Origin of the sequence: Ralstonia sp. TCR112, from assembly GCF_007997035.1 — a bacterium.
GTDB classification, from domain to species: Bacteria; Pseudomonadota; Gammaproteobacteria; order Burkholderiales; family Burkholderiaceae; genus Ralstonia; species Ralstonia edaphi.
The window spans coordinates 1-57,671 of the sequence record NZ_VOSS01000008.1 but is presented as its reverse complement, the minus strand read 5'-3'; the positions used below and the strand labels follow the sequence as shown (position 1 = coordinate 57,671).

Genomic DNA, 57,671 nt, shown 5'->3' with positions numbered 1-57,671 from the left:
ACATCATGATCGACCAATACGCACCGGGCGAGCCGGCTGGGTATCCGACGTTGTGCAAGGGGCGCTTCCTGGTCGACGGCGAGGTCGACCACGTGCTCGAAGAACCCACGAGCCTCAACGCACTGAGCCTGTTGCCGCGGCTGCTCGCCATGGGCGTATCGGCGATCAAGATCGAGGGGCGCCAGCGCAGTCCGGCGTATGTCGCGCAGGTGGTGGCCACGTTGCGCGCTGCATTGGATGCCGCTCAGGCGGACCCGGCGCGCTTCTCCGTCAAGCCTGACTGGCAGGCTGCACTCGTGCGCCACGCCGAAGGCGCACACGTCACGCAGGGCGCGTTTGATCGGCCCTGGAAATAGAAGGCACATCATGTCTTACGAAATTTCGCTTGGTCCGCTGCTGTACTACTGGCCGCGGCTACAGACGTTTGATTTCTATGCAGAAGTCGCGGCCAGCCCGGTCGACATCGTCTACGTGGGCGAAACGGTTTGCAGCCGTCGCCATGAATTGCGGGCGGACGACTGGCTCGATATCGCGGCCATGCTGCGCGAGGCCGGCAAGTCGGTGGTGCTGTCGACGCGCACGCTCATCGAAACGAGTGCCGAGGCGCAGGCGTTGCGCAAGCAATGTCAGCAAGACGCCTGGATGGTGGAAGCCGGCGAGCTTGGCGCCGTACGGTTGCTGAAAGGCCGGCCGTTCGTTGCAGGGCCGCATTGCAACGCGTATCACGGCGCGACGCTGGCATGGCTGGCTGGGCTGGGCGCGGTGCGCGCGGTCATGCCGCTGGAGATGAGCCAGGCCACACTGGCCGACCTGATGCGCGAGAAGCCCGCCGAATTGGCGATCGAGGCGATGGTGTGGGGGCGCTTGCCGCTGGCATTCTCCGCACGTTGCTTTACGGCGCGGCACTTTCGCCTGAATAAGGACGACTGCGGCTTCCGCTGCATTGAGCATCCCGACGGCCTTGCGGTGCGCACGCGCGAAGGGCAGGAGTTCCTCGCCATCAACGGTATCCAGACGCAATCGGGGCAATGCCTCGACATTCTCGATCAGGCGCCGGCGCTGTCTGCGCTGGGCGTGAAGGTGCTGCGCGTCAGCCCGCAATCGCGGGGCACGCTCGACGCCGTGGCGGCACTGGATGCCCTGCGCCTGGGTCTGCCCGTGCGGGACGTGCAGCCTCCCGAAGGCATTGGACGCTGCAACGGCTACTGGCACGGGCAGTCCGGCATTGAGTGGCTGGAGATGCCGCAATGACGCGCCTGCGCCCACCCGAAGTGTTTGTTCGCATGGCGCGTCGCCTGCCGGCACCGGTGACGTCGTTTCCCTTTGTGATGGGGCTCGATCTGGCCCGGCGTCTTTCCTGGCTGACGCCGCCGCCGGAGTTGGACGGACGCCGGTTCGCCATCACCGTGGAGGACCTGGGCCTGCGCGCCTGTTTTTGCTGCCGCGGCGGAGCGTTTCACATGCTTTCTGCGTCCAGCCCTGAGCCCGAGCTGGAGTTGCGTGCAGGCGTGGGCGATTTTGTGGCGCTCATTCGCGGGACTGCCGATGCGGACACGCTGTTTTTCCAGCGCCGCCTCAAGATTGCAGGCGACACGGAGCTTGGCCTGATCGTCAAGAACTGGCTTGATGCGGCCGCACGCCCGGCGTGGCTTGCCCGCTGGCAATCGCGGTAGGACGAGGGGCGCCATGTCATCACGTGCGTTGCCGCTCGTCTATGCGTGCTCGGGTTGTTCGAGCGTCGCGCAGGCGGCAAACCGCTTGGCCGTCGATCTCGATCGCGCGGGCAGGGCGGAGATGTCCTGCATCAGCGGCGTCGGCGGCGGGGTGCGCGCGTTGGTCAAGACAGCACGCAGCGGGCGGCCCATCCTCGCGCTCGACGGTTGCGCGCTGGCGTGCGTCAGGGCCTGCCTGGCAACGGCGGGCGTGGCGCCGGACATTCATCTCGTGCTCAATCAATCTGGCGCCAAAAAGCGCTATCACGCCGATTGCAGTGACGAAGAACTGCGTGTCGCCGCCGCGCTGGTGGACGACGCCGTCAACACGCTGCAGCATCGCCTCGACGCCGCTGGCGATTGATCTGCGTCGATTCTCTATCTTTATCCAGCGATGAGCTGACGCTGCAACGCCGTGGTGTTTGGGATGACCACCTCGCGGCCCTCCACCCGGATCAACCCGTCGCGAACCAACTGACGCAGCGTACGGGAAAGCGTGGCCGGCGCGAGCCCAAGCTTGGACGCGACCAGGCTCTTGCTGCATGGAAACCGCGTGCGGTCAAACTTGCGCGGCAGCGAGAGCAGATACCCGATCAGCCGTTCATTCGCGCTTTGCAGGTTCACGGTTTCGATGTCGCACATCAATGTGTGCAGGCGAGCTGACAGCCCTGCGAGCATCTGCCGCGCCAGGCGCGGATGCACGTGCAGCGCATCGTCGATGGCGCGCTTGCCGATCCAGACCAGCAGGCTGTCTTCCATGGCCTGCGCGTCCGCCGCATAGGGGCGGTTCAGGAACATGAAGGGCTCGCCAAAGCACTCGCCAGGTCCGAAGAACTCGATGACCTTGCATTGGCCGTGTGTGCCCGGCAATACGAGCTTGATGGCTCCGACCACCACGACATAGAAGCCATCGGCGCGATCGCCACGGTGAAACGCGAAGTCGTGCCGTGACACGCGCACAGCGTGGCTCTCACGCGTGAGCACGGCCATGTCACCGTCGTCGAAGTCCTGGAACAGCGGGCTGTGCTTGAGCAGAGCGCCCACATCAAGGGGGTCTTGCATGGTGTCACCGGCAACAGAAAGAAGAAAAGCAGGCGGCCAATGCGCGCTGGGTGCCCTCGCTGGGCAGCGTGATGGCCGGGGTTCCGGGGGCACTTCGGTAGGCTTGTAATGCGTAGTGTTTCACGCCGCGCAGGCTCAGGTTTTGCGCCAGCGCAAGAAGCTCGGGTTCTGGCAGCCAATCGGGGTGCCACGTGGTGCGGCACTCAAATGCGCTGCCGTTCTGCAGCAGAAGATCCAGGCACGCATCGACCGGCGCAGCGCTGCCGCGGCGGCATGTGAGCGCGTCGTAGCGCGGTGCGCTCGTCTTGATGTCGAGTCCCACCCAGTCCACAAGCGGCAGTACGTCGGCCAGGCGCGCCGGATAAATGCCGCCGGTGTGCAGGCCAATCCTGTAGCCGAGCGCGCGCACGTCGCGCATCAGTTGCGGCAGATGAGGCTCGCTCAGCGGTTCACCGCCGGAGAAGACCACCGCATCGAGCAGCCCCACGCGACGCTGCAAAAACGCGAAGACATCGTCCCAATCCAGCGTGCGCGCCCGCGTCTGCAAGTGCGGGTTATGGCAGTAATGGCAGCGCCACGGGCAGCCCGCGACAAACACGACTGCCGCAAGCTGTCCGGGCCAGTCGACGCTGGAGAACGGCGCCAGGCCGCCGATGGCCGGCGGCAGGCAGTGCGTTGGCTTAGCGGGCGCGGTCTTCAACAAAGAAGCGGCGTTCACAGAATTCCCCTTGCTTGCCGATGTTGAACGAGCTGACGGGCCGGTGATAACCCATCACGCGGGTCCAGACTTCGCAGCGCGTGCGCTGGCTGTCGTCGAGTGCAGCGGTGTGGTTGGCGGTTTGTGCAACGGTAGTCATACGGAGGCTCCTTCGTGATGGAGGTGGGTGGAAGAACCTGGGGTGTCCGCCGTTGCGCACCCGCACTTGCCGTGAGGCTGCTGAGCCAGCAGTTCTGCATCGCATTTCGGACAGAACGCGTGATGGCCGGACAGATAGCCGTGCTTCGGGCAGATCGAAAACGTCGGAGTGATGGTGATGTACGGCAGGCGGAAGTTGGCCAACGCGCGGCGCACGAGCTCCTTGCACGCCTGCGGCGAGGAGATGGCTTCGTTCATGTACAGATGCAGCACCGTGCCGCCCGTGTATTTGCTCTGCAGCGCTTCCTGGCGCGCCAGTGCTTCAAACGGGTCGTCGGTGTAGCCGACGGGCAGCTGGCTGGAGTTGGTGTAATACGGCTGGGCTGTCGTGCCGGCCTGCAGGATGCCCGGCCAGCGCTTGCGGTCTTCGCGGGCGAAGCGATAAGTCGTGCCCTCCGCGGGCGTGGCTTCGAGGTTGTAAAGGTGCCCCGTCGCCTCCTGGAATTCCGTCATGCGCTGGCGCACGTGGTCGAGCAGGCGCACGGCCATGGCGTGGCCGAATGGCGTGGTGATGTCGTCGGCATCTTGCGTGAAGTTGCGCACCATCTCGTTGATGCCGTTCACGCCGAGCGTGCTGAAGTGGTTGCGCAGCGTGCCCAGGTAGCGGCGCGTGTACGGGTACAGCCCCTGGTCGATCAGCCGCTGCACAAACTTGCGCTTCACCTCCAGCACGTCGCGGCCGAGCGCAAGCAGCGTATCCAGCCGCGCCAGCAGCGCCGCCTCATCGCCCGCGTAGAGATAACCCAATCGCGCGCAGTTCACCGTCACCACCCCGATCGAACCGGTCTGCTCGGCCGACCCAAACAACCCGTTGCCGCGCTTGAGGAGCTCGCGCAGGTCCAGCTGCAGGCGGCAGCACATCGAGCGCACCATGTGCGGCTCCAGATCGGAATTCAGGAAGTTCTGGAAGTAGGGCAGCCCGTAGCGTGCCGTCATCTCGAACAGCAGCGTGGTGTTCGGGTGTTCCCAATCGAAATCGGGCGTGATGTTGTAGGTGGGAATCGGAAACGTGAATGCGCGGTCCTTCGCGTCGCCCGCCATCATGACCTCGATGTACGCGCGGTTGATCATGTCCATCTCGGGCTGGAGGTTGCCGTAGGTGAACGGCATCTCTTCGCCGCCGATGTACGGAACCTGTTCGCGCAGGTCCGCTGGGCACGTCCAGTCGAACGTGAGGTTGGTGAACGGCGTTTGCGTCCCCCAGCGGCTGGGCACGTTCAGGTTGTAGATCAGCTCCTGCATGGACTGCTTGACCGCCGCATACGACATCGCGTCGCGGCGGATGAACGGCGCCATGTACGTATCGAAGGAGCTGAACGCCTGTGCGCCGGCCCACTCGTTTTGCAGGGTGCCGAGGAAGTTGACGATCTGCCCGATCGCTGCGGACATATGCCGCGGCGGCGTCGCCTCCACCTTGCCCGGCACGCCGTTGAATCCCTCCGTCAGCAACTGACGCAACGACCAGCCTGCGCAGTAGCCCGAAAGCATGTCGAGATCGTGGATGTGGAGGTCGCCCTCGCGGTGCGCCGCGCCCGCTTCGGGACTGTAGACGTGAGAGAGCCAGTAGTTGGCCGTGACCTTGCCTGCCACGTTGAGGATCAGGCCGCCCAAGCTGTAGCCCTGATTGGCGTTGGCATTGACGCGCCAGTCGCGCTGCTCGAGGTACTCGTCCATCGTGCTCTCGACATCGACCAGCGTGTGCTTGAGCGAGCGCAGCCGGGCATGCTGCTCGCGGTAGACGATGTAGGCGCGCGCGGTGCGCCAATAGCCGGCGTCGACCAACACCTCTTCCACACAGTTCTGGATGATTTCGATGCCGGGGCAGGGCAGCGGGGCGAGATGTGCAACCACGCCGGTGGTCAGGCGCTGCGCCTCGACGGCGTCGAATTCGCCGGTGGCCTGGCCGGCTGCCGCGATGGCCTGGTGGATCTTTTGCGCATCGAACGACGCCAACGAACCGTCGCGCTTGGTGACTTGCCTGGTGACCTGTGTGCCCGTCATGAGGTACTCCATCTAGTGGTATGGAGTCAGACTAGCACTACATATTGTGGTCGGTGAGTCGTAAAGACCTTGATTTTTAAATCGCTTGACCCCGGTCAACCGGGGCCATTTGCGACGCAGAAAGGTCGTGTCGCTGTCAGTCGACGATGAACAGCCGGGCGCCGTTCCTGGTGTACGACTGATGGGCTTCGGCATCGTCGCCGACCTGATAGCTCATGCCGGGCGTGAGCGTGAACTTTCGGCCGTCTTCCAGCGTGGTTTCCAGTTCGCCATCCAGGCAGAACAGGATGTGGCCCTTCTTGCACCAATGGTCGGCAAGGTAGCCCGGGGTGTACTCCACCATGCGCACGCGGATACGGTTCGACTCGTCGCCAAAGTAGCGGGTGCGCCAGATCGCCATGCCGGTCTCGCCGGTGTGTTCGGTCGGTTCAACAGTGGACCAGTCGGTCGTGCCGAAAGCGAAGGGCGCCATTTTCATCGTGAGACTCCGGTAGCTGACGTAAGCCCATGATGGTATCAGCGGCATACGTGGTGCCTGCGCCGCATCTCGTGTGCTGAAAACTGCGCTTATTGGTGCGCCCCGACCGCATTGCGTGTCGCTCAATAATCCGCGCCGGACCGGCCGAAATCCACAGCCCATGCGGCATTGCAGCACGGGGTCAATCGCGTCACATCGATGTATGCAGAAATTGCATGGTGCTATGCAACATCGACATAACGATGATCATGCGCTTCTCTAATATCGTCGCTTTTTACAAAGCGTGACGAACTTGGGCCGGCCCTTGGCCCCATGAGATCCGCGTCTGTCGCGCGCCGTCCCTCCGGCCACGATATCCCTTGGAGAAAGTCTTGAACACCAAACGTCTGACCTCCCACATCGGGCTGGCAATGCTGCTGGGCATTGCCGTCGGCTGGGGCTGCCACGAATACGCCAAGGACGCTGCGGCGGCCAAGGACATCGCTTCGTACTTCAGCATCATCACCGACATCTTCCTGCGCATGATCAAGATGATCATTGCGCCGCTGGTGTTTTCGACCCTGGTGACGGGCCTGGCAAGCATGAGCGGCGGCCGCTCCGTTGGCCGCGTCGGCCTGCGCGCGATGATCTGGTTTGTGTGCGCCTCGGCCACGTCGCTGGCGCTGGGCATGCTGCTGGTCAACTTCTTCCAGCCGGGCGTGCACATGAACCTGGCGCTGCCCGATGTGTCGGCCACGTCGGGCCTGAAGACCGGTGACTTCACCCTCAAGGCGTTCATCACGCACGTGTTCCCGCGCAGTATCGTGGAGGCCATGGCCACCAACGAAATCCTGCAGATCCTGGTGTTCTCGCTGTTCTTTGGCGCCGCGCTGTCGACGATGAAGAACCCGATGGACACCGTGATCGGCCGCGGCCTGGAAGAGCTCACCAAGCTGATGTTCCGCATTACCGACTACGTGATGCGCTTTGCACCGCTGGGCGTGTTTGCCGCCATGGCCGCCGCCATCACGGTGGAAGGCGTGGGCGTGCTGTGGACGTACGGCAAGCTGATCGGCGAGTTCTACCTGGGCCTGGCGCTGCTGTGGGCGATCCTGTTCTTCGTCGGCTATGTGCTGCTGGGCCGGTCGCTGGGCCGTCTGCTGGGCTTGATTCGTGAGCCGACCATGCTTGCGTTTGCCACGGCGAGCAGCGAATCGGCGTATCCGAAGACGATGGAAGCACTGGAAAAGTTTGGCGTGCCCAAGCGCGTTGCCAGCTTCGTGCTGCCGCTGGGCTACTCGTTCAACCTTGATGGCTCGATGATGTATCAGGCGTTTGCGGTGCTGTTCATCGCGCAGGCGTACAACATCCAGATGAGCTTTACGCAGCAAGTCACGCTGCTGCTCGTGCTGATGCTCACGAGCAAGGGCATGGCTGGCGTGGCGCGCGCCTCGCTGGTGGTGGTGGCAGCCACGCTGCCGATGTTCCACCTGCCCGAAGCTGGGCTGCTGCTGATCATCGGCATCGACCAGTTCTTCGACATGGGCCGCACGGCCACCAACGTGATCGGCAACAGCCTGGCCACGGCCGTGGTGGCGAAGTACGAGCCGGCAGAAGAGGAAGCGGCGGAGGAAGTCGTCGAACCCGCGGTGCAGCCGACGGTCGGCTGACGTTAAGCCAGCAGATGACAACGCGCCGCCTTGCAGGGCGGCGTTGTCATATTTGCGCAGCGTTATTCGGGCTGGGAAGCGATCGAGGCCACGGCCGGGTTCAGGGGCGCATCACCAATGTCGACACGCTGCGCCATTGGCGCCTCTCCGAGCAACGCAGCCACCATGGCTTGCAGTGGAAGCACGTCGCCGGTGCTCATGAAGCGCGGCGATGCAGCTTGGCCCGACGCGTGCAATCCCGCCGCCGTCAAGGTGCGGCCCAGATGGCGCGCGACGGCGTGACCGGTGTCGATCAACGTCAGGCGATCGCCCGCGATCTCGCGGATCGCGTCTTCCAGGAACGGGTAGTGCGTGCAGCCGAGCACGAGTGTGTCCGCGCCCGCGTCGAGCATTGGTTGCAGATACGCTTGCAGCAATTCCAGCACCGCGGGCGAGTGGGTATCGCCGCGTTCGATCAGGGGGACGAGGCCGTAGCCCGGCTGGCTCAGCACCTTGCAATCGCCGGAGGCAGCCGCCAGCAGGCGTGCGAATTTCTCGCTGCGCAGCGTGCTTTCGGTTGCGAGCACGCCGACCACACGGCTCTTCGACGTCGCAACCGCCGGCTTCAAGCCCGGCTCGACGCCAATCACCGGCACCGCGAGTCTTTCGCGCAGCACGTGCACGGCCTGCGCCGTGGCGGTATTGCATGCGATCACCAATGCCTTGCAGCCTTGGTCGACAAGCCATTCGCACACACGCAGCGTGCGGTCGGCGATGTATTGGGGGGATTTTTCCCCGTACGGGGCATGGCGGGAATCCGCCAGGTAGAGAAGCGATTCGGCCGGCAGTTCGGCGCGAATCGCGCGCAGGACGGAGAGCCCTCCGAGGCCGGAATCAAAGACCCCGACCGGTGCCTGCGCGCGTGTCGTCATATTGAATGTGAGCGGACGGATCAGCCTGCTGCGACCGGAATCTTGCCGATCTTCGCCTGCCATTCCGCTGGGCCGGTCTTGTGGACCGACGTGCCCGAGCTGTCAACCGCGACGGTGACCGGCATGTCCTTCACGTCGAATTCGTAGATGGCTTCCATGCCCAGGTCTTCGAACGCCAGCACCTTCGAACCGCGGATGGCCTTCGACACCAGGTATGCCGCGCCGCCAACGGCCATCAGGTAAGCCGACTTGTGCTTCTTGATGGATTCGATGGCGACCGGACCGCGCTCGGCCTTGCCCACCATGGCGATCAGGCCCGTCTGCGCGAGCATCGTCTCGGTGAACTTGTCCATGCGCGTGGCCGTGGTCGGGCCGGCCGGGCCAACGACTTCATCGCGCACCGGGTCGACCGGGCCGACGTAGTAGATCACGCGGTTGGTGAAGTCGATCGGCAGCTTCTCGCCCTTGGCCAGCATGTCGGCGATGCGCTTGTGGGCGGCGTCGCGGCCGGTCAGCATCTTGCCGTTGAGCAGCAGCGTCTGGCCCGGCTTCCACGAGGCGACTTCTTCCGGCGTCAGCGCGTTCAGGTCGACGCGCTTGGACGTTTCCGTGTTCGGTGCCCACTCGACCTTCGGCCATTGCGACAGGTCCGGCGCTTCCAGCTTGGCCACGCCGCTGCCGTCCAGCGTGAAGTGCGCGTGACGCGTGGCGGCGCAGTTCGGGATCATCGCAACCGGCAGGTTGGCTGCGTGGGTCGGGTAGTCCAGGATCTTCACGTCCAGCACGGTGGCCAGGCCGCCCAGGCCTTGCGCGCCAATGCCCAGCGCGTTGACCTTTTCGTACAGCTCGATGCGCAGTTCTTCTGCGCGGTTGCTCGGGCCGCGGGCGATCAGGTCTTGAATGTCGATCGGCTCCATCAGGGCTTCCTTGGCCAGCAGCATGGCCTTTTCAGCCGTGCCGCCAATGCCGATGCCCAGCATGCCCGGCGGGCACCAGCCAGCGCCCATGGTCGGCACGGTCTTGAGCACCCAGTCGACGATCGAATCGGACGGATTCAGCATCACGAACTTCGACTTGGCCTCGGAGCCGCCGCCCTTGGCCGCGACGATCACGTCCACCGTGTCGCCCGGCACGATCGACATGTTGATCACGGCCGGCGTGTTGTCCTTCGTGTTGGTCCGCTTGCCGGCCGGATCCGCCAGCACGCTGGCGCGCAGCTTGTTGTCGACGTCGTTGTACGCGCGGCGCACGCCTTCGTTGACCATGTCTTCGAGGCTCATCGTGGCGCCGTCCCAGCGCACGTTCATGCCGACCTTCAGGAACACGGTCACGATGCCGGTGTCCTGGCAGATCGGGCGCTTGCCTTCGGCGCACATGCGGCTGTTGGTCAGGATTTGCGCGATGGCATCCTTGGCCGCCGGGCTCTGCTCCTGCTCATAGGCGCGGCCCAGAGCAGTGATGTAGTCCATCGGGTGGTAATAGCTGATGTACTGCAGCGCGTCGGCGACGCTCTGGATGAGGTCTTCTTGACGAATGACGGTCATGGTGGGGGACCAACGTATAGGAATGAAAAGCCGGTGCGGCAGGGCAGTGGTCGGTGACTTTCACTCCCTGCCTGTGACCTGACGGCGGGCGCCGCAGGCTCAGAACAGCCTGAGATCATACACCCAATGTCGGGCGCGGATTGTCCGAGCGCATTCGTCGGAATCGCCGCGCCAACAAGGGCGCAGCGTCAATGTGCGTCGGCAGCCTCGTTCGCCGACTAAGCATGCATTGGCGGAGGGGTTCCCGGCAGTTTGCTTCCCGCTACGCGGAGGTGATGACCGCCTCCACACGGCGGCGTGGTGAGAAGGCCAACTCAGGGCCGTAGCCGAACCGCATCACAAGATCGGGGCGCTTGCCGGAGGCCCCAACAACCCCCGCCAAGTCTGGTCGCACCTGGGCAATTTCGATTGGCTGGTTGATGAAGGCACAGCGCAGTCCGAGGCGGGTCGCGGCCAGGGCGAAGCGTTGGCAGGCGCGGCCGGCTGCGATCCAATGCGCCTTGTCTTCGTGACTGCCGATAAAGACGGCGATACCGCTTGAGCTGTCGATTTGGCGTCGATATTTCCGGTTTTCGGAGTTGGCTGTGAAGGCGAGGTTCATAGCGCGGCGGCCCACCGCATCCGGCAGAACGGGGTTGTTGCTCGTCGCCGCGAAGAGGCCGTCTCCTGATGCCATTGCGGCTTTCGGATTGAAGCGCAGCCAATGTTTCAACTCCCTGATGAAGGCCGGGTCAGCCATCTGCGCGTCGTTGCCAGCGATGACGAGATCGCGAATCTTGCTGATGCGGGGCCGATCCGTTACGAGGACGACATCCACCCCTGGGATGGCGGCAACCCGTGCCAGCGTTTGCAGATCGGCGGCCGGAACAGGGCGCCCGTCAAATTCGGCACGCGTGGATTGCCGCCGGGGAATGGCCCCAAACAAAGGGTCCGGGCGGGGCGCGCCGTTCGAGAAGGCATAGGTGACGATGCCGCGGTCGTCGATCCGGAGCTCTCCCGGGCGTCCTGTTGCCTGCGCGGCGATCCGCAACGTCTCGGCAGCGCAGCCAAGGCTGACGAAGAGGTGATGGTTATCTGGATCGACGGCCGGTGTTGCCCGTGCCAGATCAGGATGGATGGCGATCGCACTGTCGCCGATGGCGAAGTGCCAGGGCTGGGTGTTGTGACTGTTCGGAGCAAGCGTCGCAAACCGGACGAGCTCGCGCAGCGGCGGGGCTGGCGGAAGATCGGCCCGCAAGGCTGCGGCATAGCGGGCGTATTCATCCATCGAGCCGGTCGAGGCGCGCCAGCCCCAACTGCTTGCGCCGCCAAGTGCCAGCAAGCCGATCGTTCCCGCCATGAAGCCGCGTCTGTCCATGCCGCCTCCTTTGCCTGCACGCTATCCCTCGCAGCGCCGGGGGCGGTTGACGCCGATCAAGCCGAAATGCGCTTGCGCAGGTGCGTCAATGTGCGTCGGCAGCCTCGCCGTGCGGATGCGCGTGCGAAACAATGCGGTCCACCCAGGCCATCACCAGCGCAGACACCAGGAACGCCACGTGGATGACCACCTGCCACAGGATCGTGTGCGTGTCTTTCTGGGCCGCGTCGATGAACGTCTTGAGCAGGTGGATGGACGAGATGCTGATCAGCGCCATCGACAGCTTCACCTTCAGCACGCCCGCGTTGACGTGGTCCAGCCATTCGGGCTCATCTTCATGGCCCTCGATGCCGAGCTTGGACACGAAGATATCGTACCCGCCGATGATCACCATGATCAGCAGGTTGGAGATCATCACCACGTCGATCAGGCCCAGTACGGCCAGCATGATCTTGGTTTCGTCCAGGTCGCCCAGGTGTGAAACCAGGTGCCACACCTCGACGACGAAGAGGTACACATACGCTGCCTGGGCGATGATCAGGCCCAGGTAAAGCGGCAATTGGAGCCAGCGGGAAAAGAAGATCAGGCGCGGAATCGGGCGCAGCGGAGCGATGGGCGACTTCATGGGCAGGACGGGCGAGTGGTCTAAAAACCGCGAGATTGTAACGTTCGGTGACTGCAAAATCGCTTACAGGAAAACGCTTGCGAGTGCTTCATTCCCGGTCCAGCGACGGGTCCAGCGGGTCGAGCGGATCGGCCACGCGGCCGCGCTGTCGCCCTTGCTGTACCCGCTGGCGTGGCCGCGCCGGCCAGCTCGCCACGAGAATCCCCGCCACCACGCATGCCAGCGCGATGCCGTGCGGCCAGCCCGGCGTTTCGCCCAGCGCGACGATGCCGTAGGTGGCCGCCGCAATCGGCAGCACCGACGTGAACACGCCGGCAAGGTGAGCGGGCACATGCCGAATGCCCTTCATCCACAGCCAGAACGAGAAGATGCTGGCCGATAGTGCATACCAAAGCACCAGCCCCCAGATGGGCAACGGCACGCCGGACAGATCGAAGGTGAGCAGCGGCATCAGCCCCAGCGGCAGCATCAGCAGGCCGCCGATCAGGTGCGTGTAGGCGCAGATCTCGATGGCGGGCAACGTTTGCGTCAACCGCCGCGACAGGATCACGTAGATCGATTCGCAGAGCACCGCGCCCATTACCAGCGCATTGCCCAGCAGAGCCTGCGCCGCATCGGCAGGGGAAGCGCCCGAAGATTCGCCGCCGCGGTAGGCGTTGAGAATCGCGACGCCGGCCACCGCCAGCACCACCGACGCCAGCGTCCGCCCCGAAGGCTTTTCGCGCAGCACCAGCCACGACAGCAGCGCCACCGCGGCCGGAATCGTGCTGGTGATGATGCCTGCGGCCAGCGCCGAGGTCAGCCGCACACCGTTCAGCATCAGCAGCGTGAAACCGAACGTACCGAAGAAGGCCTGGAGGAACAGGTTCGTCCACTCGCCGCGGGTGACGCGGCGCATCCGCGATGGCTTGTACCACGGTGCCATGAAGACGATGGCAATCAGAAAGCGCAGCAACGCGAACAGCATCACCGGCATGACGGCAACAATCGATTTACCGAAGCCGACGTTGCTGCCGACCAATGCCATGGCAGCAATCAGGAAAAGGGCGTGGATGGGCACGATGAGGAATCAGTGGAACCGGCACGGGATGCGGCTCTCTGGCCGGCTATGTTGCGCTGCGATGCGTGCCGTAACGTGAAGTGACGCATTATAGTAATGCCCTTCACGTCGGCTTGCGCCGCAGAAATGCGTAAGGCTGGAGTCAGGTCAGCCCCTTAGATTCGCCGCAAAACGACTACAGACATCGCTATCAGGAGACACCATGGCTGGCATTGAATCTGTCCTGCAGGAAACGCGCGTTTTCAACCCGCCCGAATCCTTTGTCAAACAGGCAAACATCGCCGGCATGGATGCATACCGTGCCCTGTGCGCCGAAGCCGAACACGATTACGAAGGCTTCTGGGCGCGCCTCGCCCACGAGCACCTGCTGTGGCACAAGCCGTTCAGCAAGGTGCTCGACGAATCCAACGCACCGTTCTACAAGTGGTTTGAAGACGGCGAACTCAACGCCTCGTACAACTGCCTCGAGCGCAACCTTGAGAACGGCAACGCCGACAAGGTCGCCATCATTTTCGAAACCGATGACGGCAAGGTATCGCGCGTCACTTACCGTGAATTGCATGCACGCGTCTGCCGCTTCGCCAACGGCCTGAAGGCGCTGGGCATCAAGAAGGGCGATCGCGTGGTGATTTACATGCCGATGTCCATCGAAGGCATCGTGGCCATGCAGGCGTGCGCGCGCATCGGTGCAACGCACTCGGTCGTGTTCGGCGGGTTCTCGGCCAAGTCGCTGCAGGAGCGCATCGTCGACGTGGGCGCCGTGGCGCTCATCACGGCAGACGAGCAAATGCGCGGCGGCAAGGCGCTGCCGCTCAAGGCCATCGCCGATGAGGCGCTCGCCATGGAAGGCACGGAAGCCATCAAGCACGTGATCGTCTATCGCCGCACCAACGGCAACGTGAACTGGGTGGAAGGCCGTGACCGCGCGATGGACGAGGTTGAAGCCGGTCAGCCGGACACGTGCGAAGTCACGCCGGTGGGCGCGGAGCACCCGCTGTTCATCCTCTACACCTCGGGTTCGACGGGCAAGCCGAAGGGTGTGCAGCACAGCACGGGCGGCTACCTCCTCTGGGCGCTGCTCACCATGCAGTGGACGTTCGACCTGAAACCGGACGACATCTTCTGGTGCACCGCCGACATCGGCTGGGTGACCGGTCACAGCTACATCGCGTACGGCCCGCTCGCGGCCGGCGCCACGCAGGTCGTGTTCGAAGGTGTGCCGACGTATCCGAATGCCGGCCGCTTCTGGGACATGATCCAGCGTCACAAGGTCAACACGTTCTACACCGCGCCGACGGCGATCCGCTCGCTGATCAAGGCCGCCGAAGCGGACGAGAAGGTCCACCCGAAGCAGTACGACCTCTCCAGCCTGCGCCTGCTTGGCACCGTGGGCGAGCCGATCAACCCGGAAGCCTGGATGTGGTACCACACGAACATCGGTGGCGGCCGTTGCCCGATCGTCGATACGTTCTGGCAGACCGAAACCGGCGGCCACATGATGACGCCGCTGCCGGGCGCCACGCCGCTGGTGCCGGGCTCGTGCACACTGCCGCTGCCGGGCATCATGGCCGCCGTTGTCGATGAAACCGGGCACGACGTGCCGAACGGGCAGGGCGGCATTCTCGTCGTCAAGCGTCCGTGGCCGTCGATGATCCGCACGATCTGGGGCGACCCGGAGCGCTTCAAGAAGAGCTACTTCCCGGAAGAGCTGGGCGGCAAGCTGTACCTGGCGGGCGATGGTTCGATCCGCGACAAGGACACCGGCTACTTCACCATCATGGGCCGCATTGACGACGTGCTGAACGTCTCGGGCCACCGCATGGGCACGATGGAAATCGAATCGGCGCTGGTGGCCAATCCGATCGTGGCCGAGGCCGCCGTGGTGGGCCGCCCCGACGACATGACCGGCGAAGCCATCTGCGCGTTCGTGGTGCTCAAGCGTTCGCGCCCCGATGGCGACGAAGCCAAGCAGATCGCCAACGAGCTGCGCAACTGGGTCGGCAAGGAAATCGGGCCGATCGCCAAGCCGAAGGACATCCGCTTTGGCGACAACCTGCCCAAGACGCGCTCGGGCAAGATCATGCGCCGCCTGTTGCGCTCGCTGGCCAAGGGCGAGGACATCACGCAAGACACCTCCACGCTGGAAAACCCGGCCATCCTCGATCAACTGAAGGAAACCCGCTAACCGCCAGCGCTGGTCGCCAATCTTGGCCACCGACTCGAACCAAGACAGCCGCTTCCGCAAGCGGCTGTTTCTCTATTACGGGCTCTATACCGCAGGGCTGGTGCTCTTCATCGTGATGATGGGCGCGATCGAACGCGTGCGCGGGCCGGGCGTGTGGCTCGGCTACGTGTTCCTGTTCGTCACGATTGCGATCTATGCGTGCATTGGGCTGATCTGCCGCACGGCTGACCTGACCGAGTATTACGTGGCGGGCCGTCGCGTGCCGGCGTTCTTCAACGGCATGGCCACCGCAGCCGACTGGATGAGCGCCGCCTCGTTCATCGGCCTGGCGGGCATCGTGTTTGCCTCAGGCTATGAGGGCCTGGCGTATGTGATGGGCTGGACGGGCGGCTACTGCCTTGTCGCTTTCCTGCTGGCGCCTTACCTGCGCAAGTTCGGTGGTTACACGGTGCCGGATTTCCTGGCCAATCGCTACGGCAACGGAGAGCGCGGCGGCAGCTCGGTCGTGCGCGGCATCGCGGTGCTGGGCGCGACGCTGTGTTCGTTTGTCTACCTCGTCGCGCAGATCCAGGGTGTGGGGCTGGTCGTCACGCGCTTTATCGGTGTCGAGTTTTCGGTGGGCGTGTTTTTCGGGCTGGCGGGCATTCTGGTGTGCTCGTTCCTGGGCGGCATGCGCGCTGTGACGTGGACCCAGGTGGCGCAGTACATCATCATGATTGTGTCGTTCCTGTGCGTCGTGGGGATCATCGGCTGGCATCGGTATCACGATCCGGTGCCGCAGTTGTCGACGGGCCGCCTGCTGGTGCAGATCGAGAAAGAGGAGCGGCGCATCGCGCACGACCCTGCCGAGCAGCACGTGCGTGACCATTTTCTGAACGAAGCGCAGGCGCTGCAGGAACGTATCTCGCAGTTGCCGCAGTCGTTCGACCATGCGCGCGAAGCGCTGAATGCGCAGCTCAAACTTGCACGCGAACGCAATGCGCCGCTGCGTGAGATCAAGGCGCTGGAGCGTGAGCGCGAAGAGTTTCCGCCCGATGCAGCCACCGCGTCGATCCTGTGGAACCAGCAACGAGAAGACGCACTGGCGCGCAGCCGCATGGCGCCGCCATCCACCGAGCCGTTTCCCTCTGCATCAGAAAACGAGCGCGGCACCGAGCGGCTGAACTTCGTGCTGCTGGTGTTCTGCCTGATGGTCGGTACGGCCAGCCTGCCGCACATCCTCACGCGCTTTCACACCACGCCGTCGGTGCGAGAGACACGCAACTCGGTGAGTTGGACGCTCGTCTTCGTGGCGCTGCTGTATGTGTCGGCGCCAGCGCTGGCGGCGCTCGTCAAGCTCGATCTGCTGCAGCACCTGGTGGGCGCCCCGTTTGCCGACCTGCCGCAGTGGATCGTGCCTTGGCGCAAGGTCGATCCGCCCGTGTTTGCGCTGCATGACATCAACGGTGACGGCATCGTGCAGTGGGCCGAGGTGATGATGCAGCCCGACATGATCGTGCTGGCTGCTCCCGAGATTGCGGGGCTGCCCTACGTGCTGTCCGGGCTGATTGCGGCGGGTGCGCTGGCGGCGGCGCTGTCGACGGCCGATGGCCTGCTGCTGACCATTGCCAACGCGCTGTCGCACGACGTGTACTTTCACATGATCGACAACACGGCCAGCCACCAGCGGCGTGTCACGAGCGCCAAGGTCGTGCTGCTCGGCGTGGCGTTGCTGGCCGCCTATGTGACGTCATTGAAGCCGGGCAACATCCTCTTCCTGGTCGGCGCGGCCTTCTCATTGGCGGCGTCGTGCTTCTTCCCGGTACTGGTGCTGGGCGTGTTCTGGAAACGCACCAACCGTGCCGGCGCCATTGCCGGCATGCTGACGGGCCTTGCCGTGAGCGTGTACTACATCATCGCCAACTACCCGTTCTTCACGCGCATGACCGGCGTGCTGGGCCAGCCGTGGTTTGGCGTGGATCCGATCGCCTCCGGTGCGTTCGGCGTACCGGCCGGGTTTGTGGCGGCGATTGTCGTGAGCCTGCTGACCAAGCCGAACCGGCCAGTGGTCGACAAACTCGTCGGCTACATTCGCGATCCGCTGTAAAAAAGCCGGCTCCCGACGAGCCGGCAAAGGGCAGGGCCGAAGTGTGGGCCTCCGGCCCCGGGCTGGCCTCTCCCGCCAGCCCACATCGCGATTGGGGGTAGCGCGGCGAAGTGGCGCGCGCTCAGTCCGGTAACGGATTGATCTGCGGCTTATCGTTCGAGAGCGTCTGGATGGCCCGCTCGAGCGGCGCGGCACTGACGCTGACTTCGCCCGCAAAGGGCCGGTCCACGGCCAGCACGAAAAAGAACGCCAGGCCCAGCGTGGTGGCCCACACCGCCACCAGCGCCATGTGAAACCGCGTGGCCGGCAGCGCATAGAGCAGCAATAGCGACAGGCCGCTGGCGATCAACATCACGCCCCACAGCGTGGCGGGCATCGCGGCTTCCAGGTTCTGCAGGCGTTTTTCCCGGTACTTCACCATCTCGTTGACGCGAGCGAGCACCTCGATCAGCAGCACGCGTTCGCGGTCGTCGCGCGGTGTGATGCGGTTGGCCGTGGCGAACATGCTGTTGAATGCGACCTCCGTGTCGGCATCCGGGCGCGCTTGCTGCTGCATGCTTGGCCATTCGTCGTGGACGACGTGGCTCAGATACGCGATCAGCTCTCGGCGCGCACTTGTGGCGCTCGGGTGGGAAAACGCCGAGAGATCGCGCGCGAGTTCCGTGGCGCACGCCGCTTCCGCGGCCACGATGTCGGCGGCCGCCTGATACGCGCCCCATACCGAGATGGCCGAAAACGCGACCAGCAACGAGTTGATGGTGGTGACGGCCGTCATCATGGCGATGGTCATGTTGCGCTGTTCGGCGTCGAGCGTGACCGGGAAACAGCGGCGGAACAGCCCGTAGCCGCCCAATGCCACGAATAGCGTGGCGAAGACGATGATCGCGCCCATCGCCCATGCGGGGATGTTGTAGAGGAACAGCATGCGGTCACTCCTTGGACTTGGATGACTGGGTCGAGAGAGGCGAGGGGGCGCCCGCCGCCGGGTCGCTGGCGCAGAGCATGGCGCGCGTGAAATCGGTCAAACGTTGGCGCATCGCCTCCGGCGAGGCGGTGCTGTTGAGCGACTGCTGCAGATCGATCAGGTTGGCGGCGAGTTCGCTTTGCCACTGCGTGCGCTCCCTGGCGGCGCGGGCGCGGTAGGCCTGCATGGCCGCGTCCACATCGGCGGAGCGGTCGCCGCGTACGAGTGTTTCGAGCGCATCCACCAGCCGTTGCAGCAACCGGTGCACCGCCGTGGCAGAGAAGCCGCCGAGCATCGCGAGCGCCGGCTTGCCGAAGTTGTGCATGCTGCCGTGGTCGAACAACTGTGCCGGCAGCATCTCGACGAGGATCAACCCGGCGATCACGCCGAGGATCAACCGCGCGCCGTAAGAGGCGTCGTACTTCGGGTCGTACGTGGACGCGGCCACATAGCGATGTGCCTGAAACAGCGCGGCAAACGAGGCCCCAAGGCCCGCGCAGAACAGCAGGAACAACGTGTTCCAAAGAAGGGGCGCGCCGTCCGAATCGAGGAAGCCGCGGTCGATGTTCGCGCTCGACACGTCAGGCGACATGCCGGTGCCAATCACGGCGACCAGAAAGACGATCGCGGCGCCGGTCAGCAGCCGGATCAATGGCACCGGACCGAGCCACGCGAATGAGTGATCGGAGCGATGCTGTGCGTCGAGCAGCGTCACCGCTTGCGGCGTGGCCGGTGCGATCGTCGTTGCAAGCTTGCGGTGAATGGTCGCCAGTGCGTGGTGGGGCGTGGCATGCGGGGGCATCTGACCGTCGAGCAGTGCGCCAAGCTGCGCGATGAGTTCGGGCGCGACCGGCAGTCCGTGGTGCAGGGCATAGCGGGCCATGGCCGCGCACTCGTCACGCAGCTGATCAACGAGGGGCGCGGTTGCATGCCGAGGAGGCACCGCGCCCGGCCGCAACCAATGCATGAGGGCGAGCGGAATCACGCCCGCCTCCGGTCGTTGCGTTGCATGGGGGGCAGGACGGCGCGGAACATGCTGCACCGCAAGTCTGAGATCTTCGCTTGCATGGTGGCCTTCGTCGGCTGGGTGGGCCGTGCGCGGCCCCGGCTTGCTCCGTTGTCGATGCTGAACGGCGCAAGCTCACTTTGCGTCGCGCGTGCAGGTCCGCCAATGCAGCGGAAGTCACGAACGACGGCCTAACGAAAGACACAGGACACCAAGAGAAAACGCCCGCGGCCTTTCGGCGGCGGGCGCAATGACAGCTCGGAGATGACGGCTACTGCGGTGACAGTGCGATCAGGCGTGTTGGGCGTGCGGATCCACGCGGAAGAACGACATCGCAGCGTTCAGTTCCTGCCCCTGGTCCTGCAGCGATTGCGATGCCGCTGCGGCTTCTTCCACCAGCGCCGCATTGCGCTGCGTGACTTCATCCATTTGCGAGATCGCCTGGTTGACCTGTTCGATGCCGCGCTTCTGCTCGACCGATGCAGCGGCAATCTCCTCCATGATGTGCGTGACGCGGGCCACGGCTTGCGTGACCTCTGTCATGGTCTCGCCGGCCTCGCCCGCCAGCGTGGAGCCGTCGTGAATGCGTTCCACCGACGAGGCGATCAGTTCCTTGATTTCCTTGGCTGCCGTTGACGAACGCTGCGCCAGGCTGCGCACTTCGCTGGCGACGACCGCAAAGCCGCGGCCTTGCTCGCCTGCGCGTGCGGCTTCCACGGCGGCGTTCAATGCGAGGATGTTGGTCTGGAACGCAATGCCTTCGATGATGCCCGTGATGTCGGCAATCTTGCTCGAACGGTCGCTGATGTCCTGCATGGTCGACACGACCTGGCTGACGACGGTGCTGCCCTTGAGCGCCACGTCCGACGCAGTGGAGGCGAGCGCAGTGGCGTGCTGCGCATTCTCGGCGTTCTGCTTCACGGTGGACGTCAGCTCTTCCATGCTGGCGGCCGTTTCCTGCAGCGACGATGCCTGGGCTTCCGTGCGCTGGCTCAGGTCGGCATTGCCGGCGGCAATCTGTTTGGCCGCGCCCGCAACGCTGGTGCTGCTGTCGCGGACCTTGTCGACGATCTCGGTCAGGCGGCCGTTCATGTCCCGCAGTGCGGAGAGCAGGTGGCTCGCCTCATCTCTGCCTTGCACCTCGATGCGGCTGCTCAGGTCTCCGCGTGCAACCGTGCGGGCAACGTCCACCGCGGTGCGGATCGGCTGTGTGATCGAACGCGTGATGATGATGCCGGCGATCACCGCCAGCAGCGCCGCGCCGATCGACAGGCCGGCGAGCAGATTGCGCTGCGTGACGTACTGCGTGTCGTACGCCTGCACGAGCTGCTCCTGGCGCTCATGCGTATACGCGGCATACGCGTCGGTGGACTTGATGAGCGCGGCGAGCAGCGGGCGGCACTCGTTGTCCATCTTCTGGATGGCCTCGTCGCGTTTGCCGGCCAGTGCGAGGCCAACGATGTCGGTCGCCACGGGGCCGTACTGCGCTTCCACGCGGTTGATGTCTCCCACCAGCGCACGCGCGCGGTCGCTGGCGTCCTTGGCGCCCGCAATCATGTCGTTGAGCTGCTTGAGCTTGTTCTTCACATCGTCGTGCGCACGAAAGACATCGGCCTTCTCGAGATCCAGGTCTTTTTGCGTGACCACGAGCACGAGGTTGCGTGCGGCAATGGCGCGCCGATCCACCGCCGTGCGCACGTCGTTGGCGACGTCTGCGCGGGCGCTGATGCCGCGCACGTAGTTCGAGAATCCTTCGGTCGATTCGGACAACGCCCGCAACGACATGCTTGAAACCACGACAACAATGGCTGCCAGCACGCCGAAGCCCGTCGTGAGCTTGGCTTTGATCGTCATCTGGGAGAGGTTCACTGCGTCCTCCGGCTTGCTGAATGAACTGAGTTGTGGTCGTGCACCGGAGCGGCTTTGAGAAGACGGTCGACGACCATGTTGGTGATGTGCAAGGTGCTGCGCACCCGAGAAAGGAGCAGGGTTATGTCACGGCGTGATCGATCTGTCTTCGTTGGATTTTCGGGCCTTCACGGGGTTATCGGCATTGAAAAGAAAATCCTGAATAACATTTCCCCTGAGCGTTTTCACTTAATGCAAATTGGGGGGCGCTGTCTTACCCGTGGAACCTTATCTGGCAACGCTTGGGCGACCATCATTTCGAATTGTGTGATGGGTTATGCAGACGAGGCGCCGCCAACGTTTTCGTGCCGTATTTAGGATCCCTGAAGTCAGGTATCGATATTTTCACTACAGTATTTGCAGTGCGTAGTTTTACGTATGCATTCGCCGGCTACACATTTAGGTGGTGCCCGGTGTCTAAAGAAAACGGCCCGCTGAAGCGGGCGTGTGATTGCGAGCAGCGGGGTGTTGCTACAGCGCCGCCGCAGGCACCACCGGCAGGACCACCTTGGACGGATGGGCCGCATCGCTATAGATCGTCAGCACACCGACGAGCGAGTTGAGCAGCGTGGGCAGCGGCGGTACGCCTTGCGGCAGGTTGCTTGCGCCCACGGCCACCCGCAGCTTATGGCCCTTGGCGATAAGCGCACTCGTCGGGAACACCTCGACAGGCACCATCACGGCTTGGCCGGGCATGAGCTGCTGGGCGGAGGCGGGGGTGAACGGATGCCATGGCTGGATCATCAGGCCGTTCATCGTGCGCGAGCGGCTGGCGTCCACCGCGCGCAACGAAGCCGTCTGCAGGCCATCCGTGAGTGGCGTGACGTTGCCTGCGGCGTCCACATCGTCGATACGTACCGAGACGCCGGCGTCCAGCGCGGTGGTCGAGATCCACACATCGGCTTCGATCGGCCCGTTCAGGTAGACATCGGCCGGCATGGGCGGCGTTTCGAACTTCACGTCGGCGGCTTCGGCAAGGGTGTCGTCCGTCTGGCACGGCAGCTGGATGAAGCCTGTCAGACCGGCCGTCCATTGCGACAGGCTGATCGAGCACGCCCCGTTCAGCGGCTGCTGCGCGACCTTGTTCGACGCTTCGTTGGCGGCCGGTGCGGTGGCCGACAGGCTCTTGTCGCCGCGCAGGAAGAGCTGCTGCGCCTGCACCTGCGGATGCGGCCAGTCCGTGGCGGTGGCGTAGTGGCCGAGGCCGGTCACGTACTGCGTGACGTTGGGCAGTGCATCGGCACCCACCTTCATGCCTTTGACGTACTGGTCGAACCATTGCAACTGAATGTGGTTCAGCGGCGGCACGCCATCGACGGGCAAGCCGCTGCCCAACGCCGCCTGCAGATGCGTCCACGGGCCGATCAGCAACTTGGCCGGCGCCTGCGTCTTGATGCTCTCGTATGTGAGCGGCTCGCTGCGCTGGAAAAGATCATGCAGGCCGCCCACCACGAAGGTCGGCACCTTGATCTTGCCGTCGTTCTCCAGCGGCGAACGCGTCGCCCAAAATGCGCCGTCGTACGCGGTGGCTGTGGTGCCGAGCAGCGCTTGCAACATGGTCGGCAACTGGAACGTCGTAACCGCAGACACGAGATGCTGCAGCACGGCCGGCAGACCGATCGTCGGGTCTGTCACCAGCGTGGGATCGGTCAGGCTCAGCACCGACACCAGCCCGAACCACGCCGGGATGAAGGTCAGATTGGTCTGCCCGCCCGTAAAGACGATGTCGCGGTAGCCGTCGCCGATCGGCACGATGGGGAAGGCCGCCTTGACCGCCGGATGGTTCTGCGCCGCGGTGATGACCGTCGTGATGCCGAGGTACGACACGCCGTACAGGCCGATGGCGCCGTTGCTCCACGATTGCTGCGTCACCCAGTCGACCACGTGGCCGTAGTCGCTTTGCTCATCGGCGCCAAAGGCGTCCCATGTGCCTTGCGACTGGCCGGTGCCGCGCACATCCACCACCACCGTCGCGTAGCCGTGCTGGACGATGTACGGATCCGCCGCGCCCAGCGCTGCGCCAATCGATGCTTCGTATTGCGCGTTGCCGCCGTTGTACGAGGTCTGCACGAGCACCGTCGGGAAAGTGCCGGTCGCGGCTTTGCCGGATGCGTCGGCGGGCAGCGTCACGTATGCCGCCAGCTTTGTGCCGTCGGGCATCGTGATGTACTGCATGGCTTGCTTCGCAACGCCTGCGTAGAGCGCGGGCGGGTTGTAGTCGGCCCACTTCGCGCCGGCGTTGCTGGTGATGGACGTTCCAGGTTGCGCCGGCGTGGCGCGCGTGCCAAGCGTGGTCCAGTTGGCAGCGGCAGGCTGTACCGGCTGCGTGGGCTGTATTGGTTGCGTGGTGGTGTTTGAATCGGCGGGTGTGCTGTTGGCGACGGTGGAACCGTCACCGCCGCCGCAGCCCGACAGCGAAAGCGCCGCGCACAGCAGCGCAGAGATCAGCATGCGGCCGCGCCGCACACGTGGGTTGCCCATCTGCATGGGGGTCTCCTCTTGAATGCTCTTGTTGTGTTTGTGTGGGGGGATGGCCGGCGCGCCGAGGGTGGCGGCACGCGGCCGATCGCTCCGGGTGGGGAAGCGAAGCAAGCGAAGAGGCCGGCGCAGAAGAGGGGTGGGTGACACGACCGACCGCGCGCCAGCGGGCTTGGGCGCACGGGTAAAGCACCAAGCATGCCTGTCGACATGTCGCACGCGGGTGGCGTTGTACGGCGGCGTGGCGCCTGTGCTGGGGCCTGGAACCCCACCCGCGTTACGTAACGTTCCGCGTAACGAGTGGCACGATGCAGCCGTTCTCGGATGAGGATTTTGCACCCCACCAACGTAGGGATGCTGTCCGCCAACCCGCGTCAACAGGGCGTTTCAAACAGATCAAAACGACAACGCATGCATGCAAAAAGCGCCCGTTGAGCCGCTCATGGACGTTGGCATGGACGTTGCATATTCAGGCTGCACGCCCGGCACAGGGCGCCACACGAAGAGCGCAACAACAGCACAGACAGCAAGGGGGCCATCATGAATCGCACCATTCAAGACGTCGAAATTGCCGCTGCCATCGACTCGGACCTGCTCCGCCGCCGCGAGCAGTTTGCCGGTCAGCCCGCCGCTTGGCGGGTGTGGTCCGAGGCCGCGCACGTTGCCACACTGAATGAACGCGCACGTAACGCCTTCATCGAGCACGTGGCCAATAGCCGCGGCGCCGATATCGCCCTGCGGCTGCTGCTGAAAGCGCAGTCGATTCGCGATCAGATTACGCAGACGCTGCTGACCAGCGAGACGCGCGCCACGCTGCATTGAGTTACGCGAGGGGATGCCGACCGCGCAGACGTGTCGGCGGCGGTGGGATGCAAAAGGCCTTGTCGGGAGACTGGGCCTTTTGCTTTTGGGCGATGGAAGGTGCCGCAGAAATGAAAATGCCCGCTTGCGCGGGCATTTGTGTTCTGGCGGAGAGAGGGGGATTCGAACCCCCGATAGGCTATTAACCTATACACGCTTTCCAGGCGTGCGACTTAAACCACTCATCCATCTCTCCGGAAGCCGGCGATTGTAGCACACCGGGCGAGCTAGCCAACCCCTGCAGCCTTGGTCTGGACGAGGTTGTCGGTTCGCAGGCGCAGCAAGCAACCGAGGCCGACCACTATTGCTGACCTCAGCCGTTTGACCGTACGCTTTGCCAGCAAAAAAATCACAAGGACAAGGAGACCACCGCCCCATGGATCTGGACGTCAACCACAAGCCGGTCAGCGTTGATTGCGACCCGGCCACGCCCCTGCTGTGGGTGCTGCGTGATCACCTGAACCTGACCGGCACGAAGTTCGGCTGTGGCGTTGCGGCGTGCGGCGCATGCACCGTACACGTGGACGGCGCGGCCGTGCGGTCGTGCGTGCTGCCGGTGGCGGCTGTGGCCGGCAAGCACATCACCACCATCGAGGGCCTGGCCGGCGGCGAGGGCAAACGCCACGCGCTGCAGCAGGCCTGGGTGGACGAGCAGGTGCCCCAGTGCGGCTACTGCCAATCCGGCATGCTGATGGCCGCAGCCGACTTGCTCGCCCAACACCCCGATCCGACTGATGCCGACATCGACGCGGCCATGACCAACATCTGCCGCTGCGGCACGTATCCGCGCATGCGCGCCGCCATCAAGCGCGCTGCCAAGGCGTTGCGGGAGGCGCGCGCATGAACGCGAAGGCAACGAAACCGCGCAGCGGACGCCGCCGTTTCCTGCTGGGTGCGCTTGGCATTGGCGGCGCACTGGTCGTCGGTTGGGGCGTGATGCCACCGCGCAGCCGCGTGGGCGACGCGAACATCTTCCCCGAGCACAACGGCGAGATTGCGCTGAACGGCTGGATCAAGATCACGCCCGAAGGCAACGTCGTGCTGGCCATGCCGCGTGTGGAGATGGGCCAAGGCATCCACACCGCGCTGTCGATGCTGGCGGCCGAAGAGCTGGACATTCCGCTCTCGCGCGTGAGCATCGAAAGCGCGCCGGTGGAGCGCATCTACGGCAACGTCGTGGCCATGGGCGACAGCTCGCTGCCGCTGCATCCCGACAGCGCTGAAAAGTCCTGGGCCCGCGCACTGCACTGGATCATGGCCAAGAGCGCGCGCGAGATCGGTCTCATCATTACCGGTGGCAGCAGCAGCACCGCCGACGGCTGGCAGCCCGTGCGCGAGGCCGCCGCCACGGCGCGTGCAGCGCTGGTGGAAGCGGCAGCGCGCGCATGGAACGTGTCGGCTGCCGAAGTCAGCATCCGCGAGGGGCAACTCATCGGCCCCGGCGGCAAGCAGTCCACGTTTGGCGAGATGGCCAAGTCGGCGCGTGGTATTTCTGCGCCGTCCAGCGTGACGCTCAAGCCGGCCTCGCAATTCCAGTTGATCGGCAAGCCGGCGCCGCGCAACGACCTGGCTGCGAAGACGGATGGCAGCGCGCGCTTCTCCATCGACACGCGCCTGCGGGGCATGCTGTACGCCGCCGTGGTGATGTGCCCGGTGTTTGGCGGCAAGCTCAAGACGTTCGAATCGAAGGCCGCGCTTGGCATGCCGGGCGTGCGTTACGTGCTGCCGTTCGAGGGCACAGCCGGTGGCGCGCCGGGCGTTGCGGTGGTGGCAGATCATTACTGGCAGGCGCGTCAAGCGCTGGCAACGCTGGAACCCGTGTGGGACAACGGCCCGCATGCCAAGCTCGATTCCGCAGGCATCCGGCAGCAGCTTGTCAGCGCACTCGACAGCGACAAGGGCGGCTTCACGTACCGATCGATGGGCGATGGCCTGAAAGCCTTCGACAAGGCCGATGGCGCCACCATCGTCGAGGCCGAATACAGCGCGCCCTATCTCGCGCACGCGACGATGGAGCCGATCAACTGCACCGCGCAGGTCACGGCAGACGGCGTGCATCTCTGGGCCCCCACGCAGGTCGCTACGCTGGCGCAGCTGGTGGCGGCGCGCGCGGCGGGTGTGAGTGGCGACAAGGTGCAGATTGACATCCCCCTCATCGGCGGCGGGTTCGGAAGGCGGCTGGAATCGGACTTCATCGGCCAAGCCGTGACCATCGCCACCAAGACCGAAGGCAAGCCCGTGCAGGTGATCTGGTCGCGGGAGGAAGACGTCCGCCACGACTTCTATCGCCCGCACGCCATCGCCCGGCTCAAGGCGCGTGTCGACAACGGCAAGGTCACGGCGATTGCGTCGCGCAGCGCCGGCCAATCGATTCTCGCGGGCGAGCTGGATCGACTGTTTGGTGCGCCATCAGCGGGCATCGATCGCTACACCGCCGAAGGCCTGTTCGACCTGCCGTACGAAATCGAGCACGAGCACATCGCGCATCTGGCGGTCGATCTGCCGGTTCCCGTGGGCTTCTGGCGCAGTGTGGGGCATTCGTACAACGGGTTCTTCATGGAGGGCTTTCTCAACGAGGTGGCGGCCGCGGCCAAGCTTGACCCGCTGGCGATGCGGCGTGACTTGCTGAAAGACCATCCGCGTGAATTGAAGGTGTTGGACACGGCAGCGCAGGCAGCCGGTTGGGGGCAGGCGCTGGCGCCAGCCGCTGACGGCGCACCGCGTGCACGCGGCATTGCGCTGCACCCGAGCTTCGGCTCCGTGGTTGCGCAGGTGGTGGAGGTCTCGATGAAGGACGGCAGGCCGCGCGTGCATCGCGTTGTCTGCGCGGTCGATTGCGGCACGGTGGTCAACCCGGGCATCGTTGCGCAGCAGATGGAAAGCGCGGTCATCTTTGGCCTGACGGCGGCACTGTACGGCCGGATCGACATCAAGGACGGCCAGGTCGTGCAGTCGAACTTTCCCGACTACCCGGCGCTCAAGATGGCAGAGACACCCGTCATCGAAACGCATATCGTGCCGAGCACCGCGGAGCCCAGCGGTATGGGCGAGGTGGGCGTGCCGCCTATCGCGCCGGCGGTGGCCCATGCCGTGGCGCAGTTGACGGGAAAGCCGGTGCGGCAGTTGCCCATCGTCTGAAGGTCCGCGGCAGCGGCGTCGAACTCACAGGAGCGCATGGCGGATGGCAAACGCAGCCGCCTCCGCCCGATTGGCGCTGTGCGTCTTGCTCAGGATGCTGCTGACATGGTTTGCCACTGTGTTGGGGCTGACGAACAATTCACGGGCAATCTGGCGGTTACCCTTGCCTTGCGCGATCAGGCGGAGCACCTGGGCCTCGCGTCGGCTCAACCCGGCGGGGTAGTGCTCCACCGTAGCCGCCTTGACCAACGCCCTGGCGGTCTCGATGCGCGCCAGCAAGCTGACCATCCCCAGCATTGCCGCCTCGTCTTTTGCGGCGCTCAACAAGGCATCTGCACGATCGAGATCGCCCGCCTCGCCACGACGCAGGAGCATCTGCGCAAAGTCTAGCCGCGTGCGAGCGAGGGCAGGCCTTGCGCCTTGGCGTTCGTTCATCGCCAGGGCGGCCTGAAAGTGTTGCTGCGCTTGTGACCAGTTGCCCATCGTTGTGGCCAATGCGCCCAGGATCGCGTCGGCTGCGCCGAACGAGGCGATTGCGGTGCCGAACACCAGGTTGCGCCCGCTGAACGGGACAAGCAGTCGATACAGCGCCGCCGCCCTGGCGGCATCGCCAAGCGCATGACACACGATGGCCAGATACGTGAGATTGGCTACCCAGACACCATCGCGCGCGATCGTGAGGAAGTCGGCGTTGGCGAGCGTGTCAAACGTCTTGCGCGCCGCCTCCAGTTGCCCGAGCTCTGCGCGCATCAAGGCGATGCCCGGCTGCCAGATGGCCATCGCGCTGGTGTGCTCAACGAACTGCTCGACCAGAGGTGCCACCTCGAGCAACCGGCCCTGTTCGCGGCGCAGCATGAACATCTGGACGCCGTAGACCCCGGCGGCATCCATGCCGGGCATGCGCCGCGCGATCTCGTAAGCGTTGGGTATGAGGCGCTCTGCATCGGCAAAGCGCCCTTCGAACAGTGCATGCATGGCGCGCGACATGCTGGCCGTGTAATGGATGAAAGGTTGGCGCAGCGTCTCCCCACTGCGCTCGTATTCCTCTAGGTTGGCTCGCCAGGCTGCCATGTCGCCGAGTTCAAAGTCATCGAAGAAGCGCCACGCACGTGTTGCACACATGAGCGTGCGGTCGCCGGCTTGCCGGGCCAGCTTGTAGGCTTCATCCGAGGCCGCGATGCGCTGGGCAATGTGCTCCTGCTGCCAGCGCAGCGACACGGTCGCAACAAGGGTGTCGGCCAGAGTTGCGGGGTCTCCCGCGCGGCGTGCCACTGCGATGGCCTGCTCGTGTACCCGGCTTGCTTGTGCCTCCTCGCCGCTGAAAATGAGGGCGCGCGCCAGGGCGCTCAGCAGGCGGGCGCTCATCACCGGCTCGTCGCTGCCCTGGGCTGCGAGAGCCTCGCGCAGGAGTTCGGCCGCGGGGCCCCCGGGCAGTCCTGGCGCCCAACTCGCTGTTTCGAAACCAAGTGCGGCGTAAGCGAGTTCCCTTGCATTGCCGTACTCCGCGCTCAGGCGAGCCGCTTCCTTGAACGTCTGCATGGCCTGGAGCCAATCACCGGCATGGCTGTGTGCGGTGCCTAGCGCATTGAGCAGGCTGCAGCGTGTCTCGCGCGCCAGGCCGCTGCCCGCGTCCATGGCCTGCAGTGCCATGTGGCAGTAGCGCGCCGATTCTTCGTGCGCGAGCAGGCGGTCGGCCCGCCGCGCCGCACGTTGCGCGTAATCCACCGCGAGTGCGGCGTCGCCTCCGGGCAGGGCGGCCCAGTGGTGATAGGCCAGCGCAGGCAGATGCGGCTCGAGGTCGTCGCCGTGAATCATCTCGATCGCACGCGCGAGCTTCAGATGGAGGCGGCTGCGCCGAGGGATGGGGATCTCGTCGTAGAGCGTCTCGCGGAACAAGGCATGGGCAAAGTGATAGTGGCCCGGGTCGCGCAAGGCCTCGACCACACGAGCCTGCAGCGCTTCGTCGAGGGCTGCGCCGCAGATCTCTTCGTCGACTTCGTCGGCCAGCGCAGTCAGCAGACGGAATTCAAATGCGCGGCCGATAACCGCCGCGGCGGTCAGCACCTTGTTCGCATTGGCGGACAAGCGATTCAAGCGCCGTCCGATCACTTCCTTGATGCCCTCCGGAATGCGTAGTACGTCCCCCGGGCTGGCGGACGATTTTTCCTGTACCAGCAGGCGGGTCATTTCGCCCACGAACAAGGGGTTCCCTTCCGTTTGCGCATGGACCGCATCGACCAGCGCGGGGGCGACGGTCGTATCGGCAGCCAGTTCCATCATGTGCGCGGTTTCCGCGTGCGTCAGCCCGCTCAGGCGCAACCGCTCGAAGCATGGTTGGCGCGCCAGTTCGCCCAGTGTGGCCGACAGCGGGTGCTGTCTCGATAGCTCGACATCACGGTACGTCACCAGGAGCAGAATGCGATTGCTGCACAGGTCAGGCGCAAGAAATTCCAGCAGGCGCAGGGACGACGCGTCGGCCCAGTGCAGGTTGTCGAGGATGAGCAGCAACGGATGTTGTTGCGCCGCGCGCTGCCAGAAGGTGTTGACGGCGTCGAACAGCCGGAAGCGCGCCTGCGCGACTTCGGTACTTGGCGTGGCAACTGCGCGATCACGCACCGGATCGGGCAACCGGTCTGCAAGGTCGGGAACGATTTCGGCGAGCGGCGCGACCCCGCAGGCCAATGCGTGGTGGATGCTGTCTTCGTCGTGTGAGGCAATCCAGCTACGCACCAGTTGTTGCCAGGGCCAGTAGGGCGGTGCGCCGGGCTCCTCATTGCAGCGGCCCCACAGCGTTTGCATGCCGTGTTGCTCTGCCTGTTGGGCAACGATTTCGGCGGTACGCGTCTTGCCGATGCCAGGTTCCCCAGCCAACGCCGCAATGCCGCCCCTGCCGTCTTGCGCTCGCGTCAGCAGGCGGCGCAGTACCTCGAGTTCACGCTCGCGGCCAACGAAGCGTGCCGTCGCGAGCGCGCTGTCACTGTTGCAGGTGCTGCCACCTGACGCGGCGGATTCCGCCTGCAGCGGCATGCCGCAACCGTCGCAAAACCGTGCGTCGGGCCGGCACAATCGGTGGCAGCAAGCGCAATGCATGGTTGCCGGGCGTCACACGAAGCTCTCCGGACGCACTTGACTCACCTCGATCACGACGTCAGCCGGCAGGCTTGCGAGGTGAGCTGCCTCTCGGATGGCATCCGCGCTTGGGGCTTCGTATAGGCAATAGGTTTTCTTGCGGTCCGCCGAGAGAAAAGAGAAGACCCAGTTCACACCGACATCTGCATTGATGTGCTGGATGTTCGCAACGCTAGCGGCGCCGATCTCCAATGCTTCCGCAAACTGGCGTTCGATGAGAAACAGCGGCATTTGTCTTCCCTCCTGATGCGTCGACGGGCCACGCCGCCCTTGCGTTTTATTGAAGGCCGAAGAGGGAGCAAAACAAATAGTCAGTATTGACTATCCCGGGGCGGGCCGAGCGGCATACAAAAATGATCAAGGCAGCGGATGGAACGGACGATGTCCCGCTTCTAGACTTCCATCACGCTTTCCGGCGCCCGATTTTTTCCGCTCTGCAGATACAGCCAGATCGGTTCGGCCATGCTTGCCCAGGAGATCACCATGCTCGAAGACACCACGGTCCAGACGTTCCGTGCGCAGTTGCGGGGTGCGCTCGTCGAACCGGGCGCTCCGCACTACGACGCGGCACGCCGCGTCTACAACGCGATGATCGACAAGCGGCCGCGCCTCATCGCGCAGTGCTCGGACGTGGCCGACGTGATTGCGTCAGTCAACTTCGCGCGCAATAACGGCTTGCTGCTGGCCGTGCGTGGTGGCGCTCACAATGGCGGCGGTCTGGGGGTGTGTGACGACGGTTTGGTGATCGATCTGGCCCGTTTGCGCGGCATTCGTGTCGATCCTGTTGCCCACACGGTGCGTGCCGAAGGCGGTTGCACGTGGGGAGACGTCGATCATGCGACGCACGCATTCGGCCTCGCAACGCCGGCCGGCATTATCAGCACCACCGGGGTTGGCGGGCTGACCCTGGGCGGAGGGATTGGTCATCTGGCACGGCGCTTTGGCCTGACGATCGACAATCTGCTGTCGGTCGATATCGTGCTTGCCGACGGCAGCTTCGTTACCGCCAATGCGCATGCCAACGAGGATCTGTTTTGGGCCGTGCGCGGTGGCGGTGGCAACTTCGGTGTCGTCACCTCATTCGAGTTCCGCCTGCATGCGGTGAGCAACGTGGTCGCGGGCCCCACGCTTTGGCCGCTCGATCAAGCCGCCGACGTTCTGCGCTGGTACCGCGACTTCCTGCCGAAGGCGCCGCCCGAACTCAACGGCTTCTTCGCTTTTCTCACAGTGCCGCCAGCACCACCGTTCCCGCCCGCGTTGCATCTGCAGAAGATGTGCGGCGTTGTGTGGTGCTACACGGGCGACCCCGCAACGGCGGAAGCGGCATTCGCGCCAGTTCGAGCGCAACAGCCTGCGCTGTACGGTATCGGGACCATGCCTTATCCGATGTTGCAGACCGCCTTTGACGCGCTATATCCGCCTGGCCTGCAGTGGTATTGGCGCGCCGACTTCGTCAACGACCTCCCGGAAGAGGCCATCGCACTGCATGTGCAACATGGTTCGCAACTGCCGACCATGCATTCCACGATGCACCTGTATCCCATCGACGCTGCCGTGCATCGCATGGGGCGCAAGGAAACGCCGTTCGCCTACCGCGATTCGAAATGGGCGGCCGTCATCGTGGGCGTTGACCCCGACCCCGACCAGCGCGAGCGCATCACGAATTGGTGCAAAGGGTACTGGGACGCACTGCATCCCTATTCGGCGGGCGGGGCCTATGTGAATTTCATGATGGACGAGGGGCAGGAGCGGGTGCAGGCCACCTACCGCGATAACTACGCCAGGTTGGCAGCGATCAAGGCCAGATACGATCCGGGCAACCTGTTCCGCGTCAACCAGAACGTGAGACCCGCGTCGTGAGCATGCGCATGTTGATCAGTTGGTTGCAGGAACCTCATCCTGCAGAAAAGGAGGTGTGAAATGGACAGGAGACTGTGGATCGTCGTCACGGCAATCGTTGCCGCGTCAGGAGCAACCCTGACGCATGCGAGCGCCACACGAGATGTGTACACGGATGGCAGCGCCGGCATGGAGGCGCGCAATCCTTACACCGATGGCGGATTGGCCACGAGGTTCGACGTCTATGCAGACGGCGCGAGGGCTGGGAAATTCGATTCCTATACCGAAGGCACGCGTGTACCCACGACGGACGGTGCACGCTAGGCTATCTACAAAACAAAAGCCGCAGGTGTGTGCCTGCGGCTTTCTTCTTTGGAGCGATGCCGCCCAGCTCAGGCCGCGTCCGGAAACACCGGCTCGCCCAGATTCAGCATCAGCCGGTTCGCCCACGCAAAGATGGCCACGGCGTGGATCAGGTCGAGAATCTCCGCGTCGGTCAGACCAGCGGCCTTGAGGGGCTGCAAGTCTTCGTCGCGTACGTCGCCCGGGCGCATCGTCAGGTCGATCGAGAACAGCACGATGGCTCGTTCGCGCGCGTTCGTGCCGGCGATGTGCGGGTCTTCAAAGACCTGCTTGATCACGTCGGTGCGCTTGGCAAGCTGTTCGAAGCGCTGCGCGTGGACAGACGCGCAATACACGCAGCCGTTGACGCGCGACACCACCGCGCTGGCGAGTTCGCGTTCCGCACGCGACAGGCCGCCCGGCGCATACATGATCGCGTTGAACGCCGCCGACCGCTGACGCAGGATCTCGGGCTGGTGAACGAGAAACCGGTAATAGTCAGACGTTTTCGCCCTCGGATGGCTTTCTTCCAGCACGGCGATCTGCTCGGGCGTGGCGCGGTCGAGGTCGACCACATCCAGCCATGCTCGCCACTCAAGCGATTCGTTGGTGAAGCCGTGGGCGCGAATGATCTCGGTCATGCTGCGGTCTCCGTGGAGGCGGTGGCGCTGCCGTTGCCGGCAGCTTCGCGAAGCGCGCGCAAGCCGGCGACGAGCCGCGTCTGATACGACAGGAAAGCGATGAGCTGCGCGAGCGTCACGACGTCGGCCGTAGCGAGGCCCGCTGCGGGCAAGCGCAACAGCGCATCGCGGTCGCCCTCGATGGGGCGCTCGACGAGCGTGCGCGTGAAGGTCAGGATGGCGCGCAGGCGGGCGTCGGTCAGCGTGTCGATATCGCCGTGGTCGACGGCTTGCAACGCATCTGCGTCGACCGGCGTATTCGCGAGGCGTGCGCGGTAGTGTTCGGCCAGTTCAGCCGCCGGTGTCAGGCGGCAGGCGTACAGCGCGACGAGCAGGCGTTCGCCCAACGTCAGGTCGGGCAGGCCTGCGTCGAACAGCGCTTCATAGCTGCCCTGCGTGGCCGTAGCGACCTTTTCGCGGGCATGGCGCAGCGCATGCGTGGCGCTGCCGTCGTCCAGGCCGGCAACCTGGTCGACCACATCTTGTGCGGGCGTGAAATCCATCGATGAAAGGCTCCGGGAATCGGGTACGGACGCGCCGCGCGCGGCCACCGCGCTGGCGAGGAAGCGAAGCACTGCTGCCCATGACTGGGCGTCGGCGCGGGCATTGGCACGCGGCTCGCCGCCGCCGGTGCTGATGCGGCCCGACACCGGGTGCGCATAGACGAGCTGCGTGGTCGGCACGTATGGGAAGACGATGGCGTGACCCGCGCCTTCGTAATCGAAATGTTGGACGGGGTAGGGGTGGCGTACCTCGGCCAGTTTGGTCGTCACCATGCGCGCATAGTCGCTCGAGGGCCACGAGCCGTCGTCGGTGGCGGAGAGCAGCAGCACCGGACCGCGCGCGCGTTCGATGCGGATGCGCGCGCGTGCCACGGCATCGGCATCCTGCAGCGCGGTGCGGATGGCGCGCTCGTGGCGATGCGGCGCGGGGCCTTCGTCGAACGGTGCCCAGGTCGCAGTACGGTTGCCTTCCCACAGATGCGGCAACGGCTGACCGCGATACAGCCACGTCGGGCCTTCGCGGCCGACGGCAGGGTCCGCGGCGTTCTGTCCGCTGTGCACCACGGCGCCCGGCACGTAGCCAATGACGGCAGATACCGCCTCAGGGAATGTCGCGCCGAGCAGCAATGCCAGTTCACCCCCGCGCGACTGGCCGCTCACGGCAACGAAGTCGTGCAGCGGCTCCACGCGTTTGCGCAGCCATGCAAGCGCGCGCTCGAAATATTCCAGCGGCGTATTCGAGATGTAGTCCGACAGCCCCGGCGCCTTGAAGTAGGCCAGCGCAAACGCCGCATAGCCGTGCGAAGCAAACAGCGCCGCGCGCGGCTCGTTGATGCCACCGCCCGAGCCGTTGAGGATAAGCACCGCAGGGCGCGGCCCCGGGTGCGCATACGGATCGGGCAGGTACAGCGTGCCGACCAGACCATCGTCGCGCACATCGTGGCGCGTCACGCCCGGCGCGGCCAGCCGTTGCACGAAGCGCGCGTGGACCGACTCGCCGTTGGCCGTGGCCGTCAGCGTGGTGGTCAACGGCTCTGTGACTGGCTGTGGAAACACCTCGCGTGCCTTGCCGTCTTCCGGGCGCTGGCTCCAGACGATGCCCATCGCGCTGACGCCGGCGTAGTCACCGGAGACGGGCGCGTCGCGCGTCAGGTCCACGGTGCCGTGCGCATCGGCGACGAATGCGGCGCGGCTGTGCCACAGCACGCCATTGCCGCGACGCGTTTGCGCGACGATGCCGACCTGGGCGCCGGGCGCGAGCCCCGTCACGACGATGCCGCGCGGTACGTCGATCAGGTCATCCGCCGGCGCCACGCTGAGCGCGAACGTTCCCATGGCGCTTACTTTCCGTCCTTGGTGACCATTTGCGCCGCGGTGCGATCGCTCGTCATCGGCGTCACCTTCAGGCCTTTCTTGGCGGCCCACACGTTCTGGTAGTGGTACAGCGGCATCACGCCAACATCATCCGAGACCAGCTTGACCGAATGGCGAAGAATCGCCGCGCGCTTTTCCACGTTGAATTCCTCGGTGGAGGCGTTCAGCGCGTTGTCGACAGCCGCGTTGCTGTAGTGGCCCCAGTTGGATGCGCCCAGGCCCTTCTTGGTGTCGACCGTGGCCAGCACGTTGACCAGCGCGTAGCTTGCTTCGCCCGTGCCGTTGCCCCACGCCAGCATGCTCATCGCATATTCATTCTTGTTGGCGCGGCCCGAGTAGACCGACCAGGGCACCACTTCCACGCGCGCCTTCACGCCGATGCGCGTCCAGAACTGCGCCACCGCCTGCGCCGTTTCGGGGCCTTGCGGATAGCGATCGTTCGGCACGTGCATCACGAGGTTGAAGCCCTGCGGAAAGCCTGCGTCGGCCAGCAGCTTCTTGGCCTGCGCCGGGTCGTAAGCGATGTCCTTCACGTCGGGGTTGTAGCCGTACGTGTCCGACGGCATCCACTGGTTGGCGACGGTGGCGGCACCTTGCAAGATGCGGTCGACGATCGCCTTGCGGTCGATGGCCAGTGACAGCGCGCGGCGCACGCGCACATCCAGCAGCGGATTGTTCGGCAGCGGCTTGCCGTCGTTGCCCGTGATGTACTCGTTCGGCCCTTTGCGGAAGCTCGGCTGCAGCAGCATCACGCGCAGGCCGGGGTAGGCAAACACCTTCACATTGGGCGACTGGCGCAGGCGCGCCAGGTCAGACACCGACACCTTGTCGATGACGTCCACCTCGCCCGAGAGCAGGTTGGCCGTACGCGCGGCAGCATTGTTGATGTAGCGGTAATTGACCTTCTCCCAGAGCTGCTTGCCGCCCCAGTAGTTGTCGTTGCGCGCCATCACCACGCGGTCGCCCGGCACATACGAGACGAACTTGTAGGGGCCCGTGCCCACCACGGCGCGGCCGGCGTTGTAGTCCTCGGTGGACGATTTCTCGCCCACATGCTTGCTGACGATGTGCACGGATGCGAGGTTCAGCGGCAGGTCGGGGTTCGGGATGTTCGTCTTGATGATGAGCGTGAGCGGGTCCTTGGCCGTGACCGATTCCACCGTGCGCAGATAGCCCGCGAACGTTGCCACGCTGCCCGGCACGCTGCGCGCGCGCTGGTACGAGAAGATGACGTCATCCGCCGTGAACGGCTGGCCGTCGTGCCATTTCACGTTCGGGCGCAGCTTGAATTCCCACGTCTTCGGATCCAGCGTCTTCCACGACAGCGCCAGGCCGGGCTGCAGCTTGTTCCACTTGTTTTCGACGAGCAGATCCCAGAAATGCACGTCGACGGAGCGGTCACCCGCGTGGTTGTTCAACTGCGGGTCGAGCGACGACAGCGGATCGGCAAAGGCGATGTTCAGCGTTTGCGCGCTCACGGCGCCAGCGGCAGTCAGCAGGGCAACGGCAAGCGATGAAGCAAGGAGGCGTTTCACGGTGATTTCCCTTTTCCCTTTTTGTTGGAATCGTTGGCTTATTGCAGATCGTTCAAATGGCACGCGCTGACGTGGTTGATCGCAATGCCGCGCAGCGTCGGCGTTTCGGTCTTGCAGCGGGGCATGGCGTGCGGACAGCGCGGGTGGAAATGGCAGCCCGTGGGCGGGTGCAGCGGGCTCGGCATCTCGCCTTGAATGGCGGTGAACGTCTTGTGCCGGGCCGACAGACGCGGAATCTCCGCCAGCAAGGTCTGCGTGTAAGGGTGATTCGGGCGGCGGAAGACTTCCTCTGCCGGGGCCGATTCGACTACGCGGCCGAGGTACATGATCACCACCCGGTCCGACAGGTGTTCCACCACGCCCAGGTCGTGGCTGATGAACAGGTAGGTCAGGTTGAGCTGCTCGCGCAGGTCCATGAACAGGTTCAGGATCTGCGCCTGGATCGACACGTCGAGCGCGGCCACCGCCTCGTCGCAGACGAGCATCGACGGCTGCACCGCCAGCGCGCGCGCAATGCCGATGCGCTGCCGCTGGCCGCCGCTGAACTGATGCGGATAGCGGTCGCGCAGGGCGGGGTCCAGGCCGGCGCGCTGCATCTGCGCTGCCACATAATCGGCAAAGTTGGCGCGGTCTGTCAGGCCGTGCACGCGCGCTGCCTCGCCGACGATCTCTTCCACGCGCAGGCGCGGGTTGAGGCTCGCATGCGGGTCCTGGAAGATCATCTGGATCTTCAGGCGGGCCGCGCGGGCTTCCTCTGCGGAGAGTGTGTCGACAGCCTTGCCGTCCACCCGCACCTCGCCGGCCGAGGGCGGCATCAGGCCCGCGGCAATGCGGCCGAGCGTGGATTTGCCGCAGCCCGATTCGCCGACGAGGCCGACGACTTCACCGGGCTGGATCGCGAGGTCGACACCGTCGACCGCACGAACAATCGCAGGCGGATGCGCCAGACCAAAGCGCTGCAGGACGCGATCGGCCACGCCGACCTTGCGATTGCCAAAGCGTTTGCTGACCTGCTTGAGTTCGACGAGCGGTGTGCTCATGCGACCTCCTGCGAGGAAGCGTGCTGTGCGCCCGGATGGAAGCAGCGTACAAGGCGGTCAGGTATGGGCTGCGTGATGTCCGGGCGTACGCCGCAGACCTCGGTGGCACGCGGGCAGCGTGCCGCAAACGCGCAGCCCGCGGGCAGCGACAGCAGGTTCGGTGTCATGCCGGGAATCTGGCGCAGGCGCTGGCCGCGCCGGTTCTCGCTGGGCAGGCTGTCGATCAAGCCCATGGTGTAGGGGTGCAACGGGGCATCGAGCACCGCATCAACCGGGCCGTGTTCGACGATGCGGCCGGCGTACATCACGGCCACCTCGTCGGCCAGCCCGGCTACGACAGACAGGTCATGCGTGATCCAGATCAGCGCCGTGCCGTGCATGCGAGCGAGCTTCTGCACTTCGGACAGAATCTGCGCCTGGATGGTCACGTCCAGCGCCGTGGTCGGTTCGTCGGCAATGATCAGGTCCGGCCGATGCAGCATCGCAATGGCAATCGCCACGCGCTGGCGCATGCCGCCCGAAAGCTGATGCGGATAGGCGCGCAGCCGTTCTTCGGGGCTCGGAATGCCCATCAGGCCGAGCGTGTCGCGCGCGTGGTCCCACGCCTGTTTGTGGCTCATGCTGCTGTGCGCGCGCACGGCTTCGATCATCTGGGCATCGATGCGCAGCACGGGGTTGAGCGTCATCATCGGGTCCTGGAAGACCATGGCGATGCGGTTGCCCTGCAGCTTGCGCAATTCACGCGGGGGCAGCTTGGTGAGGTCGCGGCCCTGATAGAGGATCTCGCCGCCGACGATGCGGCCGGGCGAGTCCACCAGACCCATGATCGAGAAGCCGGTGACGGACTTGCCTGAGCCGGACTCGCCCACCAGCCCGAGGATGCGCCCGCGCGCGAGCGAGAACGACACGTCGTCCACGGCCGGCAGCACGCCTTCGCGCGTGAAGAAGTGCGTGCGGAGGTTGCGGACTTCGAGGGGGGTCGCGTGGGTGGACGCCGTCATCGTTGCGTCCTCGGGTTCAGCACTTCACGCAGGCGGTCGCCCACCAGGTTGATGGCCACCAGCGCCAGCAACAGCGCGATGCCCGGATAGAAACTGATCCAGTACTGGCCAGAGAGCATGTATTGGTATCCGTTGGAAATCAGCAGGCCAAGAGACGGCTCGGTAATCGGCACGCCCAGGCCCAGGAACGACAGCGTTGCCTCCAGCGTGATCGCGCGCGCCACCTGGAGCGTGCCCACGACGATCAGCGGCGGCAGGCAGTTCGGCAGGATGTGCCTGAGCGCAATGCGCCAGCCGGGCAGGGCGAGCGAGCGGGCGGCTTCCACGTATTCGCGCCGACGCTCAACGAGCGCTTGGCCGCGCACCGTGCGCGCGTAATACGCCCACTCCAGCAGCACGAGGGTCAGCACCACATTCGTGATGCTCTTGCCGAGATAGGCGAGGATCATCATCGCCACCAGCACCGACGGGAACGACAGCAGCAGGTCGACCGTGCGCATGATGATGCTGTCGACGCGGCCGCCGGCATACGCGGCAATCAGGCCGAGCAGCGTGCCGATCACCGCCGCCACGGCTGCCGAACCGATCCCCACGCCCAGGCTGATGCGCAGGCCATAGAGGATGCCGGAATACAGATCACGCCCTTGGCCATCGGTGCCGAGCCAGTACGTGAACGTCCCCAAGCCATTCGGCGAGCCCGGCGGCAGGCGCGAGTCCAGCACGTCGAGCTGCATCAGGTCGTATGGATTCTGCGGCGTGATCCACGGCGCGGCCAGCGCGGCGAGCATCAGGATCACGACCACCACGAGCCCAAAGACGGCGGTCTTGGATGCCAGAAAATCGGACACCACGCGGCGCCACGGCGACTGCTTGCGCGGGGCGGCAACCGCCGCTGCGGTGGTGGGTCGCGGAGTTGTATTGATCATGCAGCCTCCGCGCTGTCCGCCGCACGCACGCGTGGGTCCAGCAGCCGATACAGGATGTCGACGATCAGGTTGAGCGACACGAACAGGCACACCACGACGATGAGGTAGGAAACGATGACCGGCCGGTCCAGCGAGTTGATGCTATCGAGGATCAGCTTGCCCGCGCCGGGCCACGCAAAGATGCTTTCCGTCACCACCGCAAAGGCGATGGTCGAGCCCAGCTCCAGGCCCAGCACCGTCACCAGCGGGATCAGCGTGTTGCGCAGCACGTGCGCCAGCACCACGCGCAGCGGCGACAGCCCCTTGGCACGCGCGAACTTCACGAAGTCCTGCGGCAGCACCTCGCGCACGCCCGCAGACGTCAGCCGCAGCACCAGCGAGAGCTTGAACAGCGACAGGTTGACCGCCGGCAGCACGAGGTGCCGCAGGCCATCGACCGTCAGCCACGACCATTCGATGCCGAACAGGCGCGCCGTTTCGCCGCGTCCGCTTGCGGGCAGCCAGCCGAGGCTCACGCTGAACGCCATGATCAGCATCAGGCCCACCCAGAACGTCGGCAATGAGAATCCCACCACGCTGCCCGTCATGAGCAGGCGCGACACCGGATGGCGCGGATACAGTCCCGCGAACAGCCCCAGCGGCACGCCGATCACCACCGCGATGATCAGCGCAGAAAACGCCAGCTCCAGCGTGGCCGGCAGCCGTTGCAGGATCAGCTGGATGGCCGGTTCGTTGTAGACGAAGCTCTTGCCGAGATTGCCGTGCAGCGCGCCGTTCAGGAAGGCGAGGTACTGCTCCCACAGCGGCTTGTCCAGACCCAGCTCGGCAATGATGCGCGCGCGGTCGATCTGATCCACGTCCTGGCCGATCAGGATGTCGACCGGGTTGCCGATGGCGTGCAGGCCGATGAAGACGATCACCGTCATCACCAGCACGACCAGCAGCGCCTGGCCGATGCGGCGGATTAACCAACCTGTCATCGCGCAGCCTCCTGGCTGGAAGTGGTATTCGCTTCAACACCGGGCGGCGGGGCGGGCGTCCATTCATCGCCGAAGATTTCGGGCTCGGCATAGGCCTGGATGGCGGCGTAGTGCGCGTCGATGTCTTCCTGGTACAGCATGCCGGCAATGCCCTGCGCCAGCCGCTTCGCACCTTCGCTGATGGCCGGGATGTCGCCCGAGACGCTGCCGTGCGTGACCGACGCCGGATAGCAGAAGCAATGCACGCGCGACAGGCCGGGCAGCGTGCCGGGCGTTTTCTCGCGAAATTCGAACGCGTGGCCGAGGTCGGGCGAATCGGCCAGTTCTGCGTCTTCCTCGCCGGGGCGCGGTGTGTAGCGGTCGCGCCATTGACGGATGTGCGGCGCCAGTGCGCTGAATTCGGGGCGCGCGGCCCAGTCGGTCCGAAAGCCCGTCGAGAAGATCAGGAAGTCCAACTGGAATACGCCCTTGGTCGTGGCCACGTGCAGCACGCCGTCGTGCTCGTCGACGCCCAGGATGCCGCAACCCAGGTTGAAGCGCGCGTTCGGATGCCGCGACACACGCAGCGTGCTGCCGCGCGGCGGGGGCACCTGCTCGACATTGATGTAATGGCGGATGCGCCATTTCCATGCGTCGGGCAGATGCAGGTGGCCATGCACGAGGCCTGGGCTGCCGGCGCCCTTGCCCTTGTTCACACGCGGCAGGTCGGGGCGGCGGATCAGCATGTCGACGCTGGCGGCACCGGCTTCCAGCGCCGTCGCGGCCGAATCCATCGCGGATGCGCCTGCGCCGATCACGCCCACGCGCTTGCCGGCCAGCGTGCCGTAGTCCATCGCGTCAGACGAATGCGCCCACCAGCGGCGCGGCAGCCGATGCGCGAAGTCGGGCACGGATGGGCCGCCCAGCCCATCACGGCCGGTGGCCAGCACCACGCGGCGCGCAAACACGCGCTGCGTCGGTTGGCCCGGCGCGTCGATCAGCAATTCAACGGCGCCATCCACGCGCGGGTGGATCGCCTTCACGTAATGTTCGTTGCGCACGTCGAGCTGCAGGACGCGGCGGTACCAGCGCAGGTAGTCCATCCATTGCAGGCGCGGGATCTTGTCGAGCACCTCCCACGCATCGGTGCCGAACTGCGCTTCAAACCATGCGCGGAACGTCAACGCCGGCAGGCCCAGCGCAGGGCCGGTCAGTTGCTTTGGCGAGCGCAGCGTTTCCATGCGCGCCGTCGTTGCCCACGGGCCTTCGAAGCCGGCGGGCGAGCGGTCGAATATCACCACGCCGATGCCGAGATGCTTGAGCGATGCCGCCGCCGCCAGGCCCGCCATGCCGCCCCCGATGACGGCCACGTCCAGCACGGGTTGCCCTTCTAACGTGTGTGGCAGCGTCCAGTTTTTCGCGGGGAGTTCGAGCCACGACAGGTCCTGGTGCAAACGGGCTTCCAGCGCTGCGAGCCCGGCTGCTTGCGGCGCGTTGTCTTGTTGTGCAGCGGTCATGCGGACGCGCCTTCGGTTTCGTTGATGGATTCGCCATACAGCACCTGCAGCATGCTGGCATGACGTGCCGGATCGTGCAGCTTGCAGTCCGGCAGCAGACGCTGCGCTGCGTGCGCGAGCGCGTCGGTCAGCGAGGTCACCGCCGCCGAGGGCCGCTTGGCCTCGGGGGTGATCACGCCAAAGAAGAACGGGATGTCGGCGTCGATCGGGCGCACGGTCACGCCGTCGATCGGCACACCGTATGCCGTCACGGGCTCCAGCAACGCGACGCCCAGGCCCGCACGCACGGCGGTCAGTGCATTGAGCGACGCGTTGGTCTCGATGAGGGAGGTGGGCTCTACGCCGGCCTTCGCCAGTGCCTGGTCCAGACGGCGGCGCAATCGATACGGGTTGTGCATCGTGATGATGCGCTGTCCGGCGCAGTCGGCCAATGCGACGCGCCTGCCGGCGGCCAGCGGGTCGTTTGCCCGTACGGCCGCCACGCAGGCAGCTTCGCCGATCCAGTGCACGGTTACGCCGCGATGCTCCAGCGGGAGGCTGCTGATGCCAAGGTCGGCGGCGCCGGTCAGCACGGCGTGCACGACCTGTTCGGGCGACGCGCTGCGAATCTGGATGTGCTGCGCGAGTTCCGGCTCATCGGCCAAGGCAGCGGGCAGCAAACCGGCCGCCAATGCCGACGTGGCCGCCAGGCGCAGCGGGCGTGCCTCGCCGCGCGCGATTTCTTCGGCGCGCGTGCGTATCTGACGTAAGCTGATCAGCGTATGCTCAACGTCCTCGTACAGCAGGAAACCCTGCTCCGTCGGCGAGACGCGCGGCCCCGCGCGTGTGAACAGGGCGTAGCCGATTTCGGCTTCGAGGTCCTGGATGAGCCGGCTGATGGCGGGCTGCGAGCGCCCCAGCAGCTTGCCTGCCGCAGTGACGCTGCCGGTCGACATGACCGCGGCAAATGCTTCGAGTTGTCGGAGTTCCATCCGCCTGTTTGATCCCAGTCATGCATGTTGTTCGTGCATTCTGGTAGAGGCAGCATGCGATTTCCAAATAGTATTTTCTTATGTACTCATGCGTTTTGCGCTGGCAACCGCTATGTCCTGCGGTGTAACCACTGCCGAGGCAGGCTGCGGCGCAGCAGGCGTCTATTTGACGAAGGTGCCGTTCGGCCCAATCACCGTCAGCTCGACATAGTTCGCCCCCTTGCGCAGGTTCGGGCCGTAGCGGACTTCCAACCCGCCCAGGTCGATCGTGCCGGCTGATTCCAGCCCCGAGACAAAGCTGGCGCGCGTCGGTGACCTGCCCGCGCGCTTGAGCCCTTCGACCAGCACGCGCGCGGCGGCGTAGCCCTCCATCATGGCGTAGGACGGCGTCACCCCGGCCGCCTTCGCGCTGGATGCCAACTCCCGGCCCAGCAACGAAGTCGAGCGCACAGGGGAGGGCATGACCTGCGAAACCACCACGCCGCGCCCCAGCGCCCCCAGCGATTTCGCAAAGGCCAGACCGGCGTTGTTGGACAGCGCGGCAATCTGCGTCACCGTGCCTTGCTTGTTGAGCGCCTCGATCATTGCGCGCGCCGTCGTGCCCGGGCAGGCCAAGATCACCGCTTGGGGTGCGAACTTGCCGACGTCTGCCGCGGCCTTGGCGATATCCGGTTTCAGGCGGTCGACGGTGAAGATGCTGTGCGCGTCGGCGGGGAGCTTTTTCGTGGCGTTGTTGAAGCCGATCTCGGTGTCCTTGCCGAAGGTGTCGTTCACGTTCACGAGCGCCAGGCGGCGCAGGCCGAGCGTGTCGAAGTAATGCACCAGCTCGGCAATCTCAGCCTGGTATTTTGCGCGTACCACGAAGAGCAGCGGGTCGGGCTGATCGAAGAACGTTGAGGCACCGGTGGACGGCGCCACCACCGGCACGCCGAGCGGACGCGCCTCCGTCATGATCGCCTCGGTATTCGGGGTGCCGCGCGGCAGGAAGAGGGCAAAGACCTGCTTGTCGACCAGCAGTGCGTGCGCGTGTTTCTTTGAGGCTGCCGCATCGAAGGCGTCGTCTTCCGAGATCAACTCGATCTTGCGCCCATTCACGCCGCCCCCGCGGTTCACGGCATCGAGATAAAGCTTGGCGCCCTGCGTCATCTCCTGGACCTGTTCGCCGGCGGGACCCGTGAAGCCCGCCGTCTGGCCGATGATGATCTTGGTGTCGGTGACGCCCGGCTCGGCCATCGTGTGGCCAGATGCCAGCAACAGCCCCGACAGCCATGCGCATACAATGGCGCCGCGCAAGGCGGTGTTGCGACCTGTCATGTCTCCCCCTTTTTTTTTGGGTGATTGTTTTGTCTTGTGCCGATACGGCAGCGCACCGCAACATCGGCCGCACGATGCTAGCCGAGAAGCTCCGCACCGCCCCTCCGGATTTCCCTAGGGCTGCAACATTGCCACAACGCTGGATGCGGGATTCGGGCAAAAAAAACCGCCGTGCGAGACGGCGGCATTGGCGTTCAGCGAAGCGCCGGTCAGTTGTTCTGCTTCGTGATCTTCGTGCCTTCGATCGATGCGCCGGCCATCAGGCCCGCGTTGGTCAGGTTGAAGCCGATGATCGGCTGCTGGGCGGTGTTGGTATCGACCGCGCCGTTCGCGCCGATCTTTGCCAGCGCCACGGTGGCATCGACGCCGGCCGTCCAGCCTTGGCTGTTCTGGAATTTCTGCAGCGCTTCGTCCGTCATGAACAGAATGATGAGCGCACGCGATTGCGCGCCGGCCTGGAAGCCCACTGACGCCGACGCGATGTTGTAGTAGCCCAGCGGACGGCCGCCGCCGGTGCGCAGCACGCCTTCGCCGTACTGGCCGCCCACCACGAAGCCGGCGTTCAGCACCGATGGGAAGACCAGCACGCCCTTGGCGCGCGCAACCAGGTCACGCGAGCCATTGGCCGTGGTGTACAGGCGTGACAGCACGGAATCCGCTTGCGAATTGGTGGTGGCGTGCTTGTTGGTCGACGACATTACGTCGGAGCCCTGCGCATTCGGGCTGGTCGTGGTACAGGCCGCGATCTGGGTACCGAGCAGTGCGACAGCAGCAAGGGCGGCGGCGCGGGTGACGAGGGTCTGGCGGCTGATGAGGTTCTTTTTCATGGCGATCGATCTCACTGTCTTTGTTGTTGACGAGGGACACAGGCACACACGCATCCCGGCTCTGACTCGGTCCCATGCGCTGGGCAAGGGTGTCGACCAAGGTGGAGCAAGCGGCGTGCCCGCCATATCGCATAAGCGCCGGAGCGCTCAATTCCTGACATTAGGCGAGATTTGTGCCGCATGTGGCGCTTTTGCTTCACGGCTTTGTAAAAACGCAAGCCGACTGCAATGTGAGTCGCCTTTTTCACGCGCAACAAAAAACCGGCGCTTCAGGCCGGTTCTTCGTGCATGCAGGAGACGCGCAGGATCAGCGGTCAGATCCAGATGATCAACGCTGCCACGCCAATGATCAGGCCGAACTTCACCACGTAATAGACCTTGCGGTTCCACGCCTTGAAGCGTCGGCGGTACTGGCCCATCACCCACACATAGCGGAACAGCTTGTTGATACCGCCGGTCTGGTCGCCGTCGTCGTTGGGCGAGCTGGCGGCGGTCATGACCTTGCGGCCCAGCCATTTATTGACGCGCTGCGCCCAGCCGAATTTCATCGGACGTTCGATATCGCAGAAGAGGATCAGGCGGTCCTTGTCGGAGGCGTTTTCGGCCCAGTGAAGATAGGTCTCGTCAAAGACGACGCCCTGGCCGTCGCGCCAGCTGTGGCGCTCGCCGTCGACTTCGATGAAGCAACGGTCGTCGTTGGGGGTAGACAGGCCCAGGTGATAGCGCAGCGAGCCGGCAAACGGATCACGGTGCGGGTTCAGCTTGCCGCCCGGCGGCAGTTCGGCAAACATCGCCGCCTTCACACTGGGGAGATCGCGCAGCAGCGCGACGGTCTGGGGGCAGAGCTGTTCGGCTGAAGGGTGATGCGCTTCGTACCACTTCAGGTAGAAGCGCTTCCAGCCATTCTTGAAGAACGAGTTGAAGCCGGCATCGTCGTTTTTCTCGGCGGCCTTGATCTTACGCAGGTTGATGAGCGCCAGGCCCTCGTCGCGGATCTGCGGCCACGCGGCCTGCAGCTTTTCCAGATCCGGAAAGCGTTCGACCGGCACATACGGCGTCTGCGGTACGCCGGAAAACGCGTACATGAAGCAATTGACCGGCGCGACCACGGCCGAGTGGTCGAACATCTGGCGCCAGAATTTCAGGCGCACCTTGCCGCGAAAGTGCACGTACAGAATGGAGCCCAGATAGAGGGCCACGATAATCCACTTGATCAAGGCGATTTCCTTGCCGCGCGAAGGCGGTCAGCAATTGAGTGCATGCGCTGTCAGCGCAATCCGGCATTTTACCCGTGGCGAGACCGCGCCGCGTATATGCCTGCCAACAGAGCACCGTGGTTTTGTGACGCCACGTTATCGTTTGCGGTGTCTTCGTAATATGGAACGTTTGTGTCGATTTGTCGCGAAATGTGCGTCGCGTTCTACAATTCCGTTTTCGTCCACCAGGCCCCTGGTTACGGGCGATCACCGGAGGGAGCGATGGACGTCAAAAAACGCGACGAAGAATCCAGCGACATGCCGACCACCATCGGCATCGCGCCGGGCAGTGCGGAATCGCTGGAGGCGTCCATCCGCCGCGCCCAGGAAGCGTTGTCCGCGGTGTCCACCCGACTGGCAAGCCGGCCTGCTGCGCCGCGCCCGGAACCGGCCAAGGATCGCTTCGTAGAAACGGACGACGCCATGTCACCCGCGCAAGCGCGCGCCCTGGCCGAGCGTTGCATCGCCGGCGATGTCGTGGAGCCGGCAAGCCTCGCGCGGGCGTTTTCTGCGTTGCTCGGACAAATCGATGGATTGGAAGCCGACCATGCCGGCCGGCGTCGCGTGCTGCGGCAGTGGATGGTGAGCCAACTCACCTACAAGATGCTGTATCTGCACCACACCGGTCAGGATTCGACCGTGCCGCCACGTGCGTTGCGCGCTCAGAAGGAGCGGGTGAAGGCGCAGGTTTCGGCGTTGCTGGACGCTGGGCGCGCCTATGCAGATGTGCGCCTGACCGACCTGTGCTTTGCCGAGGATGGCGGTGCAGCCGGTCAGGACTGAATGATCATGCGATCAAGCGATCAGGCTCAATCGTCATCGTCTTCGTCGGGTTCGGAGTCGAGAAAATCGCGGCGGGTGAGCCAGTCGGCGATGGCCTGGTCGCAGGCGTTCTTCAGCTTGGACTTGTTATCCACCTTGTCGAACAGGGTGAAGTTCATCAGGGCCAGGCCCAGGTCGGTGATGTAGAACATCCGCTTCGGGTTGTCGAAGTGGACGATGCGGCCGTCGATGTCGCCTTCGTCTTCGGGCTCGGCGGGCGCGTCTTCGAGTTCGACCACGCGGCAGGTGAAGCGCGGCGCGCGGGTGTGTGTCAGGTATTCGAATTCATCGTGCGACACTTCGCCGGACGGTGTGACGGCAATGGCGAAGCCCCAGATAAAGCGCGGGGTCGGCAGATCCGACAGCTCGTCGATTTCATCCATCCTTGTTTCTCCAGTCTGATGACGGCTTGTATTAACGGCGCATTATCGCGCGACCCGTGCTGCACGGAAAGCACAATGCAGGCCCGACATTGTGGGGCGCCGACATGAGGGACCTGCGCATCCAGCGCATTCGGGACGGGCTCGCGGCCCGGAACGCGTTCCATGCCGACGCGCTGATCCCGTGGATTGTTGCCGGACAACGCGTCGGCTGGCTGAGCCGGGAGCGCGCGTCGCTGCTTGCGCGCTGGCCGCAGTGGTTCGACGTATCGGCGCAGCGGGTCGATTTGCGGGAGGCGCTCGGCAACGAGGCGGCCCGCACCGCAGCGCTGGCCGAAGTCATCGCGCGCCTTGCCGAAGATGGCCACGTGCGGGGCTGGCGCGACGAGCGTTTCGCCGTCAACACCGGCTGGGGTACGCCCACGCTGGCGCTGATCGAGCGCGCCGCCGCGCGTTTCTTCGGTATTCGGACCTATGCCGCACACATGAACGGCCTGATTGCCGGCGCGGATGACGCCGGGCCGGCGCTCTGGCTGGCCCGCCGCGCCGAAACCAAGCCGATCGACCCCGGCATGTGGGACAACCTTGTCGCCGGCGGCATCGGTCATGGCTTCGGTGCACGCGGCGCGCTGGAGAAGGAATGCTGGGAAGAGGCGGGCATCGGCGCCGACCTGGCTGCGCAGCTGGTGCCGTGCGGCACGCTGGATGTGCTGCGCGAAGTGCCCGAAGGCATCCAGTGCGAAACGTTGTTCGCCTTTGACCTGACGCTGCCGGACAGCTTCGTCCCCGCCAATCAGGACGGAGAGGTCGCCGGCCACTTGCGTGCCAGCCGCGACGCGGCGCTTGATATCATGGCGGACTTCGCGATGACGGTCGACGCGACGCTCGTCACCCTCGACGCCCTGGCGCGGCTGGGCTCGTCCCCTACGCCACAGCGGTTTGCGCCCGACAACAATACATAAAACGCTTCATGAGTCACTCCGGTTTCATTCTCACCTTGTCGTGCCCGGACCAGCCCGGCATCGTCCACGCCGTGTCGGGTCTGCTGTTCGAGCAAGGCTGCAATATTCTCGATTCGGACCAGTTCGGCGACGAATTCACGGGCCGTTTCTTCATGCGCGTGCATTTTGTGCCGCAGGGCCAGCCGCTGGACCTTGCCGCCCTGCGTGACCGCTTTGCGCCCATCGGCGAACGTTTCTCCATGCAGTGGGGCATGTTCGACGCGGCGGTCAAGCCGCGCGTGATGATTCTGGTCTCGAAGATTGGCCATTGCCTGAACGACCTGCTGTTCCGCGCCCGCGCAGGCCAGCTGCCGATCGAGATTGCGGCCATCGTTTCGAATCACCGCGATTTCTATCAGCTGGCGGCGTCGTACGACGTGCCGTTCATGCATTTGCCGTTGCTGCAGGCGACGGACGCGCAGAAGGCCCAGCAGGAAGCCCGCATCTGGGAAATCGCGCAGGAGCAGCAGATCGACCTGGTGGTGCTCGCGCGCTATATGCAGATTCTTTCCGACGATCTGTGCCGCAAGCTGGAAGGCCGCGCCATCAACATCCACCATTCGTTCCTGCCGAGCTTCAAGGGCGCCAAGCCGTATTACCAGGCGCACGAGCGCGGTGTGAAGCTGATTGGTGCAACAGCCCATTACGTGACGGCCGATCTGGACGAAGGCCCGATCATCGAGCAGGAAATCGAACGCGTGGACCACAGCATGGACCCGGAACAGCTCACCGCCGTGGGCCGCGACGTGGAATGCGTGGCGCTGGCCCGTGCCGTGAAGTGGCATGCGGAACACCGCATCCTGCTCAACGGCCACAAGACCGTCGTCTTCAAGTAATCCAGTCAGAGTAGGGGAGCGCGCGATGCGACAGATCATTCTCGATACCGAAACCACCGGCCTGAATGCCGCCACCGGCGACCGCGTGATCGAAATCGGCTGCGTGGAGATGGTCAACCGCCGCCTGACCGGCCGCAACCTGCACTTCTACATCAACCCCGAGCGCGAGATCGACGCGGGCGCGATGGCCGTGCACGGCATCACCAACGAGTTCGTGGCCGACAAGCCGAAGTTTGCCGAGATCGTCGACGAGATCCGCGACTACGTACAGGGCGCCGAGGCGATCATCCACAACGCCGCGTTCGACTTGGGCTTCCTGGACATGGAATTCCAGCGCCTCGGCCTGCCGCCCTTCCGCGAGCACCTGTCGGGCCACATCGATACGCTGCGCGAGGCGCGCCAGATGTTCCCCGGCAAGCGCAACTCGCTCGATGCGCTGTGCGACCGTCTGGGCGTCAGCAACGCGCACCGTACGCTGCACGGCGCATTGCTGGATGCGGAACTGCTGGCCGAGGTCTACCTCGCCATGACGCGCGGCCAGAACACGCTGGTGATCGACATGCTGGAGTCGGGCGAGGGCGCATCGGCCGAAGCCGTCGCCGTCGACCTGAGCGCGCTGCAACTGCCGGTGCTGCTGGCGACCGAAGCCGAGGCCGAGGCGCACGCAAGTGTGCTGAAGGAGATCGACAAGGCCAGCGGCGGCAAAACCGTCTGGACGCGCGAGACTGTGGAAGTTGCGCCGGCTGCCTGATCAAAAAAATGTGCGGTCAGGGTATTTACACGGCCGCGCCTTTTCGCCATAATCTCGTTTTCACCGCATTCGGGTGGTTAGCTCAGCGGTAGAGCACTGCCTTCACACGGCAGGGGTCACAGGTTCAATCCCTGTACCACCCACCAAACTGGCGAGAAATCGCTTAAAAGGCCCTCAGGCAAACGCCGAGGGCCTTTTTCTTTGTCCGCTCTCTGTGCGGCCTTTCCCGAACGCTCGTCCGGAGCGGCCGGCAAAACTTTCCCGCTGGCGCAAAAAAGAGACACCTCCCGTCGATCCGTCTCCCTCCTTCCGCCGGACGGCGGGTGCGCGACTGGGTCGGAAACGCATTTCGTCCAATACTTTGCACAATGCGTTGTTGCGTCACGACGAGAAAAGCTGCCGCTACAAACGTACCGCCCCAGGCCGGTGCCATGCGCATCTCTGCGTTATCACGGTTGGCGCCGCGCTGAAATGCAGGGATATCCCCCTCCTGTAATGGGCGTGCGCGCGGGAACTCGCGCCGATCGGTTACGTACCAACCTGCGAGCGCGCGGCGGATGTCATGGGTACGCTTTCTGCTGTGCTCGGTGTAGCCGACCGTCGTGGTGCATGGGCTGATGCATCGTGCAAGGTTCGTTTAGCACTTGATGCAGTCGAGCGCTAACGCAATCGCGACGTGTTGTGCACCGTTCCAGGTCGTCAACCGTTCTTGTGATCATCGGTGATTCGTCTACAGTGGAATCAGCAACGCACGCAAGAACTAGCCTGGCTCTCGCTTGTTGGTGTGGAGTAGGGAAGAAATCTACGGGGGAGATATGGATATTTTCCGCCACTACGCAACGCGTTTTGAAGCTCGCAAAGAGGACGAGTACAGCATCCAGGAGTATCTGGATATCTGCAAAAAAGACTCGACCGCCTATGCGACTGCCGCCGAGCGCATGCTCACCGCGATTGGTCAGCCCGAACTGGTGGACACCCACCACGATCCTCGGCTGTCACGATTGTTCTTCAACAAGGTCATCAAGATCTACCCGGCCTTCCGGGAGTTCTACGGCATGGAAGACACGATCGAGCAGATCGTCTCCTTCTTCAAACATGCCGCGCAGGGCCTTGAGGAACGCAAACAGATCCTTTACCTGCTCGGGCCTCCGGGCGGCGGCAAATCCTCGCTTGCCGAGAAGTTGAAGTCGTTGATGGAGCAGATCCCCATCTACGCACTGAAGGGCTCGCCGATACACGAGTCCCCGCTTGGGCTGTTCTCGCCCGAGGAAGACGGCAAGATTTTGGAGGAAGACTACGGTATCCCGAGACGCTATCTGAACTCGATCGCTTCGCCGTGGGCGGTCAAGCGGCTGCACGAGTTCAATGGCGATATCACGCGTTTCCGCGTGGTGAAGCTGCATCCGTCGGTGTTGTCGCAGATTGCGATCTCCAAGACGGAACCCGGCGACGAAAACAATCAGGACATTTCGTCGCTGGTCGGCAAGGTCGACATTCGCAAGCTGGAGGACTATCCGCAAGACGATCCGGATGCGTATTCGTACTCGGGCGGGCTGTGCCTGGCCAACCGGGGGCTGCTCGAGTTCGTCGAAATGTTCAAGGCGCCAATCAAGGTCTTGCACCCGCTGCTGACGGCCACGCAAGAAGGCAACTACAAGGGCACGGAGGGCTTTGGCGCGATCCCGTTCGATGGCGTCATCCTGGCGCACTCGAACGAGGCGGAATGGCAGAGCTTCAAGTCCGATCGCAACAACGAGGCCTTCCTGGATCGCATCTACATCGTCAAGGTGCCGTACTGCCTGCGTGTGTCGGATGAGGTGAAGATCTACGACAAGCTGCTGCGTAACAGTTCGCTGGCGGCCGCGCCGTGCGCCCCCAACACGCTGAAGATGATGGCGCAGTTCGCGGTGCTCACACGCATCAAGGAGCCCGAGAATTCCAACATCTTCTCGAAGATGCGCGTGTACGACGGTGAGAGCCTGAAAGATGTCGACCCGAAAGCGAAGTCGTATCAGGAGTACCGCGACTTTGCCGGCATCGACGAGGGCATGACGGGCTTGTCGACACGCTTTGCGTTCAAGGTGCTCTCGAAGGTCTTCAACTTCGATGGAACGGAGGTGGCGGCGAATCCGGTGCACCTGCTGTACGTGCTCGAGCAGCAGATCGAGCGCGAACAGTTCCCGCCGGAGACGGAATCCAAGCTGATGTCCTACATCAAGGAGTACCTCACGTCGCCGTACGTGGAGTTCATCGGCAAGGAGATTCAGACGTCGTATCTGGAGTCGTATTCGGAATACGGGCAGAACATCTTCGACCGCTACGTGGTGTTTGCCGACCTGTGGATTCAGGATCAGGAATATCGCGATCCGAACACCGGCGAGATTCTCGATCGCAGCGCATTGAACGACGAGCTGGAGAAGGTGGAAAAACCGGCGGGCATTTCCAACCCGAAGGATTTCCGCAACGAAATCGTCAATTTTGTGCTGCGGGCGCGTGCCAAGAACGGGGGCAAGAACCCCGTCTGGACGAGCTACGAGAAGCTGCGCGCGGTGATCGAGAAGCGGATGTTCTCGACCACGGAAGATCTGCTGCCCGTCATCTCGTTCAATGCCAAGTCGTCGCATGACGACAAGGAAAAGCACGAGAACTTCGTCAATCGCATGGTGGAAAAGGGCTACACCCAGAAGCAGGTGCGCTTGCTGGTGGAGTGGTATCTGCGCGTGCGGAAGTCATCTTAAGGAGATCAGGAGAGGGCGAACACACCCAGCGGACTTCCAATCGAGGGCAGTTACATGGGCACGATCATTGATCGGCGGGAGAACGGTGGCGGCAAGAGCACCGTCAACAAGCAACGCTTCATCAAGCGTTACCGAGACCAGATCCGCCGCGCGGTGGCCAAGGCCGTGACGGGCCGCAAGATCATGGACATCGAGCAGAGCGGGCAGGTGTCCATTCCCGTCAAGGACATCTCCGAGCCCATGTTCCACCACGGCTCGGGCGGGCGCCGCGAGGGCGTCCACCCGGGCAACAAGGAGTTCATTCGCGGCGACAGCTTCGACCGCCCGCAGCAGGGCAGCGGCGGCTCAGGCTCGCAGGCCAGCGACTCGGGCGAGGGCGAAGACGATTTCATCTTCACGCTCTCGCGCGAGGACTTTCTCAACTTCTTCTTCGAAGACATGGCGTTGCCCGATCTTGCCAAGCGCAGCCTGGCCAAGATCGCCGAGGTGCGCAAAGTGCGCGCGGGTTTCTCGCTCGATGGCACACCGTCCAACCTGTCGATTCTGCGCACGATGCGCAGCTCGCTCGGTCGCCGTATCGCGTTGTCCAGCCCGTATCAGCGCCGCCTGCACGAGTTGGAGTGCGAGTACAACGAAGAGCTGGAAAACGACGGCCCTTACAGCGTACGCGCGCAAGAGCTGATGAAGGAGATGCGCCATCTGCGCTCGTGCCTTGATCGCGTGCCGTTCATCGAAAAGCTTGACCTGCGCTATAACAACCGCGTCCTGCGCAAGCGACCGCAGGCGCAGGCGGTGATGTTCTGCGTGATGGACGTGTCCGGCTCGATGGACGAATCGCGCAAGGACTTGGCCAAGCGTTTCTTCATGCTGCTCTATCTGTTCCTGAAGCGGAACTACGAACGCATCGACGTCGTCTTCATCCGCCACCACACCGTGGCCAAGGAGGTGGATGAGGAGGATTTCTTCCACTCGCGCGAGTCGGGCGGCACTGTGGTGTCCAGCGCACTCAAGCTGATGGCGGAAGTGATGCAGGAGCGCTATCCGCCCAGCCAATGGAACATCTACTGCGCGCAGGCTTCGGATGGAGATAACTGGGCTGGGGACTCAGAGTTGTGCGCCAAGATCCTGCGCGAGTCGATCTTGCCGCTGACGCAGTATTACGCCTATGTCGAGGTGGTCTCCACGGAGCCGCAGAACCTGTGGGAGGAGTATCTTACGTTGAAGGCCGGGCACGAGAACTTCGCAATGCAGCGCATTCTCAAGGCGGATGAAATCTATCCGGTGCTGCACGAGCTGTTTCAGAAGCGCGCCGCCTGATCGCTGATTGGGCAGCAGCAGGTTGCTCCGGCTCGGCACCGCTGTGCAGTGGCAGCGTGAGCCATGGCGAGCACGCCACCTGTGACCCTGTGTGATGGACCAACGGGAACGAGCATGGCCTACCTATCTACGGGCTCGGAATGGACCTTCGAGCTGATCAGGCGCTACGACCAAAGCATCGCCCAGATTGCCGCAGACTTCGGTCTGGACACGTATCCGAACCAGATCGAGATCATCACCGCCGAGCAGATGCTCGACGCCTACGCGTCGTCCGGCTTGCCGCTGGGCTACAACCATTGGTCGTACGGCAAGCACTTCCTGGCATCCGAACGCGGCTACCAGCGCGGCCTGATGGGGCTGGCCTACGAGATCGTCATCAATTCGAACCCCTGCATCGCCTACCTGATGGAGGAGAACACGATGCCGATGCAGGCGCTGACGATCGCGCATGCCTGCTATGGCCACAACTCCTTTTTCAAAGGCAACTACCTCTTCCGCACGTGGACGAACGCCGACGCCATAGTCGACTACCTGCTCTTCGCTAAGAACTACGTGGCCGAATGCGAGCAGCGCTATGGCGAGCAGGAGGTGGAACTGCTGCTCGACTCCTGCCACGCATTGCAGAACTACGGGGTCGATCGTTATCGGCGGCCGAAGAAGCTGTCGATCAATGAAGAGCAGGCCCGTCAGGCGGAGCGCGAGAAATACCTCGAAGCGCAGGTGAACGACCTGTGGCGCACGCTGCCCACGCACCGGACACGCGCGCTGGCGACGGCCGACGACGTGCCGGAGCCGGAGCCGCAATTCCCGCCCGAGCCGGAAGAGAACCTCCTGTACTTCATCGAGAAGAACGCGCCCAAGTTGCAGCCGTGGCAACGAGAGATCGTGCGCATCGTGCGCAAGATCGCGCAGTACTTCTACCCGCAGCGGCAGACCAAGGTGATGAACGAAGGTTGGGCCACCTTCTGGCACTACACCATCCTGCACAAGCTGTACGACGAGAAGCTCGTCAATGACGCCTTCATGCTCGAGCTGCTGCAGGCGCATACCAACGTGATCTACCAGCCGCCGTTCAACAGCCCGTACTACAGCGGCCTGAATCCGTACACGCTCGGTTTCCTGATGTTCCAGGACATCCGCCGCATTTGCGAATCTCCTGAGGAAGAGGACTACCGCTGGGCCCCCGAGATTGCCGGCAGCGACTGGCAGAAGACGCTCGACTTCGCCATGCGCAACTTCAAGGACGAGAGCTTCCTGCTGCAGTTCCTGTCCCCTCGCGTGATCCGCGAGTTGAAGCTGTTCTCGGTGCTCGATGACGACCGCGACGCGAGGCTGCGCGTCACCGCAATCCACGACGACGATGGCTACCGCAAGATCCGCGAGTTGCTGGCAGGGCAGTACGACCTGTCGAACATCGAGCCCAATATCCAGGTGACCAACGTCGACGTAGGCGGGGATCGCTCATTGACGCTGCGCCACCTGCAAAGCAACCGCCGGCCGCTTGGACCGAACTACGAAGAGATGCTGCGGCACGTCGTGCGCCTGTGGGGCTTCACATGCCGGCTGGAGGTGGTCTATGAAGACGGCCGACGCGAGATGAAGCACGAGTGCAAGCCTGACTAGCCCACGCCCGTTTCCACGAGGCCAGCCTTGCGCTGGCCTTCTTTTTGTCCATCGCAGACGCGGATGTCGACCATGCTGCTCACGACCCAGCTACATGCCGAAGCGGAAATGGCCGCTACGCAGCACGATGTTGTGTGAGTCCGTCAGCTTGAACAGCGAGCGCGCCATGTCTTCAATGGTGCCGCGATGCGATTCCATGGCTTGCAGAAGGTCTTCCTGCCGCCACGAGCGCGCGCCGAAATGTTCTTCGAGCGCTTCGGCCGTCACCGCATAGCAGGCCGGGCGGCCGTCGACGCTGGCGGTGCAGGTGAGGGTGAGATCCGCGGCGCAGTAGCGTGGCGGGCTGGCGTGGAATTCGATGATTTCCATGGGCGGCCTCCATGAAAAACGGCGATGCACCGTGCGCCGCCTTCCAACCAGTGTATGGCGTGGTCGCATGAATGCAATGTCGCCGCTCAGTGTTTTCACCGGCGGCGTAATCCTAACCCGCAACGTCCGACCAGGGGCGGCGGTAGCCACGGGGAAGCGAGCGGCGCTACATCGCACACATCTGCAGACGGGCAAGGCTCGCCTTGCAACGCGACAGCCACAGCGCCGCTTCTGTCCGATTGTTGACGCCGATCTGCCGGAACAGCGCGTACAGATGGTTCTTGATGGTGCCTTCGGCCACGTTGAGCACGCGGCAGATCTGCTTATTGGATTTGCCCTCTGCAAGCAGTTGCAGCACCTCATGCTGCCGTGGCGTGAGGCGGCGCCAAAGTTCGGCCGGGCTTTCTCCTGGAGTTTGGCGCGGATCGTCAGGGTAGAGATTGCTGATGGGCGGAAGGTACACCGCACCTGAGGTAATGCGCTGCAGGGCTTCGAGCAGAACGTCGGCCGTGGCCTGCCGGTCGACCACGCCGGCGGCCCCGAAGCGCAGCGCGTCGCCTACCACGTGCCGCCCCACCGCTTGCACCGTCAGCAACACGGGCACTTCGGGCAGCGCCGCTTTCAACTCCGATAAACGTTGTCGTGCGTCGTCGTCTTCTGCGCTCCATTCCATCACGACG

50 protein-coding genes and 2 tRNA genes (1 of these 52 running past the window's edge) are annotated in these 57,671 nt (G+C 64.3%); 20 read left to right on the top strand and 32 right to left on the bottom strand.

What is annotated here, in order from left to right:
- The 4 genes in view from FUT88_RS03775 to FUT88_RS03760 are tightly spaced (at most 13 nt apart) and all read left to right on the top strand, a layout consistent with a single transcriptional unit that may run on beyond the window.
- Positions 1-356: the 3' end of a peptidase U32 family protein gene (locus FUT88_RS03775; protein WP_147213879.1), read on the top strand. The gene continues 661 nt to the left of window position 1, outside the view; only the last 356 of its 1,017 coding nucleotides appear in the window; the start codon falls outside the window, past its left edge; the stop codon is at positions 354-356.
- A gap of 10 nt (positions 357-366) precedes the next feature.
- Complete coding sequence (locus FUT88_RS03770) at positions 367-1,251, top strand: U32 family peptidase (RefSeq protein ID WP_147213878.1); 885 nt, start codon at positions 367-369, stop codon at positions 1,249-1,251.
- The gene (locus FUT88_RS03765; RefSeq protein ID WP_147213877.1) at positions 1,248-1,673 is read left to right on the top strand and encodes an SCP2 domain-containing protein; all 426 of its coding nucleotides are present in this window, start codon (positions 1,248-1,250) and stop codon (positions 1,671-1,673) included. The genes FUT88_RS03770 and FUT88_RS03765 overlap by 4 nt, the downstream gene beginning before the upstream one ends.
- 13 nt (positions 1,674-1,686) lie before the next feature.
- Positions 1,687-2,076, top strand: coding sequence for a putative zinc-binding protein (locus FUT88_RS03760; protein WP_147213876.1), 390 nt, complete (start codon positions 1,687-1,689; stop codon positions 2,074-2,076).
- A gap of 20 nt (positions 2,077-2,096) precedes the next feature.
- Here the strand turns inward: FUT88_RS03760 and FUT88_RS03755 are convergent, their stop codons facing one another.
- From FUT88_RS03755 to FUT88_RS03735, 5 genes are all read right to left on the bottom strand, one after another.
- A complete protein-coding gene (locus FUT88_RS03755; RefSeq protein ID WP_147213875.1) occupies positions 2,097-2,774 on the bottom strand; it encodes a Crp/Fnr family transcriptional regulator in 678 nt (225 codons plus the stop codon).
- A 4-nt stretch (positions 2,775-2,778) separates the two neighbouring features.
- The gene (locus FUT88_RS03750) at positions 2,779-3,492 is read right to left on the bottom strand and encodes an anaerobic ribonucleoside-triphosphate reductase activating protein (protein WP_147213874.1); all 714 of its coding nucleotides are present in this window, start codon (positions 3,490-3,492) and stop codon (positions 2,779-2,781) included.
- On the bottom strand, positions 3,455-3,631 hold the full coding sequence (gene nrdD, locus FUT88_RS03745; RefSeq protein WP_147213873.1) for an anaerobic ribonucleoside-triphosphate reductase: 177 nt from the start codon (positions 3,629-3,631) through the stop codon (positions 3,455-3,457). Before nrdD ends, FUT88_RS03750 begins: the two co-directional genes overlap by 38 nt.
- Positions 3,628-5,691 carry a ribonucleoside triphosphate reductase gene (locus FUT88_RS03740; protein ID WP_147213872.1) on the bottom strand — a complete coding sequence of 688 codons (2,064 nt, stop codon included), beginning with the start codon at positions 5,689-5,691 and terminating at the stop codon, positions 3,628-3,630. The genes nrdD and FUT88_RS03740 overlap by 4 nt, the downstream gene beginning before the upstream one ends.
- 136 nt (positions 5,692-5,827) lie before the next feature.
- Positions 5,828-6,169 (bottom strand): DHCW motif cupin fold protein, encoded by a 342-nt coding sequence (locus FUT88_RS03735; RefSeq protein WP_147213871.1) that lies wholly within the window; start codon positions 6,167-6,169, stop codon positions 5,828-5,830.
- A gap of 371 nt (positions 6,170-6,540) precedes the next feature.
- Here FUT88_RS03735 and FUT88_RS03730 point away from each other — a divergent pair, with 371 nt between their 5' ends.
- Positions 6,541-7,818: a dicarboxylate/amino acid:cation symporter gene (locus FUT88_RS03730; protein WP_147213870.1), complete on the top strand. Its 1,278-nt coding sequence runs from the start codon at positions 6,541-6,543 to the stop codon at positions 7,816-7,818.
- A 62-nt stretch (positions 7,819-7,880) separates the two neighbouring features.
- On the opposite strand, the gene murI is transcribed toward FUT88_RS03730, so the two are convergent.
- The 5 genes from murI to FUT88_RS03705 all read right to left on the bottom strand — a co-directional run bounded on the left by murI (position 7,881) and on the right by FUT88_RS03705 (position 13,315).
- A complete protein-coding gene (gene murI / locus FUT88_RS03725) occupies positions 7,881-8,729 on the bottom strand; it encodes a glutamate racemase (protein WP_147213869.1) in 849 nt (282 codons plus the stop codon).
- A 20-nt stretch (positions 8,730-8,749) separates the two neighbouring features.
- Complete coding sequence (locus FUT88_RS03720) at positions 8,750-10,273, bottom strand: fumarate hydratase (protein ID WP_027681113.1); 1,524 nt, start codon at positions 10,271-10,273, stop codon at positions 8,750-8,752.
- A gap of 262 nt (positions 10,274-10,535) precedes the next feature.
- Positions 10,536-11,630: an Acg family FMN-binding oxidoreductase gene (locus FUT88_RS03715; protein WP_147213868.1), complete on the bottom strand. Its 1,095-nt coding sequence runs from the start codon at positions 11,628-11,630 to the stop codon at positions 10,536-10,538.
- Positions 11,631-11,715: 85 nt separating this feature from the next.
- Complete coding sequence (locus FUT88_RS03710; protein WP_012436002.1) at positions 11,716-12,255, bottom strand: TIGR00645 family protein; 540 nt, start codon at positions 12,253-12,255, stop codon at positions 11,716-11,718.
- 88 nt (positions 12,256-12,343) lie between these two features.
- Positions 12,344-13,315 (bottom strand): DMT family transporter, encoded by a 972-nt coding sequence (locus tag FUT88_RS03705; RefSeq protein WP_147213867.1) that lies wholly within the window; start codon positions 13,313-13,315, stop codon positions 12,344-12,346.
- Between the two features lie 202 nt (positions 13,316-13,517).
- On the opposite strand from FUT88_RS03705, the gene acs reads away from it, so the two are divergent.
- Positions 13,518-15,500 carry an acetate--CoA ligase gene (acs, locus tag FUT88_RS03700; RefSeq protein ID WP_147213866.1) on the top strand — a complete coding sequence of 661 codons (1,983 nt, stop codon included), beginning with the start codon at positions 13,518-13,520 and terminating at the stop codon, positions 15,498-15,500.
- Between the two features lie 19 nt (positions 15,501-15,519).
- Positions 15,520-17,586 carry a sodium:solute symporter family protein gene (locus FUT88_RS03695; RefSeq protein WP_147213865.1) on the top strand — a complete coding sequence of 689 codons (2,067 nt, stop codon included), beginning with the start codon at positions 15,520-15,522 and terminating at the stop codon, positions 17,584-17,586.
- 121 nt (positions 17,587-17,707) lie between these two features.
- On the opposite strand, the gene FUT88_RS03690 is transcribed toward FUT88_RS03695, so the two are convergent.
- The 4 genes from FUT88_RS03690 to FUT88_RS03675 form a co-directional block, all read right to left on the bottom strand.
- Positions 17,708-18,511, bottom strand: coding sequence for a DUF4239 domain-containing protein (locus FUT88_RS03690; RefSeq protein WP_147213864.1), 804 nt, complete (start codon positions 18,509-18,511; stop codon positions 17,708-17,710).
- 4 nt (positions 18,512-18,515) lie between these two features.
- Complete coding sequence (locus FUT88_RS03685; RefSeq protein ID WP_147213863.1) at positions 18,516-19,535, bottom strand: hypothetical protein; 1,020 nt, start codon at positions 19,533-19,535, stop codon at positions 18,516-18,518.
- Between the two features lie 312 nt (positions 19,536-19,847).
- A complete protein-coding gene (locus tag FUT88_RS03680) occupies positions 19,848-21,410 on the bottom strand; it encodes a methyl-accepting chemotaxis protein (protein ID WP_147213881.1) in 1,563 nt (520 codons plus the stop codon).
- A gap of 525 nt (positions 21,411-21,935) precedes the next feature.
- A complete protein-coding gene (locus FUT88_RS03675) occupies positions 21,936-23,951 on the bottom strand; it encodes a CocE/NonD family hydrolase (protein ID WP_147213862.1) in 2,016 nt (671 codons plus the stop codon).
- Between the two features lie 531 nt (positions 23,952-24,482).
- Here FUT88_RS03675 and FUT88_RS03670 point away from each other — a divergent pair.
- Positions 24,483-24,764, top strand: coding sequence for a hypothetical protein (locus tag FUT88_RS03670; RefSeq protein ID WP_147213861.1), 282 nt, complete (start codon positions 24,483-24,485; stop codon positions 24,762-24,764).
- Between the two features lie 144 nt (positions 24,765-24,908).
- Here FUT88_RS03670 and FUT88_RS03665 read toward each other — a convergent pair.
- Positions 24,909-24,999: transfer RNA gene (locus FUT88_RS03665), tRNA-Ser, on the bottom strand.
- A gap of 180 nt (positions 25,000-25,179) precedes the next feature.
- Between FUT88_RS03665 and FUT88_RS03660 the strand changes: the two genes are divergently transcribed.
- Together FUT88_RS03660 and FUT88_RS03655 are read left to right on the top strand one after the other, a co-directional pair.
- The gene (locus tag FUT88_RS03660; protein WP_147213860.1) at positions 25,180-25,647 is read left to right on the top strand and encodes a (2Fe-2S)-binding protein; all 468 of its coding nucleotides are present in this window, start codon (positions 25,180-25,182) and stop codon (positions 25,645-25,647) included.
- A complete protein-coding gene (locus FUT88_RS03655) occupies positions 25,644-27,941 on the top strand; it encodes a xanthine dehydrogenase family protein molybdopterin-binding subunit (RefSeq protein ID WP_147213859.1) in 2,298 nt (765 codons plus the stop codon). The genes FUT88_RS03660 and FUT88_RS03655 overlap by 4 nt, the downstream gene beginning before the upstream one ends.
- 24 nt (positions 27,942-27,965) lie before the next feature.
- On the opposite strand, the gene FUT88_RS27065 is transcribed toward FUT88_RS03655, so the two are convergent.
- A complete protein-coding gene (locus tag FUT88_RS27065) occupies positions 27,966-30,968 on the bottom strand; it encodes an ATP-binding protein (RefSeq protein ID WP_186829230.1) in 3,003 nt (1,000 codons plus the stop codon).
- Positions 30,969-31,043: 75 nt separating this feature from the next.
- Entirely contained in the window at positions 31,044-31,301 is a 258-nt protein-coding gene (locus FUT88_RS03645) for a DUF4242 domain-containing protein (RefSeq protein ID WP_147213857.1), read from the bottom strand.
- Between the two features lie 252 nt (positions 31,302-31,553).
- Between FUT88_RS03645 and FUT88_RS03640 the strand changes: the two genes are divergently transcribed.
- Positions 31,554-32,930 (top strand): FAD-binding oxidoreductase, encoded by a 1,377-nt coding sequence (locus tag FUT88_RS03640; RefSeq protein ID WP_147213856.1) that lies wholly within the window; start codon positions 31,554-31,556, stop codon positions 32,928-32,930.
- A gap of 60 nt (positions 32,931-32,990) precedes the next feature.
- Positions 32,991-33,233 (top strand): hypothetical protein, encoded by a 243-nt coding sequence (locus FUT88_RS03635; RefSeq protein WP_147213855.1) that lies wholly within the window; start codon positions 32,991-32,993, stop codon positions 33,231-33,233.
- A 68-nt stretch (positions 33,234-33,301) separates the two neighbouring features.
- On the opposite strand, the gene FUT88_RS03630 is transcribed toward FUT88_RS03635, so the two are convergent.
- The 12 genes from FUT88_RS03630 to lpxO form a co-directional block, all read right to left on the bottom strand.
- On the bottom strand, positions 33,302-33,892 hold the full coding sequence (locus FUT88_RS03630; RefSeq protein WP_147213854.1) for a peroxidase-related enzyme: 591 nt from the start codon (positions 33,890-33,892) through the stop codon (positions 33,302-33,304).
- A complete protein-coding gene (locus tag FUT88_RS03625; protein ID WP_147213853.1) occupies positions 33,889-35,769 on the bottom strand; it encodes an acyl-CoA thioester hydrolase/BAAT C-terminal domain-containing protein in 1,881 nt (626 codons plus the stop codon). The genes FUT88_RS03630 and FUT88_RS03625 overlap by 4 nt, the downstream gene beginning before the upstream one ends.
- 5 nt (positions 35,770-35,774) lie before the next feature.
- Complete coding sequence (locus tag FUT88_RS03620; RefSeq protein ID WP_147213852.1) at positions 35,775-37,343, bottom strand: ABC transporter substrate-binding protein; 1,569 nt, start codon at positions 37,341-37,343, stop codon at positions 35,775-35,777.
- 38 nt (positions 37,344-37,381) lie between these two features.
- Positions 37,382-38,383 carry an ABC transporter ATP-binding protein gene (locus tag FUT88_RS03615; RefSeq protein ID WP_147213851.1) on the bottom strand — a complete coding sequence of 334 codons (1,002 nt, stop codon included), beginning with the start codon at positions 38,381-38,383 and terminating at the stop codon, positions 37,382-37,384.
- Complete coding sequence (locus FUT88_RS03610) at positions 38,380-39,384, bottom strand: ABC transporter ATP-binding protein (RefSeq protein WP_147213850.1); 1,005 nt, start codon at positions 39,382-39,384, stop codon at positions 38,380-38,382. Before FUT88_RS03610 ends, FUT88_RS03615 begins: the two co-directional genes overlap by 4 nt.
- Complete coding sequence (locus FUT88_RS03605) at positions 39,381-40,310, bottom strand: ABC transporter permease (protein WP_147213849.1); 930 nt, start codon at positions 40,308-40,310, stop codon at positions 39,381-39,383. The genes FUT88_RS03610 and FUT88_RS03605 overlap by 4 nt, the downstream gene beginning before the upstream one ends.
- Entirely contained in the window at positions 40,307-41,290 is a 984-nt protein-coding gene (locus FUT88_RS03600) for an ABC transporter permease (RefSeq protein WP_102067560.1), read from the bottom strand. The genes FUT88_RS03605 and FUT88_RS03600 overlap by 4 nt, the downstream gene beginning before the upstream one ends.
- Entirely contained in the window at positions 41,287-42,786 is a 1,500-nt protein-coding gene (locus tag FUT88_RS03595) for a flavin-containing monooxygenase (protein ID WP_147213848.1), read from the bottom strand. The genes FUT88_RS03600 and FUT88_RS03595 overlap by 4 nt, the downstream gene beginning before the upstream one ends.
- Positions 42,783-43,757: a LysR family transcriptional regulator gene (locus FUT88_RS03590; RefSeq protein WP_147213847.1), complete on the bottom strand. Its 975-nt coding sequence runs from the start codon at positions 43,755-43,757 to the stop codon at positions 42,783-42,785. The genes FUT88_RS03595 and FUT88_RS03590 overlap by 4 nt, the downstream gene beginning before the upstream one ends.
- A gap of 162 nt (positions 43,758-43,919) precedes the next feature.
- Positions 43,920-45,071 carry an ABC transporter substrate-binding protein gene (locus FUT88_RS03585; RefSeq protein ID WP_147213846.1) on the bottom strand — a complete coding sequence of 384 codons (1,152 nt, stop codon included), beginning with the start codon at positions 45,069-45,071 and terminating at the stop codon, positions 43,920-43,922.
- Between the two features lie 209 nt (positions 45,072-45,280).
- Positions 45,281-45,898: a YSC84-related protein gene (locus tag FUT88_RS03580; RefSeq protein WP_147213845.1), complete on the bottom strand. Its 618-nt coding sequence runs from the start codon at positions 45,896-45,898 to the stop codon at positions 45,281-45,283.
- A 314-nt stretch (positions 45,899-46,212) separates the two neighbouring features.
- Positions 46,213-47,115: a lipid A hydroxylase LpxO gene (gene lpxO, locus FUT88_RS03575; RefSeq protein WP_147213844.1), complete on the bottom strand. Its 903-nt coding sequence runs from the start codon at positions 47,113-47,115 to the stop codon at positions 46,213-46,215.
- Positions 47,116-47,376: 261 nt separating this feature from the next.
- Between lpxO and FUT88_RS03570 the strand changes: the two genes are divergently transcribed.
- Positions 47,377-47,937: a hypothetical protein gene (locus FUT88_RS03570; RefSeq protein WP_147213843.1), complete on the top strand. Its 561-nt coding sequence runs from the start codon at positions 47,377-47,379 to the stop codon at positions 47,935-47,937.
- A 26-nt stretch (positions 47,938-47,963) separates the two neighbouring features.
- Here FUT88_RS03570 and FUT88_RS03565 read toward each other — a convergent pair whose 3' ends face one another.
- On the bottom strand, positions 47,964-48,359 hold the full coding sequence (locus tag FUT88_RS03565) for a hypothetical protein (RefSeq protein ID WP_147213842.1): 396 nt from the start codon (positions 48,357-48,359) through the stop codon (positions 47,964-47,966).
- Between the two features lie 104 nt (positions 48,360-48,463).
- On the opposite strand from FUT88_RS03565, the gene FUT88_RS03560 reads away from it, so the two are divergent.
- From FUT88_RS03560 to FUT88_RS03530, 7 genes are all read left to right on the top strand, one after another.
- A complete protein-coding gene (locus tag FUT88_RS03560) occupies positions 48,464-49,318 on the top strand; it encodes an NUDIX hydrolase (protein ID WP_147213841.1) in 855 nt (284 codons plus the stop codon).
- An 8-nt stretch (positions 49,319-49,326) separates the two neighbouring features.
- Entirely contained in the window at positions 49,327-50,193 is an 867-nt protein-coding gene (gene purU, locus FUT88_RS03555; protein WP_147213840.1) for a formyltetrahydrofolate deformylase, read from the top strand.
- 25 nt (positions 50,194-50,218) lie between these two features.
- Positions 50,219-50,944, top strand: coding sequence for a DNA polymerase III subunit epsilon (gene dnaQ / locus FUT88_RS03550; protein ID WP_147213839.1), 726 nt, complete (start codon positions 50,219-50,221; stop codon positions 50,942-50,944).
- A 71-nt stretch (positions 50,945-51,015) separates the two neighbouring features.
- A tRNA-Val gene (locus FUT88_RS03545) sits at positions 51,016-51,090 on the top strand.
- A 669-nt stretch (positions 51,091-51,759) separates the two neighbouring features.
- Complete coding sequence (locus FUT88_RS03540) at positions 51,760-53,682, top strand: PrkA family serine protein kinase (protein WP_004634293.1); 1,923 nt, start codon at positions 51,760-51,762, stop codon at positions 53,680-53,682.
- 54 nt (positions 53,683-53,736) lie between these two features.
- The gene (locus FUT88_RS03535; RefSeq protein ID WP_147213838.1) at positions 53,737-54,999 is read left to right on the top strand and encodes a YeaH/YhbH family protein; all 1,263 of its coding nucleotides are present in this window, start codon (positions 53,737-53,739) and stop codon (positions 54,997-54,999) included.
- Between the two features lie 114 nt (positions 55,000-55,113).
- Positions 55,114-56,622 carry a SpoVR family protein gene (locus tag FUT88_RS03530; RefSeq protein ID WP_147213837.1) on the top strand — a complete coding sequence of 503 codons (1,509 nt, stop codon included), beginning with the start codon at positions 55,114-55,116 and terminating at the stop codon, positions 56,620-56,622.
- A 90-nt stretch (positions 56,623-56,712) separates the two neighbouring features.
- On the opposite strand, the gene FUT88_RS03525 is transcribed toward FUT88_RS03530, so the two are convergent.
- Complete coding sequence (locus FUT88_RS03525; protein WP_147213836.1) at positions 56,713-56,991, bottom strand: DUF1488 domain-containing protein; 279 nt, start codon at positions 56,989-56,991, stop codon at positions 56,713-56,715.
- Between the two features lie 166 nt (positions 56,992-57,157).
- On the bottom strand, positions 57,158-57,671 hold a 514-nt coding region (locus FUT88_RS03520), incomplete at its 5' end, for a helix-turn-helix transcriptional regulator (protein ID WP_147213835.1).

Coding starts and splice junctions, on each gene's coding strand:
- FUT88_RS03770 (WP_147213878.1), top strand. CDS start 367: ATGTCTTACGAAATTTCGCTTGGTCCGCTGCTGTACTACTGGCCGCGG.
- FUT88_RS03765 (WP_147213877.1), top strand. CDS start 1,248: ATGACGCGCCTGCGCCCACCCGAAGTGTTTGTTCGCATGGCGCGTCGC.
- FUT88_RS03760 (WP_147213876.1), top strand. CDS start 1,687: ATGTCATCACGTGCGTTGCCGCTCGTCTATGCGTGCTCGGGTTGTTCG.
- FUT88_RS03755 (WP_147213875.1), bottom strand. CDS start 2,774: ATGCAAGACCCCCTTGATGTGGGCGCTCTGCTCAAGCACAGCCCGCTG.
- nrdD (WP_147213873.1), bottom strand. CDS start 3,631: ATGACTACCGTTGCACAAACCGCCAACCACACCGCTGCACTCGACGAC.
- FUT88_RS03740 (WP_147213872.1), bottom strand. CDS start 5,691: ATGACGGGCACACAGGTCACCAGGCAAGTCACCAAGCGCGACGGTTCG.
- FUT88_RS03735 (WP_147213871.1), bottom strand. CDS start 6,169: ATGAAAATGGCGCCCTTCGCTTTCGGCACGACCGACTGGTCCACTGTT.
- murI (WP_147213869.1), bottom strand. CDS start 8,729: ATGACGACACGCGCGCAGGCACCGGTCGGGGTCTTTGATTCCGGCCTC.
- FUT88_RS03720 (WP_027681113.1), bottom strand. CDS start 10,273: ATGACCGTCATTCGTCAAGAAGACCTCATCCAGAGCGTCGCCGACGCG.
- FUT88_RS03715 (WP_147213868.1), bottom strand. CDS start 11,630: ATGGACAGACGCGGCTTCATGGCGGGAACGATCGGCTTGCTGGCACTT.
- FUT88_RS03710 (WP_012436002.1), bottom strand. CDS start 12,255: ATGAAGTCGCCCATCGCTCCGCTGCGCCCGATTCCGCGCCTGATCTTC.
- acs (WP_147213866.1), top strand. CDS start 13,518: ATGGCTGGCATTGAATCTGTCCTGCAGGAAACGCGCGTTTTCAACCCG.
- FUT88_RS03690 (WP_147213864.1), bottom strand. CDS start 18,511: ATGCTGTTCCTCTACAACATCCCCGCATGGGCGATGGGCGCGATCATC.
- FUT88_RS03680 (WP_147213881.1), bottom strand. CDS start 21,410: ATGACGATCAAAGCCAAGCTCACGACGGGCTTCGGCGTGCTGGCAGCC.
- FUT88_RS03675 (WP_147213862.1), bottom strand. CDS start 23,951: ATGCAGATGGGCAACCCACGTGTGCGGCGCGGCCGCATGCTGATCTCT.
- FUT88_RS03670 (WP_147213861.1), top strand. CDS start 24,483: ATGAATCGCACCATTCAAGACGTCGAAATTGCCGCTGCCATCGACTCG.
- FUT88_RS03660 (WP_147213860.1), top strand. CDS start 25,180: ATGGATCTGGACGTCAACCACAAGCCGGTCAGCGTTGATTGCGACCCG.
- FUT88_RS03655 (WP_147213859.1), top strand. CDS start 25,644: ATGAACGCGAAGGCAACGAAACCGCGCAGCGGACGCCGCCGTTTCCTG.
- FUT88_RS27065 (WP_186829230.1), bottom strand. CDS start 30,968: ATGCCGCTGCAGGCGGAATCCGCCGCGTCAGGTGGCAGCACCTGCAAC.
- FUT88_RS03645 (WP_147213857.1), bottom strand. CDS start 31,301: ATGCCGCTGTTTCTCATCGAACGCCAGTTTGCGGAAGCATTGGAGATC.
- FUT88_RS03640 (WP_147213856.1), top strand. CDS start 31,554: ATGCTCGAAGACACCACGGTCCAGACGTTCCGTGCGCAGTTGCGGGGT.
- FUT88_RS03635 (WP_147213855.1), top strand. CDS start 32,991: ATGGACAGGAGACTGTGGATCGTCGTCACGGCAATCGTTGCCGCGTCA.
- FUT88_RS03630 (WP_147213854.1), bottom strand. CDS start 33,892: ATGACCGAGATCATTCGCGCCCACGGCTTCACCAACGAATCGCTTGAG.
- FUT88_RS03625 (WP_147213853.1), bottom strand. CDS start 35,769: ATGGGAACGTTCGCGCTCAGCGTGGCGCCGGCGGATGACCTGATCGAC.
- FUT88_RS03615 (WP_147213851.1), bottom strand. CDS start 38,383: ATGAGCACACCGCTCGTCGAACTCAAGCAGGTCAGCAAACGCTTTGGC.
- FUT88_RS03610 (WP_147213850.1), bottom strand. CDS start 39,384: ATGACGGCGTCCACCCACGCGACCCCCCTCGAAGTCCGCAACCTCCGC.
- FUT88_RS03605 (WP_147213849.1), bottom strand. CDS start 40,310: ATGATCAATACAACTCCGCGACCCACCACCGCAGCGGCGGTTGCCGCC.
- FUT88_RS03600 (WP_102067560.1), bottom strand. CDS start 41,290: ATGACAGGTTGGTTAATCCGCCGCATCGGCCAGGCGCTGCTGGTCGTG.
- FUT88_RS03595 (WP_147213848.1), bottom strand. CDS start 42,786: ATGACCGCTGCACAACAAGACAACGCGCCGCAAGCAGCCGGGCTCGCA.
- FUT88_RS03590 (WP_147213847.1), bottom strand. CDS start 43,757: ATGGAACTCCGACAACTCGAAGCATTTGCCGCGGTCATGTCGACCGGC.
- FUT88_RS03585 (WP_147213846.1), bottom strand. CDS start 45,071: ATGACAGGTCGCAACACCGCCTTGCGCGGCGCCATTGTATGCGCATGG.
- FUT88_RS03580 (WP_147213845.1), bottom strand. CDS start 45,898: ATGAAAAAGAACCTCATCAGCCGCCAGACCCTCGTCACCCGCGCCGCC.
- FUT88_RS03570 (WP_147213843.1), top strand. CDS start 47,377: ATGGACGTCAAAAAACGCGACGAAGAATCCAGCGACATGCCGACCACC.
- FUT88_RS03565 (WP_147213842.1), bottom strand. CDS start 48,359: ATGGATGAAATCGACGAGCTGTCGGATCTGCCGACCCCGCGCTTTATC.
- FUT88_RS03560 (WP_147213841.1), top strand. CDS start 48,464: ATGAGGGACCTGCGCATCCAGCGCATTCGGGACGGGCTCGCGGCCCGG.
- purU (WP_147213840.1), top strand. CDS start 49,327: ATGAGTCACTCCGGTTTCATTCTCACCTTGTCGTGCCCGGACCAGCCC.
- dnaQ (WP_147213839.1), top strand. CDS start 50,219: ATGCGACAGATCATTCTCGATACCGAAACCACCGGCCTGAATGCCGCC.
- FUT88_RS03540 (WP_004634293.1), top strand. CDS start 51,760: ATGGATATTTTCCGCCACTACGCAACGCGTTTTGAAGCTCGCAAAGAG.
- FUT88_RS03535 (WP_147213838.1), top strand. CDS start 53,737: ATGGGCACGATCATTGATCGGCGGGAGAACGGTGGCGGCAAGAGCACC.
- FUT88_RS03530 (WP_147213837.1), top strand. CDS start 55,114: ATGGCCTACCTATCTACGGGCTCGGAATGGACCTTCGAGCTGATCAGG.
- FUT88_RS03525 (WP_147213836.1), bottom strand. CDS start 56,991: ATGGAAATCATCGAATTCCACGCCAGCCCGCCACGCTACTGCGCCGCG.